Source organism: Streptomyces vulcanius (assembly GCF_042653945.1).
Taxonomy (GTDB): domain Bacteria; phylum Actinomycetota; class Actinomycetes; order Streptomycetales; family Streptomycetaceae; genus Streptomyces; species Streptomyces mangrovi.
In genome coordinates, this window is record NZ_JBHSFK010000002.1 from 1 (window position 1) to 56,376 (window position 56,376).

The window sequence follows — 56,376 nt, forward strand, 5'->3', positions numbered from 1 at the left end:
TGTTCTACTTCAAAGGAACCTCATCCCCGGCTATCACTGCCGTGGGACGGGGTATCAACATATCTGGCGTTGATTTTTGGCACGCTGTTGAGTTCTCAAGGAACGGACGCTTCCTTTGTACTCACCCGAGACACTCTCAGGCTTTCCTCCGGGCGCTTCCCTTCGGTCTTGCGTTTCCGACTCTATCAGACCGTTTCCCGATCCGATTTCCTCGGTGCTTTCCAGGTTCCCGCGCTATTCGCTGCGCGGTTTCCCTTTCCGGCGGTTCCGACTTTATCAGAAGTTCCAGGCCGATCTGACCGGCCATTCGTTTTCCGATTCATCGGGAGGGGGCTTCTGCGGAAGAAGTGTTCCGCGAGGCCGATAGATTTTCATCGTCGCCGACTCGACTACACCGAGTTCCAGGCAACTGTTCAAATCTACCTCCCCACGTGCGCCGTGTCAACGGCTCTTGCGGGGCGAAGAGGAGACTAGCAGTTCACCGGACGCATCCGCACATCAGGCGGCTGTGGGCACCGTGGCGCTTCGTTCGGCCGCCTCGACATCGCCCGTGTCACCGGCGCGAGCGGCTCTGCCGCCGAGGACATAGACGTATGCGAGGAAGGCCAGTTCGGCGGTGACGCCGATGGTGATGCGGGCCCAGGTGGGCAGGCCCGAAGGAGTGACGAAGCCTTCGATGGCGCCGGAGACGAAGAGGACCAAGGCCAGGCCGATCGCCATGCCGACCGCGGCTCGGCCCTCTTCCGCCAGAGCGGTGCGCCGTGAGCGCGGGCCGGGGTCAATGACGGTCCAGCCGAGGCGGAGGCCTGTGCCGGCGGCGACGAAGACCGCGGTGAGCTCGAGCAGCCCGTGCGGGAGGACCAGCCCCAGGAAGGTGTCGAGGCGGCCGGCCGAGGACATGAGGCCGGCGCCAATGCCGAGGTTGAGCATGTTCTGGAAGAGGATCCAGAGCACCGGAAGGCCGAGGAAGACACCCAGAACCAGGCACATCGCGGCGGCCTGGGCGTTGTTCGTCCAGACCTGGGCGGCGAACGCGGCGGCCGGGTGGCTGGAGTAGTACGTCTCGTACTGACCACCGGGACGGGTCAGCTCGCGCAGTTCGTCGGGGGCCGCTATGGAGGACTGGACTTCCGGGTGGGTGCCGATCCACCAGCCCAGGAGAGCGGCGACGGCGGTGGAGAGCAGGGCGGTGGGAATCCACCAGTGTCGCGAGCGGTAGACCGCCGCGGGGAAGGCCTGGGTGAGGAACCGGGTGACATCGCGCCAGGAGGCGCGGCGGGTCCCGGTGACGGCGCTACGCGCGCGTGCCACGAGTTGGCTGAGCCGACCGGTGAGCTGGGGGTCGGGTGCGCTGGACTGGATCAGGGAGAGATGGGTGGCGGTGCGCTGGTAGAGGGTGACGAGTTCGTCGGCCTCGGCTCCGGTGAGGCTGCGCCTGCGACGCAGGAGGGCGTCGAGGCGGTCCCATTCGGCCCGGTGGGCGGTGACGAAGACGTCGAGGTCCATCGGTGTGCCTGCTCCTCGGCTGTTCGTCGGCTGCCGGTGGTGGGTGTCAGCTTGTCGTACCGCGGCGCGATGTGCCCTCAGCTTGGCAGACTGGCCGTTCAAGGGGCAGGTCGGGGAAGGGGCCACGGGCGTGAGTGAGCTGGTGACGGGTGAGGCGGTGGCGCTGGAGTTGCAGCCCGCCAAGCTGCCGAGCAGGGCGCTGGCCGCGTTGCTGGATCTTGTGGTGGTCGTGGTCGCCTATGTCGTGGTGAGTCTCGTTCTGCTTGCGGCGACGGCGTCCATGGACGAGGCGGCGCGGGTCGCGGTGTCGATCGCGACGTTTCTGCTGGTGCTGGTGGGCGGGCCGATCGCGGTGGAGACGCTCAGCCAGGGGCGGTCGCTCGGGAAGCTGGCGTGCGGGCTGCGGGTGGTGCGGGACGACGGCGGGCCGATCCGGTTCCGGCATGCGCTGGTGCGGGGTGCGCTCTGGGTGGTCGAGATTCTGCTGACGTTCGGGGTGGTGGCGTGTGTCGCCTCGCTCGTGTCGGCGCGGGGGCGTCGGCTCGGTGATGTCTTCGCCGGGACGCTGGTCGTCCGGGAGCGGGTGCCGGTGGCGCGGGGCGGTTTTCTGCCGCCGCCTCCGCCGTGGTTGGCGGGCCGGTTCCAGGAGCTGGATCTGTCGGCGGTGCCGGACGGGTTGTGGCTGGCCGTGCGGCAGTACCTGGGGCGGATGAGTCAGCTGGAGCCGCAGGTGGGCTGGGCGATGGCGGGGCGGCTGGCCGGTGATCTCGCGGAGCGGACGGGCGTTCCGGTGCCGCCGGGGGTGCCGCCGGCCGCGTATCTGGCGGCGGTGGTGCAGGAGCGGCAGGTCCGGGAGGCACGACGGGCTTTCGGCAACGGACCGCAGGCTCCGGTGCAGTTTCCGCCGCCGACGCCGTTCGCGCCGCCGATACCCGTTGCTCCGTCCACACCTTTTGCACCGCCGGCGACCGTGGGCCCGTCGACGCCGGTGGCTCCGACCGTTCCTGTGGCGCCTACGGCTCCATCTGGGCCGTCGGTCTCCTACGGTCCTGCGCCCGAGGGTGATCGGGCCGAGGGCGACCCGGCTGCGGGGCGGGGCACCGGGTTCGTGCCACCGGCCTAGCCCTGGCCGGGGAGCGGGTCAGGTGAAGGCCGACGGGGGTGATTCGAGGTCCTCGAGCTCGATTCCGGGGGCCGCGAGGACCACGTCTCCGGCGATGTGCACGGCGTGCTGTTCGCCGGTGTCCAGGGCTGTGACCTGGTATTCGTCCACGGTCAGGGGGGCGTTGTCAGTGGCGTGTGCTTCTCTTTTCACCAGGGCCCAGGACTGGTCGACGGTGCGTGGGGCGAGGACCGGATCGGTGAAGGCGACGAGGCGTACGCGGGTCGCGGACGAGGAGGGGGTGAGGCGCAGGAGACGGGTGATGGCGATGAGGAACGCGGGGGATGTGCCGGTGAAGGCGTGGGCGGGGACATTGCCTTCGTTGGCTTCGGTGCCGGTGGGGTCGGTGCGGACCCAGGTGACGCCGTCGAGGGCCGCGCCGCGTACCTGCCAGCTGTGCGCGTGGAGTTCGAGGCGGATGGGGCGGCCGAGGTCGTCGAGAGTGAGGTCGACGGAGCCGGTGTGATCGCCCGCTGGGGTGGTGAGCTGGGAGACGTAGCGCCAGCCGGAGGGGCCTGGGGCGCACTGGAAGTGCTCGTGTGCGAGGGGGGTGTGATCGTGCGGATCGTGGAGCGAATAACGGCCGCGGGGCATGAGGGTCCTGAGGGCTGACGGGCCTGGTCGGAGCGGTGCGGCGGTGCCGCGGTCCGGCCGTGGGGCCGAAGGGGCAGGCCCCCGACACGGGGGTGCGGGGGCCTGTCTCTGAGGTTCTTCCGGCTACGGGCTGGCTGCCTGCTGGGTGCAGGGCTCAGTAGCGGTAGTGGTCCGCCTTGTACGGGCCGTCGACGTCGACGCCGATGTACGAGGCCTGCTCGGGGCGGAGGGTCGTCAGCTTGACGCCGAGGGCGTCCAGGTGGAGGCGGGCGACCTTCTCGTCCAGGTACTTGGGCAGGGTGTAGACGCCGGTCGGGTACTCGGACTGCTTGGTGAACAGCTCGATCTGGGCCAGGGTCTGGTCCGCGAAGGAGTTGGACATCACGAACGAGGGGTGGCCGGTGGCGTTGCCCAGGTTCAGCAGGCGGCCCTCGGAGAGGACGATGAGGACCTTGCCGTCGGGGAAGGTCCAGGTGTGGACCTGCGGCTTGACCTCGTCCTTGACGATGCCGGGGAGCTTGGCGAGGCCGGCCATGTCGATCTCGTTGTCGAAGTGGCCGATGTTGCCGACGATGGCCTGGTGCTTCATCTTGGCCATGTCCGAGGCCATGATGATGTCCTTGTTGCCGGTGGTGGTGATGAAGATGTCGGCCTTGTCGACGACCTCGTCGAGGGTCGTGACCTGGAAGCCGTCCATCGCCGCCTGCAGCGCGCAGATCGGGTCGATCTCGGTGATGATCACGCGGGCGCCCTGGCCGCGCAGGGACTCCGCGCAGCCCTTGCCCACGTCGCCGTAGCCGAAGACGACGGCGGTCTTGCCGCCGATGAGGACGTCGGTGGCGCGGTTGATGCCGTCGATCAGGGAGTGGCGGCAGCCGTACTTGTTGTCGAACTTCGACTTGGTGACGGCGTCGTTGACGTTGATGGCCGGGAAGAGGAGGACGCCGTCGCGCTGCATCTCGTACAGGCGGTGGACGCCGGTGGTGGTCTCCTCGGTGACGCCGCGGATCTCGGACGCCAGCTGGGTCCACTTCTGCGGGGACTCGGCGACGGTGCGGGTGAGGAGTTCGAGGACGACGCGGTGCTCGTCGGACTCGGCGGTGTCGGGCGAGGGGACCTTGCCGTCCTTCTCGTACTCGACGCCCTTGTGGACGAGCATGGTGGCGTCACCGCCGTCGTCGAGGATCATGTTGGGGCCGCCGGTGGGACTGTCCGGCCAGGTCAGGGCCTGCTCGGTGCACCACCAGTACTCCTCGAGGGTCTCGCCCTTCCAGGCGAAGACCGGGATGCCCTGGGGGGTGTCCACCGTGCCTTCGGGGCCGACGGCGATGGCGGCGGCCGCGTGGTCCTGGGTGGAGAAGATGTTGCAGGAGGCCCAGCGGACCTGGGCGCCGAGGGCGGCCAGGGTCTCGATGAGGACGGCGGTCTGCACGGTCATGTGCAGGGAGCCGGTGACGCGGGCGCCGGCGAGGGGCTGGGCCTCGGCGTACTCCTTGCGGATCGCCATGAGGCCGGGCATCTCGTGCTCGGCGAGAGTGATCTCCTTGCGGCCGAAGGCGGCCAGGGAGAGGTCGGCGACCTTGAAGTCCTGTCGGTTGTCGACAGTCGTCATGGTGTGCTGCTCCTCGGGGTTGGGTTCGAGGTCCGGATACGGCTGGTCTGCGCGGCGGCGGACACAGGGGTGCCCATTAGGGGACACAGGCATGCCCGCGTGCGCGCAGCGCAGTCCGTCGGAGGCCCTCTCTCCCTCGGCCGGTCCGTGTGTGGACCGCCCGACCGCCATCAGCAGCGACGTCTGGCTCGTCTCCAAGCTACACCGGTGGCGGCGGGCGGCCCCAGTCCACAAGCGATCGGATCACGCCGATCACGGACCGTGAGGGGCGGGGTCAGTGGTCGGCGGGGGGCTGGGCCGGGCCGCCGGGGGCTGCGTCGGGGTCGGCGCCCTTGGCGGCTTCGGTGGCGCTGTAGATGTCGGGTTCGAGGTAGATGACGCGGGCGATGGGGACGGCTTCGCGGATGCGGGCCTCGGCGGCGTTGATGGCGGTGGCGACTTCGGTGGCGGTGTCGTCGTGCCGGACGGCGATCTTGGCGGCGACCAGGAGTTCTTCGGGGCCGAGGTGGAGGGTGCGCATGTGGATGATGCCGGTGACGGTGTCGCCGTCGACGATGGCGGCCTCGATCTTCTCGATGTCTTCGAGTCCGGCGGCCTCGCCGAGGAGGAGGGATTTGGTCTCGGCGGCGAGGACGAGGGCGATGAGGACGAGGAGGACACCGATGCAGACGGTGCCGATGCCGTCCCAGATGCCGTCGCCGGTGAGCAGGGCGATGCCGACGCCGCCGAGGGCGAGGATCAGGCCGATGAGGGCGCCGAAGTCCTCCAGGAGGACGACGGGCAGTTCGGGGGCCTTGGCGCGGCGGATGAACTGCGACCAGGAGAGCTTGCCGCGGAGTTCGTTGGACTCCTTGATGGCGGTGCGGAAGGAGAAGCTCTCGGCGATGATCGCGAAGATCAGGACGCCGACGGGCCAGTACCAGTGCTCGATCTCGTGCGGGTGCTTGATCTTCTCGTAGCCCTCGTAGATGGCGAACATGCCGCCGACGGAGAAGAGCACGATGGAGACGAGGAAGGCGTAGATGTAGCGCTCGCGGCCGTAGCCGAAGGGGTGTTGGGGGGTGGCTTCGCGCTGGGCCTTCTTGCCGCCGATGAGCAGGAGTGCCTGGTTGCCGGAGTCTGCGAGCGAGTGCACGCCTTCGGCGAGCATGGAGGACGAGCCGCTGAAGGCGAACGCCACGAACTTGGATACCGCGATCGCGAGGTTGGCGCCGAGTGCCGCCACGATCGCCCTGGTGCCGCCTGACGCGCTCATGAGTTCGCGTTGTCCCTTCGCCTTCGTTTGTCCGGTTCGCCGACCGGGTCTTTGCCCGGGCTTTGCCGGTGGGCCATTCTTACAGCCCGCCGGGGCGTCGCCGTGTCAGGTGTCCACAAGCCCGGTCAGACAATCACAGTGGCGCGGAAGAGAGTTCCCTCACCGGAGACCTCGGCCTTCTCTCCGGCCGGGACGAAGACCGACTGGCCGGGTGTCAGTTCGTGTTCCCCGGCGCGGACCGTGCCGGCCGTGCAGAGCAGGATCTGCGGGGTGGCGCGCGTCAGGTCGCGGGCGTCGCCGTCTTCGGGGAGGACGTACCGGGACAGGCGGAACTCGTCGATCGGGGTGTCGTAGAGCTCTTCGCCGTCGGGGGAGGCCTCCGGGCGCAGGACGCCGGGGTCGCCGGACGCGAAGCGGACGACGCGCAGGAGTTCGGGGACGTCGACGTGCTTGGGGGTGAGGCCGCAGCGCAGGACGTTGTCGGAGTTGGCCATGATCTCGACGCCGAGGCCGCTGAGGTAGGCGTGCGGGATGCCGGCGCCGAGGAACAGGGCTTCGCCGGGCTGGAGCCGTACGTGGTTGAGGAGCATGGCGGCGATGACGCCGGGGTCGCCGGGGTAGTGGTGGGCGATGCCGGCGTAGGGGGCGTAGTCGCCGCCGAGGCGGTCGCAGGCGGCGGTCGCGGCGGCGACCGTGTGGGCCATGTCCTCGGGGTCGGCGGTGAGGATCGCGGTGAGGACCTCGCGCAGGGCCGCCTCCTCGGGGTGGGCGTGCAGGAGGTCGACGTACGGCTTGAGGGAGTCGACGCCGAGGGCGTCGAGGAGGCCGGCGGCCCGCAGCGGGTCGCGGAAGCCGCACAGGCCGTCGAACTCGGTGAGGGCGCAGATGAGTTCGGGCTTGTGGTTGGCGTCCTTGTAGTTGCGGTGCGGGGCGTCGACGGGGATGCCGCGGCGCTCCTCGTCGGCGTAGCCCTCCTTGGCCTGTTCGAGGTCGGGGTGGACCTGGAGGGAGAGGGGGGCGCCGGCGGCGAGGAGTTTGAGGAGGAAGGGGAGGCGGGGGCCGAACCTGGCGACGGTCGCCGCGCCGAGTTCCTGCTGCGGGTGGGCTTCGACGACCTCGACGAGGGTGCCCCGGGGGGTGTGCGAGGGGGCGCCCGGGTGGGCGCCCATCCACATCTCCGCCTGCGGTTCGCCGGTCGGCTCGGTGCCGAGCAGGTGCGGGATCGCGGTGGGGGAACCCCAGGCGTAGGGGCGGATGGTGTTGTCGAGGCGGTCCATCGGTTCTGTGCCTGCCTGTCTATCCGTCTGTCTGTCTGTCGTGCGGGGGTGTCTGGCGGGGGTCGTGGGCCCTGATGGGTCGCTGTCGGTCCCTACATCAGGCCTGTGAGGCGAGCGCCAGGTAAACGGCGGCGAAATCGGTGGTGGCGATCAGTTCGGCGAGGGTGACGAGTTCGTCGCCGTCCTCGGGTTCGAGTTCGCTGATCGGGGTGTCGTGGCTGAGGGCCAGGTCGCGGGCGGCCGGGGCGGCGGTGAGGCCGCCGATCGGGCGGTCGCGCAGCAGCACCACGCGCGCGTGCAGGGCGGGGGCTTCCTCCACGCGGTCGCGGAAGAAGTCGTCCGGGTCGGCGCTGGCGGCGAGGGGACCGGCGAGCAGGGCGCTGTGTTCGACGAGGGCCTCGGGGAGTTCGGCGACGACGGCGGGGCGGCCGGCGAGTTCGGCGAGGGCGGCGGCGAAGCGGCGGCCGGCGGGGCCGGCGGAGGTGCCCTCGGTCCAGATCACCGGGAGGGAGTCGGCGAGTTCGCCGGCCAGGGTCTTGGCCGGGTTGCTGTACGTCGCGATGGCGGGGCCGCAGCGTTGCGCGACCTGGTCGAGGCGGTCGGCGACCTTCTCGATCGCCTCGGGCGGGGCGGAGAGCAGCGCGATGCGGTCGAGGAGTGCGAGGAGGGGCGTCAGGAGGGCCCAGAGGACACCGGGGGCGGAGGCCGCGACGGGGGGCTGCTCGTCCTGTTCGTACGGGGCTGTCGCCAGGGGTACGAAGAGGCCGTGCGCGGCGTCGGCCGCCTCGGTGAGGGGGGTGCGGGCCGGTGCTACGGCGACGACGGAGCAGCCTCGGCGGTAGGCCTGCTCGGCGAGGAGGGAGAGGCCGGGTTCGGTGCCGTCCGGGGTGGCGATCAGGAGGAGGTCCACTGAGCCGGCCCAGCCGGGGAGGTCCCAGCGCAGGGCGCCCGCGGCGGGGGCGACGCCGGTGGGGGCGAGGCGGATGACCGGGCAGGCGGCGCCGGCGAGGGTGCCGAGGAGGTCGGCGACGCAGGTGGCGGCGGCGCCGGGGCCCGCGATGAGGATCGCGCGGGGGCGGCCGTCCGGTTTGAGGTTCTGGACGCCGGCTTCGGTGGCGTGCCGGGCGGCGGTGCGGACTCGGGCGCCGGCTTCGGCCGCGCCGCGCAGGAGGGCTCGGTGGTCGGCCTCGGCGAGGGCCTCCGGCGTGTCCAGCAGCGAGTCGTCGAGCATGGGGGCAGTCTCCGATCGCCGGGGTTCGGTTGTGCGGGTGCCGTTGGGGTGGGTGTGGGCTGGGGGTGGGGGCGGTTGCTCCCTGTTACGCGGGGCGGCGGGCCTCGTCGACGAGGAGGACGGGGATGCCGTCGCGGACCGGGTATGCCAGACCGCAGTCCTGACCTGTGCAGATCAGCTCGGTGTCCTGCTCCTTGAGGGGGGCGTGGCAGGCCGGGCAGGCGAGGATCTCCAGGAGGCCGGCTTCGAGCGGCATGAGGGGTCCCTTCGGGGTGGGCGGGTGTGCGGATGTGCCTGGTCAGGGTACCGCTGGTGGGGGTGGGGGTGGTGGGGTTCGCCCCCGCCGCCCTTACCCGGTCCCATGCCCAGGGTTCCGCCCCTTCGACCCCGACAGGGGCTCCGCCCCTGGACCCCGGCCTTCGCCCACCCATCACCCGACTCGGTCGGCCGGAAAGCAACCCCGGGGCTCCGCACCCGCCCCCGGCACCTCGGCCGGCCAGGAGGTGGCCGTCCCCTCTGGGCCCGCCCCGCCCCCGGCAACTCGGTCGACCAGAAGGTGGCCGTCCCCCTTGGCTCCGCCCCGCGCCCTGTGGGGGTGTGGGCCGGGGCGAGGGGGGTTTGTGGTGGTGGCTGTGGGAGGGGGGTCAGGAGCGGATGATGGTCAGGGCCTCGTCTTTGATCTTGTTCATGGTGGGTTCGTCGCGGGCTTCCGCGTTGAGGCGGAGGAGGGGTTCCGTGTTGGAGGGGCGGACGTTGAACCACCAGTCGGGGGCGGTGACGGTGAGGCCGTCGAGTTCGTCGAGGGTGATGTCGGGGCGGTCGGCGTAGGCGGCCTTGATGGCGGCGATGCGGCCGGCCTGGTCGGCGACGGTGGAGTTGATCTCGCCGGAGCCGGTGTAGCGGTTGTAGGCGGACAGCAGGGCGGAGAGGGGGGTCTGCTGGGTGCCGAGGGCGGCCAGGACGTGGAGGGCGGCGAGCATGCCCGTGTCGGCGTTCCAGAAGTCCTTGAAGTAGTAGTGGGCGGAGTGTTCGCCGCCGAAGATCGCGCCGGAGCGGGCCATCTCCGCCTTGATGAAGGAGTGGCCGACGCGGGTGCGGACGGGGGTGCCGCCGTTCTCCTTGACGACCTCGGGGACGGTCCAGGAGGTGATCAGGTTGTGGATGACGGTGCCGGAGCCGCCGTGGCGGGCCAGTTCGCGGGCGGCGACGAGGGCCGTGATCGCGGACGGGGAGACGGGGTCGCCCTGTTCGTCGACGACGAAGCAGCGGTCGGCGTCGCCGTCGAAGGCGAGGCCGAGGTCGGCGGACTCCTCGCGGACCCGCTTCTGCAGGTCGACGATGTTCGCCGGGTCGAGGGGGTTGGCCTCGTGGTTGGGGAAGGTGCCGTCCAGTTCGAAGTACATCGGGACGAGGGTCAGGGGCAGGCCCTCGAAGACCGTGGGGACCGTGTGGCCGCCCATGCCGTTGCCCGCGTCGACGACGACCTTCAGGGGGCGGATGGAGGTGAGGTCGACGAGGGAGCGGAGGTACGCCGCGTAATCCCTCAACGTGTCGGTGCGGGTGAGGGTTCCCCGTGCGGCGGCGCCTTCGGGGGCGCCCGACTTCATCCAGCCCTCCACCAGTTCGCGGATCTCCGCCAGGCCGGTGTCCTGGCCGACCGGGGCGGCGCCGGCGCGGCACAGCTTGATGCCGTTGTACTGGGCGGGGTTGTGCGAGGCGGTGAACATCGCGCCGGGCAGGTTCAGGGCGCCCGAGGCGTAGTAGAGCTGGTCGGTGGAGCACAGGCCGATCTCGGTGACGTCCACGCCGAGTGCGGCGGCGCCGCGGGCGAAGGCCGTGCTCAGGCCGGGCGAGGAGGGGCGCATGTCGTGGCCGACGACGATCGCCTCTGCGTCGGTCACCCGGGCGAAGGCCGCGCCGAACAGTTCGGCCAGGGATTCGTCCCACTGGTCCGGGACCACCCCGCGGATGTCGTACGCCTTCACGATCTGCGACAGATCAGCAGCCACTGCCCAACCTTCCTGAAGTCCTGTTCAGTCGCCACAAATAGTCGGCGAACCAGTCGGCACAAACTACCTGGATCGGTTCACCGCCTGCCGTGAGCCCACCCCGTGGACCCGTAGAAGTAACCTTGCGCGCCGCACCGCGGTCCTGCGACGCCGTTACGGCAGCATCCAGCCCAGGACCGGTGAACTCTGGGCGACCACGATCAGGCACATGACCAGCAGCAGGCCCACGCTCCACGGCAGCACCTTGCGCAGCAGGTCGCCCTCGCGGCCGGCGAGGCCGACGGCGGCGCAGGCGATGGTGAGGTTCTGCGGCGAGATCATCTTGCCGAGGACGCCGCCGGAGCTGTTCGCGGCGGCCAGCAGTTCGGGCGAGAGGCCCGACTCGCGGGCCGCGGTGACCTGGAGGGCGCCGAAGAGGGCGTTGGCGGAGGTGTCGGAGCCGGAGACGGCGACGCCGAACCAGCCCAGGACGGGTGACAGGAAGGCGAGGCCGGCGCCGGCCGCCGCCACGAGGTGGCCGATGGTCGCGACCTGTCCGGAGAGGTTCATGACGTACGCGAGAGCCAGGACGGACGTCACGGTCAGGATCGCGTGGCGCAGTTCATGGACGGTGGCGGCCCATTCCCTGAGTGCCACGCGTGCGTGGACGCCGAGTACGGCCGCCGTGGCCAGTCCGGCCAGCAGGACGAGGGTGCCGCCGGTCGAGGCGACGGGCCAGGTGAAGACGTTGCCGCCGACCGGTGCGCCGTCGGGGTCGACGACGTTCAGGAAGGGCCAGTCGTAGGTGCGGGTCGCGCGGGCCAGCCAGTCCTTGACGGCGGGGATCTGGGCCACGGAGAAGATCGCGACGATGAGCGCGTAGGGGGCGTAGGCGCGGACGATCTCGGGGCGCGGGTCCTGCTCGTCGAGTTCCTCGCTGCGCGCGCCGGTCAGTACGCGTGCGCGTACCGCGTCGGATGCGGGTACGCGCGTGTGCGGTACGGCGAGCAGAGCGGCGGCGCCGGCCAGGGAGGCGGCGATGTCGGCGAGTTGGGCGGAGAAGTAGTTGGCAGCGGCGAACTGGGCGGCGGCGAAGGCGACTCCGCAGGCAAGGGCGGGTACCCAGGTCTCGCGCAGGCCGCGGCGGCCGTCCACCAGGCCGACCAGGACGAGGGGGACGACGAGGGCGAGGAGTGGTGTCTGGCGGCCCACGACGGAGGCGACGGAGTCCAGGGGCAGGCCGGTGACCTGGGCGAGGGTGACGACGGGGGTGCCCATGGCGCCGAAGGCGACGGGCGCGGTGTTGGCGACGAGTGCGACGACGGCCGCGCGGACGGGGTCGAAGCCGAGGGCGACGAGCATGACGGAGCAGATGGCCACCGGGGCGCCGAATCCGGCGAGGGCCTCCAGGAGGGCGCCGAAGCAGAAGGCGATGACGAGGGCCTGGATGCGCGGGTCGTCGGAGAGCCGCCCGAAGGAGCGGCGCAGGATGTCGAAGTGGCGGGTGCGGACGGTCATCCGGTACACCCACAGGGCGTTGACGACGATCCACAGGATGGGGAAGAGCCCGAAGGCGGCGCCCTGGGCGGCGCTGGAGAGGGTCTGGCCGACGGGCATCGAGTAGGCGAAGCAGGCGACCAGAACGGCTGTCAGAAGGCCTGCCAGGCCCGCGAGATGGGCTTTGAGCCGCAGGCCGCCGAGCAGGATCAGGACGGTCAGCAGCGGGAGGGCCGCGACGAGGGCGGACAGGGTGAGCGAGTCGGCGACGGGTTCGAGTTCCTGGACGTACACGGGCGCCCCCGGTTTCGGTCAGGATTCCGCTCACGTTTCCGTGATGCGGAAAGCGTTTTCTCGTTCCTCACCGAACCGAATGGTCGTGTCCGCGACAACAGTGCGTCAATGGGTGTGCGGCAGACCGTTGGAAGAAGGACGCTCAGTTGTCCGGGGAGCGCAGTACCCGCAGATGGCCGCGGCGGGCGACCTCCATCGGGTCCGCCCCACGGCCGCCGCCACCGGCCTGGGCCCTGCGCTCCTGCGGGCGGGCCGCCTCACGGACGGCGTTGGCAAGCGCTTCCAGATCGTCGCCGCTGGGCCGCGCGGGAGCCGAGCTGTCCAGCAGCCGGACGACCTCCCAGCCGCGCGGGGCGGTGAGGCGTTCGGAGTGCTCTGCGCACAGGTCGTAGCAGTGGGGTTCGGCGTAGGTGGCGAGCGGGCCGAGGACCGCGGTCGAGTCGGCGTAGACGTACGTCAGCGTTGCGACGGCGGGTCGGCCGCAGGCAGTTCGCGAACAGCGACGTACAGGGCTCACGACGTTGGACGGTACCGCACTCTTGAGCGGGCCGCGACGACTCTCCACCAGGTCACTCCACCGTGTCGTGTTGTGCAACGCCCCACAAGTCTCTCCAGTCATACCTCGCTGACCTGCACGAACACCAGCCCTTAACGACATGGGGACGGACACCCCCGGTCGCCAGTCGATACAAACGGCATCAATTGCCGTGAGTTCACCGCTCTGGGAGAGATACGGATTCGAGCCCAACCTTGGCTGGAATGGTCATCCCGCGACATGGGGTGCGGGGCGGGCCTGCGGTGTCCGGGATGCCGCGTGGGGGCCGGGCGCCCGGTGGCGGCGGGGTCTACGCTTCAGTAGTGATGGACAACCCCGTACCGCCCCGCGCCACCGGCCCCGGGCCCCGTCGCCGTGATCGCCACGGCAGGGGCATGCGGGGACCGATCGCGCCCCCTCAGGTGCCGTTGGCGGCGAGCCGCGCCGACGCGTTCGCCGATCTGGTGCAGGACTCCGTGGAGCGGCTGGAGCGGCGGTGGCCGCAGCTGGCCGACATCGACTTCATGGTCCTCGAGGTGCCGCGGCCTGCCGCGGCCGGGGAGCCGTGGAACGACGAGGCGGTGCCGCTCGGCGGGACGATTCCCGCGCGCGAGGGACGGCGGGCGCGGGTGGTCGTCTACCGGCGGCCGGTCGAGATCCGCACCAAGGGGCGCGACGAACGGGCCGCGCTGGTGCACGAGGTGGTCGTGGAGCAGGTGGCGGAGCTGCTGGGGCTGACCCCGGAGACGGTGGATCCGCGCTACGGCGAGGACTGACCACCGCCCCGGTCGCGGCTACTTCTGCAGCACCGTCATGTCCTCGTCCGTCTCCGGGACGGCCACCGTGCCCCGGTCGTCCGGCAGGGTCTGGATCGTGAAGCCCGAGATGCCCTCCTCGGTCGCCGCCAGGGTGCGGGCGGCGTACACCGGGGTGTCCGTGAGGGGCTCCACCGTCAGGGCGTAGGTGCCCTTCAGGCCTGCGGGGACGGGGAGTTCGACGTCCTGGGTGGTACCCGACCTGACCGTGTACGTCTTGGACGCGGCCGTGCCGCCTCCGCTGCCCGCGGACGCGGTGACCTTCACCTTGGCGGTGCCCTTCGGGGCGGTCAGGGAGAGGGTGGTGCCCTTGGCGGTGTTGCCGACGGCGGACGCGCGCGTGCCGACGGGCGCTGAGGCGGGGATGAACGCCGACTCCTGGGCGTCGCCCTTGCCCCGCAGGACCCGTACGGCCGCGACGATCGGCACCGACGGACCCGACGGCGTCAGGACCAGCGAACCCGCCTCCCCGCGCGTGACGTCGCCCAGGTCGACGGCGGTCGTCATACCGGCCTTGACGTGCAGCGTCTCCTGCCCGGCCGGGGTGATCAGACCGGTGGGCGAGGCGAGTTGGACCTTCAGGTCGGCGTCGGCGTCACCGGGCGCGTAGGCGATCAGACGGACGGCCGTGGCGTCCTTGGGGATACCGGGGACGACCAGGCTGCCCGCCGGGTCGGTGGCGGCGGCCAGCCAGTCCCCGCCGAGCTTGTCGTCCAGGGCCTGCACGGCGGCGCCGACCCGGCCGCTGCGCACGTTGACGTGGACGGTGAGGTCGTCCTGCTTCTCGTCGGTGAGCGTGGACAGCAGGATCGGCGCGCTGGACAGCGGCGGGACCGTGATGCCCTCCCCCGCCGTGCTCTTCACGGCGCCGTCCTTGCCGTAGAGCTCGAGGTCGACGACGGCCGCGGAGTCGTCCGGGTTGGTGAGGTGGACGTAGTCGGTGCGGTCGGCGGCCGTGCTGACGCCGGGGAACCAGAACTCGGTGTCCGCACCGGTGCAGGTGACGCCCTGCAGGCCGCGCCCGCTGCCGGCGGCGACCTCCGTGGTCTCCTGAACGGTCCAGCCGGGGGCGTACTTCCCCTCGGCGGTGCCGATGAGGGCGGGCGACTCGCCGCCCGAGGTGTCGCCGGTGGCGGGCGTGCCGGGCGCCTTGGGCGTGAGGACCGGCTTCTCGGTCTTCTTCTTGTCGCCCTTGCCGCTCTTGGCGCCGTCCGCGTCCGCCGACTCCGCGGTGGCGGCGGCCAGTTCGGCCGAGCCGTCGCCGCCCGTGCCCTTGGTGACGGGCGTGAACGACGTGTACGAGGTGTCGGCGATGTCGGAGGTGCTGGGTGCCGGGCAGACCAGGCTGGTGCGTTCCACGGGCAGTACGGCGGCCGTCCTGGCGGTGCTGACGGGCGCGGTGGGCTCGTTGAGCGTGGCGAACCCGGTGACGGCGGCGAGCGCGGCCGTGCCGGCGATCAGGGACAGGGTGGTGCGGTTCACTGCTGGCTCCCGTCGGGGCGCTCGCTGCCGGTGCCTTGAGGGTGCCCGCCCTGGTCGTAGGCGGGGTCGTACGCGGGGTCGTAGCCCGGGTTGTTGCCCTGGTTGCCCTGGTTTCCGTAAGACTGGTCGTAGCCGTACGACTGGTCGTACGGGGCCTGCTGCGCCTGGCCGTCGTAGGCGTACGGGTCGTACTGGCCGGCCTGGTAGGGGTCGTAGGTCTGCTGGTCGTAGCCGCCCGCCGGGTACTGCTGGGCGCCCTGGTACTGCTCGCCCGCGTACCCGCCGTACTCGGCGCCCGCGTAGGTCGGCTGGTCCCACTCGCCGTAGGACTGCTGCTGCGGGATCGCGGCCGGGGTCTCCGTCTCCTCCGGCGCGGGAGAGCCGGGAAGGGAGGACGGGAAGTCGTCGTCCTGAGCGGGCGCCCCGTTCGCCGGGGTCTCCCCGGTGTCCTCCGCCTCCTCGGCCTGGGCGCGCAGGCGGCGGGCGCGGCGGCCCTCGCCCTCGGTGGCCTGGGCCGGGATCAGCTCCTCGGGAAGGTCGTCGTCCACGTCGCGGCGGCGGCCGGGCAGGGCGAGGACGACCAGGACGAGGGCGAGGAAGCCCTGGGCCCACAGCCAGGCGGTGTGGGTGAACGGGTCGTCGTAGGTGACGTCGAGTCTGCCGCCGGAGGCGGGGAGGTCGAAGCCCTGGGCCCAGCCGTCGACGGTGCTGCCGGTGAGCGGGCGGCCGTCCAGGGTGGCGGTCCAGCCGGCCGCGGCGGCGTCCGCCAGGCGCAGGATCCGGCCGTCCGCGCCCGCCGGGATGGTGGTGTGGATGTCGACCGGGCCCGCGGCGACCGGGGTCGGGGTGCCCTTGCCGGAGGCGGCGACGATCGCCGCGCGGGAGACCTCCTGGTCGACCCGCCACAGGGCGCTGCCGTCCTGCTGGCTGAGCCGGCTCAGGCCGGGGGTGGTGTCCAGGACGCGGGTGATCTCGCGGGGCGCGCCCTTGTGGACGAGGACGTAGCGGACGGCGAACTTGCCGAGTTCGTCGGTCTGGTCGGCGCCGGAGCCGGCGACCAGGTTGGCGACGACCTTGTCGAGTGTGGCGTTCTCCCCGTCGGCGGCGGCGAGTTCGGCGTCGCCGAGGCGGGCGCCGGAGCCGCGGACCAGCATGTAGCCGATGTGGGCGGCGGACTCGCTGTCGAGGACGAGAGTGCGGGCCTGGTCGCGGGTTCCGGCCTCCTCGGCGACGAACGCGGGCACCTGGACGGGGTCGCGGCGCTCCAGGGGGCCGTCGGCGCCGCCGATCATCCAGCCGGCGGCGAGGAGCAGCGGTCCCGCGGCGGAGGCGAAGGCGATGAGGGCGGCGACCGGCTGGCGCCAGCCGAAGCTCTGCTCGGCGACACGCGAGCGTGCGCCGTCGGCGCCCATGGCGGCGGCGGCGAGGAGCGCGATGCCGTAGACGAGGGTGGCCGGCCCGGCCCAGGTGGAGCCGTTGGACAGGACCGCGAAGACGAGGCCCACGAGGGCGACCGCCCAGGCCGTCCGGATTCCGGACTGACGCTGGGTGCGCAGCAGGGCGGCCAGGGCGGCCAGGACGATGCCGATGAGCATCAGCCCGTCGACCGTGCCGGGCCCGCCGGGGCTGGCGGCGAGCAGGTCGAGCGCGGAGGCGGTGGACGGGGCGTGGTCGAGGCCGGCCTGGGCGAAGAAGCCGGTCGGCAGCAAAGTCAGCGACCAGGGCGCCAGGATCAGCAGCGGGGTGCCGAGCTGGGCGAGGAAGCGCAGGCCGTAGGCGGTGATCTCGGTGCGGCGCACGGCGAGGACGGCGAGGCCGAGGACGAGCGCGACGGGCCACACGATCGGGGTGAACGCGGTGGTGATCGTCAGCAGCAGTGCGTACGCCCAGGTGGCTCGCCAGCTGCCGCGGGCACCGGAGGTGCTGGTCAGGCCGCTGGCCGCGGCGGCCGCGCGCGCGATGAGCGGCAGCAGGACGGCCAGTACGGCGGTGCCGACGCGGCCACCGGCGAGGGCGCCGGTGGCGGCGGGCAGGAAGGCGTAGACGACGGCCGCCCAGGCGCGCAGGAGGCGGGACTCGACGAGCGGGCGGGAGGCGAAGTAGGCGGTGAGTCCGGCCAGCGGCACCGAGCAGACGAGGAGCAGGGTGAGGGTGAGGCCGGTGGAGCCGAACAGCAGGGTGGCCAGCGTGGCGATGATCGCGAGGTAGGGCGGGGCGGACGGGGTGCCGCCCGCGCCGACCGGGTGCCAGGCGTCGAGGTAGCGCGACCAGAGCTCGGACGCGTCGCCCGGGGCGGGCAGCAGGGCGCCGCCGGCGAGCGCGCCGCCGCCCAGGAGGTTGCGGCAGGCGACCAGGGAGACCAGCAGCAGGACCAGGAAGAGAACCGGGCCGGGCTTGCGGGCGACGCGCTTGAGGCGGGCGAACTGCTCGATCTCCAGGAAGTCGGCGTCGTCGCCGCCGGGCCCGGACTCCAGGCCGCCGCCGTGCCGGCCGGCGCCGCCGGCGGCCTCGGGGTCGTCGGCGCCGAAGAGGTTGCCGGCGGCCTGTTCGACGGTGGCCCGGACGGTCGCGCCGGGCGGCGGGAACAGGGGCCGCAGTTCGTCCTTGTCGATGACGGGTTTGCCGCGCTCACGCCGCCCGGCGATGATCCGCTCCGGCCGCAGCAGGGTGCCGAGCAGGCCGCGGAGTTCGTCGAGGGCCTGTCCGGGGACCTTGCCGACGAGAAGGGCGAGCGTGCGCAGCACGGTGCCGACGACCAGGCGCAGCAGGATCCAGGGCAGCAGGGCCGTACGGCTGTTGACGAGGAGGGTGTGGACGGCGCCGGCCTTGTCGACCTTGTGCGGGGAGGCCGTGGTGCGGCCGGCGCAGTCGACGGTGCGGCGCTCGCGGGAGGCGGCCTCGGCGTGCCGTACGACGGCCTCGGGGGCGATCAGGACGCGGTGGCCGGCGGCTGTGGCGCGCCAGCAGAGGTCGACGTCGTCGCGCATCAGGGGCAGCCGGCGGTCGAAGCCGCCGAGTTCCTCGAAGATGTCGCGGCGGATCAGCATGCCGGCGGTGGAGACGGAGAGCACGGTCCGGACGTGGTCGTGCTGGCCCTGGTCCTGTTCGCGGCGGTCCAGGCCGGTCCAGCGGCGGCCGGAGTGGGCGATGGTGACGCCGACCTCGAGGAGCTGGCGGCGGTCGTACCAGCCGCGCAGTTTGGGGCCGACGACGGCCACGTCGTCGCGGCCGAGTTCGAGTTCGTTGTCCACGACGCGCAGGAGTTCGGCCAGGGCGTCGGGTTCGGGGGCGCTGTCGTCGTGCAGCAGCCACAGCCACTGGACCGGCTCTCCGTGCGGGAGCTCCGGCAGGTCGTAGGCGTCGTCGCGCCACGTGCGCGTGACGGGGTCCCAGCCGCTGGGCCGCCTCAGGTACGGCAGTTCCTCGGGGGTGAGGACCGGGGCGGTGCGGTTGGCCTCCTCGACGGCCTGGCCGAATCCGGTGCGCCGGGCGAGGTGCAGCACGTGGTCGTCGCCGAGGGCCTCGGTGACCAGCTGCGCGGAGTCGTCGGAGCTGCCGGTGTCGGCGGCCACGACGGACTGGACGGGGCGCTCCTGGCCGAGCAGCCCGGCGAGCGCGTCGGGCAGCCAGCGGGCACCGTCGTGGGAGACGAGGACCGCTGTCACCACGTGACGCGGGAACTCTGGCGTGGCAGCGTCGTATTGGGCTGCCGTGTGGCTGTGCACGGACATCGAGGTACGGGCCCCGGTTCAGTGGACTGTGGTGGACGCCTGCGCCCTGTGGGGGCGGCGGGGTGTCTCGGACGAGCGCCCACACTATCGGCTGGGCACGACGACGGCCCGCCGCCTGTGGATAACCCACCCGCGACGGGCCGTTCAGAACGTCGTGACCCCGTGAGGGCCAGTTTTCGGACAGATTCAACCGGAGTCTCAGACGGCTGCCTTCTTCAGCCTGCGGCGCTCCCGCTCGGACAGGCCGCCCCAGATACCGAAGCGCTCGTCGTTGGCGAGGGCGTACTCGAGGCACTCGGAGCGGACCTCGCAGGCGAGACAGACCTTCTTGGCCTCGCGGGTGGAGCCGCCCTTTTCAGGGAAGAAGGACTCGGGATCGGTCTGGGCGCACAGGGCGCGCTCCTGCCAGCCGAGTTCCTCGCCCGCGTCGTCGACCAGCAGTTGCTGCACCAGCTCGGTCATGTGCGCCCCTCGCTCCGTCTTTCGCGTCCCCGTGACGTGGCCGCACCGATGTCGGCGACGTCAAGGACGTCATCACCGATGTCGGCTGAACGACACGAGTGAAATTACAAGTGTGCTGCTCCGGGCGAGTCAAGCCGAGATCTGCTATTGGGCCCCTTATTCACTCTGCGGAACCAAGGCCATGCAGTAAGTGTTCAAATCGCCATAAACCTTGACAAGCAGATGAGGCCCTGGAGGCCCCCGGGCCCACACAGTGCTTGTACGGGGAGAGACGTCCAGAAGTTCGATCCCGTTGCGACATGCGCGCGGAAGCGAAGCGGATCACAGTCGGATCACGGGATCACAACGGCTCACGCGCCCGGCTTGTGCGCCATGTGTCCCGGTCGACACATGCACAAACCTTTCACCTCGCAGATGCACCGGATGAGGTGAACGCTGTCCCACATACCGGGCGTCGAGTTGACACTGGCAGGTGTGAACCGCTGTCCTTGTGGGCATGCTCGCGAACTTGGCACTCGCCTCGACCCGCTCGGCCGGGTCCCACGGTGCTGCCCACGCTCGCTGTAGCTGTTGTTGCTGTTCCAGCTGTTGAGCCCAACGCGCTCCGGCTGCTGTTTCCCCTCCGCCCGTACCAGGGCGCTCCTGTTCCACCCGCGATCCGGGCGGACGGCATGCGACATCCAGCGACCACCCCCACTCTTTTGCCGAGGACCACCCCACTTCATGAACAGCGACAGCGACCTCCAGATCGCCGGCGACATCCTCGAAGTCCCGCACCTCCTCCAGCCGCCGCGCGAGCACCCGGCCACCGTGTCCGAATTCGTCGGTCTGGCCCGTGACATCGCCGCCGACCGCGCCCAGTGGCGGCACCTGGTGCGGTACGACGCGGCCAGCCGCTGGTACCACCGGCTGCGCACCGGCCCGGGCTATGAGGTGTGGCTGCTGTCCTGGGTGCCCGGGCAGGGCAGCGGGCTGCACGACCACGGCCGCTCCAGCGGTGTGCTGACCGTCCTGGACGGCGAACTGACCGAGCGCACCGAGCGCGGGAAGCGGGTCCTGGGGGCGGGGGCTCAGCACGTGTTCGCGCCGGGGTTCGTGCACGAGGTGGTCAACGACGCGCTGGAGCCGGCGGTGAGCCTGCACGTGTACTTCCCCGGGCTGACGGAGATGCCGATGCACGCTCCTCAGTGCTCGGCGCCGGTGCCGTACGACGAGGTGGACACCGTCAGCGCGTAGGACCGGCGGCGGGGGCGCTCGTACGGGTGGTCGGGTTGTCCACAGGCGGGGGGTTGTCCACAACCGCCCGGCGCGGTGTCGGAGCCGCCTGCGAGACTGGCTCCCATGCGCATTGTGGTTCTGGCAGGCGGCATCGGCGGTGCCCGGTTCCTGCGCGGTCTGAAGCGGGCCGTGCCGGACGCGGACATCACGGTCATCGGCAACACCGGCGACGACATCCATCTCTTCGGGCTGAAGGTCTGCCCGGACCTCGACACGGTGATGTACACGCTCGGCGGCGGCATCAACGAGGAGCAGGGCTGGGGCCGGGCCGACGAGACCTTCCATCTGAAGGAGGAGCTCGCGGCCTACGGCGTCGGGCCCGAGTGGTTCGGTCTCGGCGACCGTGACTTCGCCACGCACATCGTGCGGACGCAGATGATCGGTGCCGGGTATCCGCTGAGCGCGGTGACCGAGGCGCTGTGCGAACGCTGGCAGCCGGGGGTGCGGCTGATCCCGATGAGCGACGACCGGGTCGAGACGCATGTCGCCGTGGAGCTGGACGGCGAGCGGCGGGCGATCCACTTCCAGGAGTACTGGGTGCGGCTGCGGGCGTCGGTGCCGGCGGAGGCGGTGGTGCCGGTCGGCGCCGAGCAGGCGAAGCCGGCGCCAGGTGTGCTGGAGGCCATCGCCGAGGCGGATGTCGTGCTGTTCCCGCCGTCGAACCCGGTCGTCTCCATCGGCACGATCCTCGCCGTGCCCGGCATCCGCGAGGCGATCGCCGAGGCCGGGGTGCCGGTGGTGGGTCTGTCCCCCATCGTCGGGGACGCGCCCGTGCGCGGCATGGCGGACAAGGTGCTCGCCGCGGTCGGCGTGGAGTCGACGACGGCGGCGGTCGCCGAGCACTACGGCTCGGGGCTCCTCGACGGCTGGCTCGTGGACACCGTCGACGCGGGCTCGGTGGAGCGGATCGAGACGGCGGGGATCCGCTGCCGGGCGGTACCGCTGATGATGAGCGATCTGGAGGCGACCGCGGAGATGGCACGGGCGGCGCTGAAGCTGGCGGAGGAGGTGCGGGGGGCGTGAGCGGGGCAGTCGAGAGCGGGGCAGTCGAGAGCGGGTCCGGCGAGAGCGGGTCCGGCGAGAGCCGGGCTGTCGGGCGCGGGGCCGGCGGGAATCCGGTGGTTGAGCGCGGGACCGTGGGTGGCGGGGCCGTCGAGCGCGGGTCCGCAGAGAGCGCGGCCGTCGCAAACCGGGCCGGCGGCGGGGCCGTCGCAGGCGGCGCCGTAGAGAGCGCGGCCGTGGGTGGCGGGGCCGTCGAGCGCGGGTTCACAGAGAGCGCGGCCGTCGCAAACCTGGCCGGCGGCGGGGCCGTCGAGAGCGGGGCGGTCGCAGGCGGGGCCGTAGAGAGCAAGGCCGTCACGGGCGGGGCCGTCGAGAGCGGGGTCGGTGAGGACGGCTATCGGGTGTGGGCCGTGAGTGGGCTGCCGGAGGTGCGGGGTGGGGACGACCTTGCCAAGTTGATCGCCGGTGCCGAGCCGGGGCTCGTCGACGGGGACGTGCTGTTGGTGACGTCGAAGATCGTGTCCAAGGCCGAGGGGCGGGTCGTACGGGCGGACGACCGGGAGGCCGCGATCGACGCCGAGACCGTACGGGTCGTGGCGCGGCGCGGGGCGCTGCGGATCGTCGAGAACCGGCAGGGGCTGGTGATGGCGGCGGCGGGCGTGGACGCCTCCAACACTCCTGCGGGGACCGTGCTGTTGCTGCCCGAGGATCCGGACGCGTCCGCGCGGGCGATCCGGGACGGGCTGCGGGACGCGCTCGGCGTGGATGTCGGGGTCGTGGTCACCGACACCTTCGGGCGGCCCTGGCGGGCGGGGCTGACGGATGTGGCGATCGGCGCCGCGGGGATCCGGGTGCTGGACGATCTGCGGGGCGGCACGGACGCGTACGGCAATCCGCTGAGCGCGACGGTCGTCGCCACGGCGGACGAGCTGGCGGCGGCCGGGGACCTGGTGAAGGGGAAAGCGGCCGGGCTGCCCGTGGCCGTGGTACGGGGGCTCGCCCATCTGATGACGGCCACGGAGGAGGGCGCTCGGGCCATCGTGCGGGGCGCGCGGGACGACATGTTCCGGCTCGGGACGTCGGAGGCGGTGCGGCTGGCGGTCACCCAGCGGCGGACCGTGCGCGCCTTCACCGACGAGCCGGTGGATCCCGGTGCGGTACGCCGTGCGGTCGCCGCGGCGGTGACGGCGCCGGCGCCGCATCACACGACGCCGTGGCGGTTCGTGCTGCTGGAGTCGGCGGAGTCGCGGACCGAACTGCTGGACGCGATGCGGGAGGCCTGGATCGCGGATCTGCGGCGGGACGGGAAGTCCGAGGAGTCGATCGCCAAGCGGGTGCGGCGGGGCGACGTCCTGCGGAACGCGCCGTCTCTGGTGGTGCCGTGTCTGGTGATGGACGGATCGCACACATACGGCGACCCGCGGCGGGACGCGGCCGAGCGGGAGATGTTCGTGGTGGCCACGGGGGCCGGGGTGCAGAACTTCCTGGTCGCGCTGGCCGGGGAGCGGCTGGGGTCCGCGTGGGTGTCGTCGACGATGTTCTGCCGGGATGTGGTGCGCAAGGTGCTGGGGCTGCCGGAGGGGTGGGATCCGATGGGGGCGGTGGCGGTCGGGCATGCGGCGGAGGAACCCCGGGCGCGGGGGGAGCGGGGGGTGGAGGGGTTCATCGAGGTGCGGTGAGGTGGGTGTGGTGGCGCTCTGCCGTACCCCTACTCTCGTAGGGCATCCCTCGACTACCTAGGACCTCAGCCGTGGCAGGACGATTCGCTCCTCGGCCCACGCGTACGACTGTGCGTGGGGGACATGTTCCCGTGCCTGCACAGGGGGTGGGACGGGTACCGGATCAGGCGCCCGGGCGGGTGCGGGAGTGGGCGCCGGAGGGACCGCTGGATCTCGGGCTGGTGCTGGGGCCGTTGCGGCGGGGGCCCGGGGATCCCACGTTCCGGGCGATGCCCGACGGGTCGGTGTGGCGGGCCAGTCTGACGCCGGCGGGGCCGGGGACGTTGCGGGTGTCCATGGGCTCGGGTGGTCGTGCGGCGCGGGGAGAGGCGTGGGGGCCCGGGGGTGAGTGGCTGCTGGAGCAGCTGCCGGAGTTGCTCGGGGCCTCGGACGATCCGTCGGCGTTCGCGCCCCGGCATCGGGTGGTGGCGATGGCCCGGCATCGGCGGCCGGGGCTCAGGCTGACGCGGACCGGGCTGGTCCTGGAGTCGTTGATCCCGTCGGTTCTGGAGCAGAAGGTCACCACCGACGAGGCGTATCGGGCGTGGCGGTTGCTGGTGCGGAAGTTCGGCGAACCGGCGCCCGGGCCCGCGGCGGGCGGGCGGCTGTGGGTGATGCCCGCCGCGCGGACGTGGGCGCTGATCCCGTCGTGGGAGTGGCACCGGGCGGGGGTCGACAACAAGCGGGCGTCGACGATTCTGCGGGCCGTGCGGGTGGCGAGGCGGTTGGAGGAGGCCGTGGGGATGTCGCCGGAGGCCGCGCAGGCGCGGTTGGAGGTCGTGCCGGGGATCGGGCCCTGGACGTCGGCGGAGGTGGTGCAGCGCAGTCATGGGGCGGCTGACGCGGTGACGGTGGGGGATCTGCATCTGCCGGGGATCGTGGGGTGGGCGCTCGCCGGGGACCGGGACGCGGACGACTCCGTGATGCTGGAGTTGCTGGAGCCGTACGCGGGGCAGCGGCACCGGGCGGCTCGGTTGATCCTGCTGAGCGGACGGGTGCCGGGGCGGCGGGCGCCGCGGATGCGGCGGGGGGACATCGCGGCGTTGTGAGGTGAGGGGGAGCGGGGTCTCCGCTCCCCCGGTCGGGGCCGACTGCCGGTCGCCGCCGTCCGCTACTCGCTACCGACCGCCAGCCGCTGTCGGCCGCCAGCCGTTGCCGACCGCTACTCGCTACCGGCAGCCAGCCGTTGCCGGCCGTTACTCGCTGGCGACCGTTGCCGGTCGCTACCGGCCGTTGCCGGTCGCTACTGGTCCGAGGAGAAGCGGACCGCTCCTGCCGGGATTCTGGCGTCGCACCAGATCCTGGCGCCCTCGCGGAGTTCGTTGTCGGGGCCGACGACCGCGCCGTCTCCGATGACCGCGCCGGTGAGGACGGAGCGTTCACCGACCCGGGCCCGGGTGCCGATCAGGGAGTCGGTGATGACGGCGCCGGGTTCGATGACGGCGCCGGGGAGGATGGTGGAGCCGAAGACCCTCGCGCCCTCCGCCACGAACGCGCCCTCGCCGACCACCGTGCCGCCCGTCAGCTTGGCGTCCGCCGCGACCCGCGCCGTCGGAAGGATCAGACGGTCGCCGCAGCGGCCGGGGACCGCGGGAGACGGGGCACGGCCCAGGACGAGGTCCGCCGAGCCCCGTACGAAGGCGGCCGGAGTACCCAGGTCCAGCCAGTAGGTGGAGTCGACCATCCCCTGGAGGTGGGCGCCGGCCGCCAGGAGGTCGGGGAACGTCTCGCGTTCCACCGAGACCGGGCGGGCCGGCGGGATGGTGTCGATGACCGAGCGGCGGAAGACGTACGCGCCCGCGTTGATCTGGTCGGTGACGATCTCCTCGGGGGTCTGCGGCTTCTCCAGGAACGCGAGGACCTTGCCGGTGTCGTCGGTGGGGACCAGGCCGTAGGCGCGGGGGTCCGTGACCTTGGTGAGGTGGAGGGAGACGTCCGCCCGCGTCGTCTCGTGGGTGGCCACCAGTCGCCTGATGTCCAGGCCGGTGAGGATGTCGCCGTTGAAGACCAGCACCGGGTCGTCGGGGGCCGAGTGCAGCCGGGACGCAACGTTGCGGATCGCGCCGCCGGTGCCGAGGGGCTCGTCCTCCGTCACGTACTCGATGTGGAGGCCCAGCGACGAGCCGTCGCCGAAGTACGGTTCGAAGACCTCCGCCAGATAACTCGTCGCGAGGACGATGTGGTCCACGCCCGCCGCCTTCGCCCGCGCCAGTTGGTGCGTGAGGAACGGCACCCCCGCCGCCCTGACCATGGGCTTGGGCGTGTGCACCGTGAGGGGGCGCAACCTGGTGCCCTTGCCGCCGACCAGGAGGATCGCTTCTGTCACCTTCGTCTCTGCTTCCTGCCGGGACCGGCCGAACTTCCATTCGACCGGCCAGTGTATGCAGACCGTTGAGTGGCGCTTTCCAGGCCGTGCGGTGTTCCGTCCCAGTCCCAAGGGGACTGTCCCCCCGACGGCTGATGAAATGTGCCCCCTCTGGATGTGTTCTCAGGCCGTTCGGGTGTGCGTCAGGGTGTGTGTTCGGGTGCGGTCCATTCCGGGGGTCTCCCCTTGGCCCCCGGAACGGACCGCACCCGGCTCCTGTCCCCGTCTCCGTCCCGCCTCAGCGCCCCTGGTAGCGCGCCGCGGCCGTGCGGGCCGAGCCGAGCTTGCCGTAGAGCTGCTTTCCCGGGCAGTCCGTGGCGAATCCGTCACGGTGACCGGAGATCACATTCAGTCGTACGTTCTTTCCCTTTGGGTAGAGATTGCCACCCCCGGACTTCAGGTATGTCTTTCCGTTCGGATTCGCCCCGAAGAGTCCGAGCTTCCACGCGGTCAGTTGCGCGATGGCGTTGACTGTGGCCGAACCGGGTTTGGTGGAACTGAACGTCCCGAGTACGGCGATGCCCGTGCTGTTGGTGTTGAAGCCGAGGGTGTGGGCACCCAGGACCGCATTCGCCACTCCCCCGGCGCGGCCCTCGTAGATGGTTCCGCACTTGTCGACGAGGAAGTTGTAGCCGATGTCACGCCAGCCCATGCTCTTGACGTGGTAGCGGTAGATGCCCCGGATCACGGACGCGGCCTGCGAGCACTTGTAGGCGTTGCCGGTGGCCGTGTGGTGCACGAAGGCCGCCTTGACCGTCGTCGTGTAGCGGAACCCCGTCTCGCGCAGGCTTTCGTCCGCGCCCCAGCCGCTGCGCGTGACGATCTTCGGGCGGGGGCCGATGTACGGCTTCACCCGCTGGCTCCTCGTCAGCGGTTCCGTCCGTCCTGGCGGTTCCACCGGTGCGGTGAATCGTCCGGCCCGGGCGGGTGAGGGCGCCTCGGTGCCCGGGTCGACCAGTTCCAGGCGCAGGCCGGTGGGGAGTTCGGCGGCGGCCGTGACGGTACGGAAGCCCCGGCCCGTCTCCTCGGTACGGCTGCGGGTGTCGGGGTGGACGCGGACCTCGACGCCGTCGGAGTCGTTGACCCACAGGGGTGCGGTGGCGCCGCGGACGCGGCCCGAGGCGCGCTCGGCGGTGCCCGGGTCGGCGCCGTGGTCGGCGTTGTGGGTCTCCACGTCCTGCCACTCGGACCAGGCGGTGGCGCCGGGCGCGTGGGTGCGGACCTGGACGCGGCCGTTCAGCTCGGCGTCCGGGTCGTCCCAGACGACGCCCAGGAGGGAGAAGCGGGGTACGGCACGGCGGAACAGGCCCTGGCCTCCTGCCTCGCCCAGGGTTCGGTCGCGGGCGAGGGGGGCCAGCGGCAGTGACTGGGTGCTGCCGGGGAGAGGGGTGGTGGTTCTGGATTCGTGGACGGCGGTGGGTCTGGTGCCTGCCTCGGCGGTCGGCGCCGGTCGCACCGTCGTCGCCGTTGCGGGCGACGTCAGCGGAAGGGCGAGGGCGGCCGCACAGGTGACACCGATCGAAGAAGCTAGCAATCCATGCATGCAAATGATCCTGGACATAGTCATACATATCTGTCCATTGGGGAGTTGACGGGCTGTCGGGCACATGCCGCCGAATCGGCGGGTTCGGCGGGGTGGGGCGTTCGGCCGAACCGGTGTACCGGTGGGGGGTGCGGGGGCGGGGCGGCGCGTACGCTTGCGCGGGTGAACGCCACCGATCGCACCCCTGCCGACCTGCTGCGTTCCGCGCTCGCCGCGGATCCCGCGCGTCCTTTGGTCACCTTCTACGACGACGCCACGGGCGAGCGGGTCGAATTGTCCGTGGCCACCTTCGCCAACTGGGTGGCCAAGACCTCGAACCTCCTCCAGGACGGGATGTCCGCGGAGCCCGGTGAACGGGTGGCGCTGCTGCTGCCCGCGCACTGGCAGACGGCGGTGTGGCTGGTGGCGTGCTCATCGGTGGGGGTCGTCGCGGACATGGGCGGGGATCCCTCGCGGGCGGACCATGTGGTGGCGGGACCGGGGTCGTTCGAGGCGGGGCTCGCGTGCGGCGGGGAGCGGTACGCGTTGTCGTTGGCGCCGTTGGGGCGGCGGTTCGTGCCCTCGCCTCCGGCGGGGTACGCCGACTATGCGGTGGAGGTGCCGACGTACGGGGATCGTTTCGTGCCGTATGCGGCGGTGGACGCGGAGGCGCCCGCGCTGGTTGTGGCCGGGGCGGAGTTCAGTGGGGCGGAGGTCGCGGAGCGGGCGCGGGGGGATGCGGCGGGACTGGGGCTCACGGGACCGGGGGCCCGGTTGCTGTCGGGGCTGTCGTACGACACGTGGGAGGGGTTGAGCGCGGGGTTGTACGGGCCGTTGGCGAGTGGGGGGTCGGTGGTGCTGTGCCGGAACCTGGAGGGGGTCGGGGAGGAGACGCTGGCGAAGCGGGTGGAGAGCGAGCGGGTCACGGCGACGGTGCGGTAGGGGTGCCGGCGGTTTGATCTCGCCCCGCCGCCCCTGCCCGTCCCATCCCCAGGGGCCCCAGGGGCGCTGCCCCTTCGACCCCGCTGGGGGCTGTGCCCCCCAGGCCCCCCTTCGGCCCTGGACGGACCTCGCCCTCAAACGCCGGACGGGCTGAAAAAGCACCCGTCACCCGTTCGGCTCACCTCCGCCCGCGCCCCCGGCCCGTCTCGCGCCATCGTCGTAGGGAAGGAGCGGCGCGCGGCCATGGCGGGAGGCGGTGTGAGGCAGTCTGGGGCTTTGAAGAGGGGGCCGGTGCGGCGGCGGTGGGCGCTGCGGGCCGTGGGCGTCGTTGCGGTGGTCGGGGTGGGGGTAGGGGTCGCGGGGTGGGTTGTCTATGTGAAGCTCGACGGGAACATCACCGCCGACGAGGCCGCCGCCGCGGAGCTGGCGCGGTATGCGAAGGAGCGGCCCACCGCACTGGTGAAGGACGCGCAGAACGTGCTGGTGATCGGATCGGACTCGCGCGCGGGGGACGACACCGGGCGGTACGGGACCGACTCGGGCACCGAACGGTCGGACACCGCGATTCTCCTGCATCTCTCGGCGAGGAAGACGGGGAAGACGGATACGGCGGGAAAGACGGATACGGCCGGGAAGACGGATACGGCCGGGAGGGCCGGCAAGGGTGGAGGGCGGACCGCCACCGCCGTGTCGTTGCCCAGGGATCTCATGGTGGACGTGCCCGCCTGTCTGCGGGCGGACGGGAAGCGGGCCCGGCCCGCGTTCGCCATGTTCAACTACGCCTTCGAGACCGGGGGTTCGGCCTGCACCGTGCGGACGGTGGAGAAGTTGACCGGTGTGCGGATCGACCATCACGTCGTCGTCGACTTCCGCGGGTTCAAGGACATGGTCGACGCGCTGGGCGGGGTGCGGGTGTGTCTGAGGGAGCCCATCGTCGACAAGGGGGCCAAGCTGCGGCTGCCCGCCGGGCAGGTGACGCTCGACGGGGAGCAGGCGCTCGGGTACGTGCGGGCGCGGAAGTCGCTCGGGAACGGCAGCGACACCGGGCGGATGGAGCGGCAGCAACGGTTCCTCGCCGCCCTCGTCAACAAGGTGCAGAGCAATGACGTCCTGCTGAATCCGGTGAAGCTGTATCCGGTGCTGGACGCGGCCACGTCCTCCCTCACCACCGACCCGGAACTGGCGAGTCTGCGCGGACTCTATGAACTCGTGCGCGGTCTGCGTGACATTCCCACCGAACATGTGCAATTCCTGACCGTTCCACGGGAGTCGTACATCTATAACGCCAATCGTGACCAACTGAAGGAACCGGCGGCGGAGAAACTCTTCGAACGGCTGCGCATCGACGCACCCCTCGCGGTTTCTCACGAACTTCCCATGAATTCCGGCACATCGGAGTCGGGCGGTTACGGGCCGTACGGGTCCGGGCGCGCATCCCCCACGCCACCTGCCCCCACGTTCCGGGGGAACACCGCCGCCGAGGACGGCTGCGGGTAAAGCGCTTGCCAAGTACCGGCCACGAGCCGAACTTCAGTTCAAGGAAATGGGGCGGATTGCCCGGTTGTAGGGACGTGGAATTTGTCACGGACGTCGCTCCACGCCGAACTGGGCGGATAGTGTGAGCGATCCGGTGCACCTGGCCGCGCGGTCCGTTCCGGCTCGCGCGCCGAGTGACCGACTGAGTGTCTGAGTGACTGAGTAACTGAGGCTTAGTGACCTTGACGACCCGAGCGCCTTTTGAGGGGGAGAGGCGCCGCGTGGCCCCGACGGAGGATTCGGACAACCGTGGACGCGCAAGGCCGTGGGCGGGCGGACAACATCGATCCCGCAGACCAGTGGGTGCTCAATCCGAACACCGGCGAATACGAACTGCGACTGACTCCTTCCGCACCGCAGTCACCACAGGCGGACCGGTCGGTGCAGTCGGTGGTGCCCGGACCGCGTAGAGCCGGGGCCGGTGTCCCGGCGGGCGCGGCGCCGCGCGGGCGTACGGCGGCTCCGCCGGAGCGGGAGTCTCCGGAGGAGGCCCCGGACCGGGTGCCGGGGCCGCGCAGGCGGCGGGGTGTGCCCGAGGAACCGCCGGGCCGGCGTGGCCGGCGGCCGGTGAAGAAGAAGTCGAAGGCCAAGAAGATCCTGCTGTGGACCGGCGGGACGATGGCCCTGGTGCTGGTGGGCACCGCGGGCGCGGCCTACCTCTATCTCGAGCACCTCAACTCCAACATCACGTCCGTCGCCGACGACGGCGCGAGCACCGGTGGCTTCAACAAGGACAAGGCGATCAACATCCTGCTGATCGGCACCGACAAGCGCACCGGCGCGGGCAACACGAAGTACGGCGACGCCAACAGCGTGGGCCACGCGGACACCACGATCCTGCTGCACGTCTCCAAGGACCGGACGAACGCGACCGCGCTGAGCATCCCGCGCGACCTCATCACGGACATCCCGGACTGCCCGACCACGCAGGACGACGGGACCTCGAAGGTCATCCCGGGCACCGACAACGTCCGGTTCAACACCAGCCTCGGGCAGGACGACCGTACGGCCAGCTGCACGGTGCGCACGGTCACCGAACTGACCGGGATCCAGCCGGACAACTTCATGGTGGCCGACTTCAACGCGGTCAAGACGCTGACCACGGCGGTCGGCGGGGTCGAGGTGTGTCTGGCGAAGGACATCGACGACCCGGACTCGCATCTGAAGCTGTCGAAGGGCACGCACACCGTCGAGGGCGAGCAGGCGCTCGCCTTCGTCCGTACCCGGCACTCGGTCGGCTTCGGCGGTGACCTGAGCCGGATCGAGCTCCAGCAGCAGTTCCTGAGCGCGCTGATGCGCAAGCTGAAGTCGAACGACACGCTCACCAGCCCGACCAAGATGATCAAGCTGGCGGAGGCGGGCACCAAGGCGCTCACCGTCGACTCCCAGCTGGACAGCATCGACAAGCTCAAGGACCTGGGCATGGAGCTGGGCAAGCTCAATGTCAAGAACCTGACCTTCACCACCGTGCCGGTGGTGGACAACCCGGCGGAGACGGTCAAGGCCACGGTCGTCGTCAACCAGACGACCGCACCCACCGTCTTCCAGATGATCAAGGACGATGTCTCCTTCACCGAGGTGAAGGAGAAGGCGAAGGAGTCCAAGAGCGCGGCGGCGGCAGCAGCGGCCGCACGGCTGAAGGGCACCAAGTCCGCCGCGTCCGACATCCGGGTCCAGGTCATGAACGGCGGCGCCCCGGCCGGCAGCGCACAGGAGACTCTTAACTGGCTGCAGAATGATGAGGGCGTGACGAAGTCCGAGAACGCGGGCAACGCGCCGGCTGAACTGAGCAGAACGACACTCGAGTACGACCCCGACCAGGCGGACCAGGCACGCAAGCTGGCCGAGATCATGGGGCTGGCCGGTACGGCGTTGAAGCCGGGCAAGAGTGTCGAGAACGCCCAGGGCCTGCCGACGATGACGCTGACGCTGGGCAAGGACTTCAAGGGCGCGGGCGTCTCGCTCACGGCAGCGACGAAGGTGCCGGACTCGGTCCAGAAGTCCACCGCGGACAAGGTCGAGTGCGCCAAGTAGGCCACGTAGGCAACCCCTACGGCCGAGCAGGCAGCCCTTCCGGCGGAGTAGGCAGTGCCTACGGCCGGTCGGGCAGCCTCCTACGGCCGAGTAGGTAACCCTCCGGCCAAGTAGGTAACCCTTCGGGCCCGTTGTGCGTCTGACTGGACGCGGGACGGGCCCGTGTCAGGCGCATGGCGGGGAGGGGCAGGGGAAGTGGTGGCGAGAAGCGGGGTGCGGGGCGAGGGTCCTCCGGTCGAGGACACGATGTCGCTGACACCGGTCGACGGCACGGACGGGTCCGGTTCGGGGTCCGGGTCCGGGGACATCGGCAGAAACGTCCGGGGCGCGGACCGCAAACGGCGCAGACGGCGCGTGCTGCGCTGGTCGGCGACCGTGCTGACACTGGTGATACTCGGCAGCGCGGGCGCCGGTTATCTCTACTACGAACATCTCAACGCCAACATCAAGAGCGACGACCTCAACCTCGGCGACACCAAGGACCGCGCGGAGAAGACGCAGGCCAACGCCGCCGGGCAGACCGCCCTGAACATCCTGCTGATCGGTTCGGACGCCCGCGACACCGCGGAGAACCAGAAGCTCGGCGGCGCCAAGGACACCTTCGACGGCCCCCCGCTCGCGGACGTCCAGATGCTGCTGCACATCTCGGCGGACCGCAGCAACATGTCGGTGGTGAGCATGCCGCGCGACACGCTCATCGACATCCCCAAGTGCACCGACCCGGACACCAAGAAGGTGTACCAGGCGAGCACCCGCGCGATGACCAACGAGTCCCTCGGCCGCGGCGGCCCCGGCTGCACGGTCGCGACCTGGGAGAAGCTCACCGGCATCCACATCGACCACTTCATGATGATCGACTTCTCGGGTGTCGTCTCGATGGCCGACGCGATCGGCGGCGTCCCGGTGTGCGTGGACGCCAGCGTCTACTCGCACACCAGCACCGGCAAGGGCTCCGGGCTGAAGCTGGAGAAGGGCACCCACTCCATCAAGGGCAAGCAGGCCCTGCAGTGGCTGCGCACCCGCTACGGCTTCGAGGACGACACCGACCTCGCCCGCGCCAAGGCGCAGCACATGTACATGAACTCGATGGTCCGTGAGCTGCGCGCCAACGCCAAGCTGACCAACCCCAACAAGCTGCGCAAGCTCGCCGAGGCGGCCACGAAGGCGATCACCGTCGACGACGGCCTGGACACCATCACCAAGATGTACGACATGGCCACCGAGCTGCAGAAGGTGCCCACCGAACGCATCACGATGGCGACGATGCCGAACGCGTACGACACCGTGCAGACCGGACGCGTGGTGCCCACCGACGACGCCGCCAAGCTGTTCCGGCTGGTGCGCGAGGACATCGCGCTCGACGGCAAGGACAAGAAGAAGGCGGCGGCCACCGCGAGCCCCTCGCCGACGGTCACGGACACCGCCGCCGACGACGCCAAGATCGCCGTACAGGTCCACAACAGCACGTCCACCAGCACGCTGGCCGCGGCCCGCGGGCGCGCGTCGGCCGTCACCCAGCTGCTGCGGGACAAGGGCTTCGACGAGGCCGTCGCGGACACCTCGGCGGCGACGTCCGAGGCGAAGACGGTGATCCGCTACCCGAGCGCCGATCTCCAGGGCGACGCCCTGCGGGTGGCGAAGGTCCTCGGCGTCCCGACAAGCCAGGTGAAGAAGTCCACCGAGGTCTCCGGCGTCACGCTGTTCGTCGGCGGGGACTGGCGGTCGGGCACCAAGTACGAGGCCAAGAAGGCCGAGGAGAACGACACGACGCCCACGTCGGCGCAGGCGATGAACGGCGCCGACGACACGCAGTGCATGCACGTCGACCCGGCCTACAGCTGGTAGACCGGGCCGGGGGTACGCCTCGCGGGACTCAGCGCGCGTCGCTGAGGACCGCGGGCCGGCGCGAGGCGATGACCCGCTTCGCCAGTGACCTGGGGCTGGTGAGGAAGCCGAACCCCCAGGACATGTGCATGGTGGCGAGGGCGACCGGGATCTGCAGCCGCGCCTTCAGGGGCAGACCCTTGCCGGCCGGCACCGACCCGGCGGCGATCGCCGCGAGGTAGCCGGCCGGGATCACGAACCCGAGCGGGGTGAGGGCCACGCCCACGACCAGGCCCGCGGCTATCGCGCACACGGCGGTCGGCGGGGCGAGGTAGCGCAGGTTGATCGAGCCCTCGTGGTAGCGGGCGACGACGTGCCGCCAACGGCCGTAGTCCTTGTACTGCTTGGCGAGCGCCCTCACGCTGGGCCGCGGCCGGTACGACACCCGCAGCTCCGGCGAGAACCAGATCAGCCCGCCGGCCTCCCGGATCCGGAAGTTCAGCTCCCAGTCCTGGGCGCGGATGAACTCCTCGTTGTAGCCGCCCTGCTGCTCCAGCGCCTCGCGCCGGAACACCCCGAGGTACACGGTCTCGGCGGGCCCCGCCTGCCCTCCGGTGTGGAAGGCCGCGTTCCCGACGCCGATCTTCGAGGTCATCGCGGCGGCGACGGCGTGCTCCCAGTCGTTCTCGCCCTCGGCGTGCATGAGGCCGCCGACGTTCTGCGCGCCGGTCTCCTCCAGGAGCCGTACGGCGGTGGCGATGTAGTCCGCGGAGAGGATGCCGTGTCCGTCGACACGGACCACGATCGGGTGCCGGGACGCCTTGATCGCGGCGTTGAGCGCGGCGGGGGTGCGGCCGGTGGGGTTCGGGACGGTGTGCACGCGCGCGTCCTCCGCCACGAGCTCGGCCGCGATCTCGTCCGTACGGTCCGTGGACGGACCGAGGGCGATCACGACCTCCATCTCGCCTGCGTAACTCTGCGCGAGGATCGCTTGGACGGCTCCGCGCAGATGCCGCTCCTCGTCGAGGACGGGCATGATGACGGACACGGCGGGGAGCTGCATGTCGGGCTTGGCGTTCATAGGGCCCTCACGTTACCGCGAACGGGGGACACGCTCGCGCCCCCCGGGTGCGCCGCCCCGGGCAGGAGATCGTACCGGCCTACGGTACTCACGGCTCCCCCGCCCAGCCGTCGCCCGGAGGTGTCCCCGTATGCCCACCACGCCGCCCCGGCCCCGGCGTCGTCCGCCCCGCCCGCCGGTACGCCCTGTACGTGTACGGAGGAAACGCCCCCGCTGGGCCATGCGGGCGGCGACCACGCTGTCGGTCGTCGTGCTGGCCTCCGCCGGGATCGGTCACTCGGTGGTCACCAGTCTCGACGCGGACATCGCGCGCGTGGATCCCTTCAAGGACATGAAGAACCGCCCGCGGCCCGGTCACGGCATGAACGTGCTGCTGGTCGGCACGGACGCGCGCGACAAGATCACCGAGTTGGAGCGACGCCGGTACCGGCTCGGCGGGGCACCCTGCCACTGCACCGACACGATCATGATCGTGCACATCTCGGAGGACCGGGAGCGGGCCAGTGTGGTCAGCCTGCCGCGCGACTCCTACGCCGTGACGCCCCCGCACACCGACCAGGTCACCGGCAAGGCGCACCGCGGCCACCCCATCAAGCTGAACGCGGCGTACGCGGAGGGCGGACCGCAACTGACCGTGCGCACCGTCGAGAACATGACCCACATCAAGATCGACCACTATCTGGAGGTCGACTTCACCAGCTTCATGAAGACGGTGGACGTGGTGGGCGGCGTGAAGGTCTGCACCGCGCAGCCGCTGAAGGACACGTACACGGGGCTGAACCTGCCCGCCGGCAAGCACACCCTGCGAGGCGGGACGGCTCTGCAGTTCGTCCGCTCCCGGCACGCGGACGCCTCCTCCGACCTCGGCCGGATGAAGCGTCAGCAGCGCTTCCTGGCCTCGCTGGTGGACCAGGCGACATCCTCCGGGATCCTGCTCAACCCGCTGAAGTTCCGGGACGTGACGCGGGCGGTGCTCGGCTCGGTCCGGGCGGACCGGGGTTTCGGCACGGACGAACTCCTCGACCTGGGCCGGGCGATGCGCACCTTCTCCCCGGCATCCTCCGAGTTCACCACCGTCCCCATCGGCCAGCTGGGCTTCATGGCACCGGGCATCGGCTCGACCCTGAAGTGGGACCCGGCGAAGGCGGAACGCCTCTTCCGCGCCGTACGCGAGGACAAGCCCCTCGCCTCCACGGCCCCGCCCCCGAAGCCGCGCCCGCGCCCGCGCCAGGAGCCGGGCCAGCAGGTGGAGGTGGCGCCGCAGCAGATCGTCGTCCAGGTCGAGAACGGCACGTCGACGGTGGGCCTGGGCCGGCGGGTGGACGCGGCGCTCGCCGCGACGGGCTTCCGTACGACCCACCGGCCGGTCGACTCCCCCCACCGCGCCGTCCTGCGCACGATCGTCGTCTACGACCCCCGCTGGGACCGTTCCGCGCGGTCCCTGGCGGCGGCGCTGCCCGGCAGCGAGCTGCGCGCCGCGCCGGGGCTGGGCCGCACGCTGAAGGTGATCGCCGGTACGGACTTCAGGCAGGCCCGCAAGGTACGGGGGCCGCAGCCGGTCACGACGGAGTCGGAGGTCGTGCGGGGCAACGAGGTGGGTTGCGCGTAAGCACTCCGCAGCTGGAGCCGCCCGTCCCCTCAGCGGAACAGTGGCGCCAACTCCCGTTCCAGGTCTGCCGGTTCGCGGTAGTGGACGGCTCGCATGCCGAGGGCCGCGGCGGCTTCGACGTTCTCCTCGGTGTCGTCCACGAACAGGCACCGCTCGGGCCGTACGCCCGCCCGGGCCGCCGCGAGCTGAAGGATGCGCGGGTCGGGCTTGGCGAGGCCGACGCGGGCGCTGCTGACGACGTCGTCGGCGAGGTCGGTGAGGCCCATCGCCGCCAGGTCGGCCTCCAGGCCCGTCGTCGCGTTGCTGACCAGCACCAGCGGCACCCTGGTGCGGGCCCGGCGCAGAAGCGCGACGACGGTCTCGTCGGCGTGGAAGGGCGACTCCAGGAGCGCGGTGCCGAGCGACCAGGCCGTCTCCTGGTCCTCCACCAGACCCGTGAGCCCCTCGGCGACGGCCGCGACCCACTCCTGCTCGGTGATGTGACCGAGCATCAGCGGTCCGTCCACCTCCGGGGAGAACGCCACCTTCTTGGTGGTGCCCTCCGCCAGCCCGGCCGCGCGTTCCAGCGCCTCCAGGTGGGCGGAGTCGAAGTGGCGAATCACGTTGTCGACGTCACAGAGCACCGCGTCGAAGGGACGGCCGGGCGAGCGTCTGTCACCGGGGTGGTCAGTCACTCGACACCGTGACCTTCTCGTCGTTGTTCAGCTCGCTCACCAGCTGCTTCACCTTCGCCTTGTCCCAGACGAGGTTGCCGCCGGAGGAGCCGGAGATCGGCATGTTCATCGAGGTGCCGTCGCCGCCGTTGACACCCTTCATCGCGAAGAACATGGACCCCAGGTCGTACAGCGACATGTCCTTGTCGACGATCAGGGAGTCCAGGCCCGCGCCCATCACCGGGTAGAACTTGAAGGGGTTGAGGATCGTCGTGGGCGTGGCCACCTGGTGGGCCAGGGCGGCCAGGAACTTCTGCTGGTTCTTGGTGCGCTGGAGGTCGGACGCGGCGAACGCGTGCCGGGTGCGGACGAAGGCCAGCGCCTCCTCGCCGTTCAGCGTCTGCTTGCCCGCCTTGAAGTCGGCGCCCGAGTACTTGTCCTTGAACGCCTTGTCGATGGTGATGTCGACGCCGCCGACCGCGTCCACGATGCTCGCGAACCCGGCGAAGCCGATCTCGACGTAGTGGTCGATGCGCAGGCCGGTGTTGAACTCGACGGCGCGCACCAGCAGCGTCGGGCCGTCCTCGGCGTAGGCGGCGTTCAGCTTGACCTGCCGGCCGGTGCCCTTGAAGGTCTTGCCGGACTCGGAGCCCACGTAGGTCGGGATCTCCACGTTCGAGTCGCGCGGCAGCGAGATGAGCGTGTCGCCGTTCGAGCCGACGTGCAGGATCATCATCGAGTCGGTGCGCTTGCCCTCGGCGGAGCCGGTGTGCAGCTCCTTCTTCTCCGCCGCGGACATGCCCTGACGGCTGTCGGAGCCGACGATCAGGTAGTTGGTGCCGTCGCCCTGCTCGGGCCGGTCGATGACCTTCGACAGGTCGACCTCGCGGCGCAGCTTGGAGTCGGCCCAGAAGTAGGTGCTGACAGAGGTGACGACCACCACGGTCACGAGGACGATCGCGGTCCACTTGATCCGGCGGCGCCAGTTCGGCGCGGGCCGCGTGCTCCCGCCGTACCCGCCCTCCGGCCCGCCCGGTCCGCCCGGACCGCCGCCCGGGGGCCGGCCGCCGTACACCTCGCCCGAGCTGTAGCCGCTGTCGTAGCCGGTCTGCCGGGCGTTGGTGTAGTCGCCGTTGCCGTCGCCGTATCCCTGGCCGTTGACATACGACGGCTGCTGCGGGACACCCGGGTTGTTCGGCGGGGCGGCCGGGCCTCGACGGGCCTGCCGCATGACACGCGCGCTCTCCGGCTGGCCGCCGGCACTGCCGTTTCCGTACCGGCTGCCGCGGTCGCCGCCGGACCATCCCTCGGGCCAATCGTTCATGGCCCAAGTGTGCAGGGCCATGCTGTGTCCTATACAGGGGCGTCGGAAAATCAGCGCTCCGCTGTTGCCAAGCTGACACAAAGTCCCGGTCTGTTCCGCTCCGCATAAGGTGGAGGTCATGACAGACCAGGTCACCGTAGTGGACTCGGACCTCCCGGACATCCCCGGCAAGGCCACGTCCGCGTCCCGCACCACCCTCAGCCACATCATGACCCACAACGACACCAATCTGCTGGGCACGGTGCACGGCGGCGTGATCATGAAGCTCGTCGACGACGCGGCGGGCGCCGTGGCCGGGCGGCACTCCGGCGGTCCCGCCGTGACCGCCTCCATGGACGAGATGGTGTTCCTGGAGCCGGTCCGCGTCGGCGACCTCGTCCATGTGAAGGCACAGGTCAACTGGACCGGCCGGACCTCGATGGAGGTGGGCGTCCGGGTCCTCGCCGAGCGCTGGAACGAGTCCACGCCGGCCACCCAGGTCGGCTCGGCCTACCTGGTCTTCGCGGCGGTCGACGCCGACGGCAAGCCGCGCCCGGTGCCCCCGGTCGTCACGGAGACGGAACGCGACAGGCGCCGCTACCAGGAGGCCCAGATCCGCCGCACGCACCGGCTGGCGCGCCGCCGGGAGATCAGGGAACTCCGGGAGCGGCGGATCGCGGAGGGGTTCGAGGACTGAGCTCCGCCGCCGCGCTCAGGCCGGCGCGAGCAGCCGCTCCAGCTTGCCGAACCCCTCGGTCCAGCCCTGCTCGTGCAGGGCGCGGCGCCGCTCGGTGGCGAAGTCGCCCTGGGTGAGGACCACTTCCGCCGACGCTCCGCCGAGGTCGCGCAGCGACAGCGTCACCACCGTCTCCCGGTCCTCGGGGTCGGGCTCCTCCCAGCGGAACGTGTAGCGCAGCAGCTCCGGAGGGTCGACGTCGAGGAACTCCCCCGCCAGGTGGAACACGGAGCCTTCCGGGGGCCGCATCGCGATGCGGTACGTCCCTCCCGGTCTCGGGTCGCTCTCCACGCTCGGGATGGTGAACCCGTCGGGGCCCCACCACCGGGCGAGTTCCCGCGGTTCGGTCAGGGCCCGGAACACGACCGCCCGCGGTGCGCCCAGGACACGCCGCAGACTCAGTACCAGCCCGCCTTCACGCGTGACACGCGTCATCGGGAACCTCCTTCCGGGGCCCACTCCCCCATCGTGGCCCAGGGTCCCGCCGGCCACCACACGCACCTCGCCCTCCGGCCGGGAGACGGCCGGAGGGCGAGGGAGGCGCCGAGCGTGCCTTACGGCAGGTTGCGCGCCATGACGATGCGCTGGACCTGGTTGGTGCCCTCGTAGATCTGGGTACTTTACAGGCCATACTGCCCTGACCTGCACGAATACCCCTCCCAGAGAGGGTCTCCCCAGCATTTCCCCATGATCGTCAACAGTCTCCGCAGGCAGGAGCCGCACTGGAGGCACCACCACCGGCCGCGCGGTAGACGAGCGGGCTCGGCGCAAGTTACGCGGTTTCCCGTTCCGTCAACCGTGATCGCTTGACCGGTGTGCCCAGCCCTCGGGAGCATCAACGAAGAAGCGGGGCACTGGCAGCGGAACGGGAGAGGGGAACCCAGACCATGAAGGTCACCAAGCTGGTCAGCACGTGCGATCTCAAAGACTGCCCGACGATCTACGCAACGGACCGCGGCACCTTCCTGGTGCAGGGCGAGACGCCGCCCGACCACGGGCTTCAGATTCCCGCTCACGAAACCCTCGTCGAGATCCCGATGGAACTGCTTCAGAAGGCCATCAGTGACAGGCTCATCTAGGACCCTCGGCGACCTCTTCGACGCGTTCGAGCGTGAGGCGTTCCGACTGGAAACCCTGGACGACTACAGCAGGTCCGGGAACGTCCACGCCTATCACGCATTCCTGGCAGGAGAGCCGCATCCGGACGACTACAACGCGGGTTGGGTCGAGGAACTCCGCTCCCACACCGAGAAGGGGAAGCGGGTTTACCGGGTGCACATTCTGTCCCGCCCGCTCACGGACTATCTTAGGTTCGAACTCGGGTGGGGCTACCAGAAGAACATTACCGGGGGTGAGGAGTTCTTCATCCTCGACATCACCGACAAACCCAACCCCCTGGAGAACGTTCCGGACTTCTGGTTCTTTGATTCCGATTCCGTAGCTGTGATGAACTACGACGGAACCGGGAAGTACCTAGGTTCGAAAGTGCTACCGCCGGAACGAACGGCGGAATTCACGCGGTACCGTGACGCGGCACTCGGGCAGGCGGAGCCGTTCACCGAATGGTGGGCCAAGTACGGGGCGTGAACAGAGCACAGCTTGGAGCCGCGCTGCGGGCTCTGCGAGTGGCATCCGGCAAGGACGCCAAAGCGGTGGCCCGTAGCGCCCTCATGTCTCCGTCCAAGCTGTCCAAAATCGAGAATGCGAAGCTGGCACCCAGCGCGGCGGACGTTGAGCGCATCCTGACCGCCATCGGCGTATCGGATGAGGTCAAGGCCGAGTACACGGAGGCGGCCAGAGCCTCGGCGACCGAGGCGACAGCGTGGCGACTGCTGAAGCGGATCGGGGTTCACAAGGGTCAGCAGGCCGCCAAGGCCCTGGAAGCTCAGATGTCGATGCTGCGACTGTTCCAACCCGCACTGGTTCCCGGCCTGCTCCAGACACCCGAGTACATCCGGGCCGTTCTGCGACGCCACAATCTGAGTGAGGACGCACTCACGCGAACAATCAACGGGCGACTTGAACGGCAAGCGGTTCTCTATGACAGCACCAAGACGCTGCGGTTCGTCATCACGGAACCGGTCCTACGTTGGCGAATCGTCCCATCACAGATGATGGCTGCACAGCTTGACCGAATCGTTTCCATATCCAGGCTCACTCATGTGGATATTCGCGTAGTTCCGCTAGAGATCCAGCAGCGGGATATTGCGAATCATGCGTTCGTCATTCGCGACGACCGTATGGTCACCATAGAAACGGTTCACGCTGAGGTAGTCGTCACCGACCCTCGGGATGTAAGTCTTTACGTTGACAAGTTCGAAAGATTTGAGCAGGTGGCGCTGGCCGGCGGTGATATGCGGAATCTGATCGAGGGTATCCGCGACGACTTTTTGCGAGAACAGGAAACAGGCTAGAGGTTCATCCTCGGCCCACCGAAGATGGCGGCATGGAGAGCGAAGAGAGAACGTCCGCTCCTGCGACCGAGCCGACGATAAGGACGTGCCTGTCGGGGCTGCCGCGCGAGCCGTCACCCAAGCCCGGCTGCCCCGAGTGTCTTTCTCAGTCGGTCGCCCGCGAGAACGCCCGTTCCACAGGGGACTACAGCGCCGTCTCTGACTGCAACGTGAGACTGCGCCAGCATCAGGCGGAGGCGCACTGATGGACATGCAGACGTGGCGTGACAGCCACGCTCGGGCGGATAACGCAACTACCGCGCTCCGTGAAGCGCTGGCCGCTCTCGACCTCCCTGAACGCATCCAACGGCACTTGCGGCCGATGGTCACCCACCAGGGCGCACCGTTCGTGCATGTGGGTTTGCTCTCGGCCGAGCACGTCGAGCAGATAGCAGCAGCGCTTCGCATCGCGGATGAGGCGCGGAACCTGGCAACTGCGTCCCGCGAAACCGGGTCGTAGTTCCGGGCGCACCTCGCTGTCTCTCCCCCTTGAACTCCCGTCCCACCGGGGCGGCGGCGGTCAGTTCTGGCCGTGATCAGTTGAGCAGGAAGGTGCAGTGATGCAGAACGGAACCGACCTGTACGCGCTCGACATCAATGGGGCCTCATTCGCGCAGGCATGCGGCGGCCCCTGCACCGAAGGGTGCGTGACCCTGGCCCGCATCGGCGACGGCGCCTGGGCCCTCGGTGACAGCAAGCGGCCGGACGCGCAGCCGCTGCGGTTCACCACGGAGGAGTTGGACGCGGCCGGTATCAACCCGGCGCGGTTCGGCCTGAACGTCTGACCCCCTCCCCGACCGGCCCCGGCCCACCCCTCCACAGGATCGGGGCCGGTTGGTCCTTGGACCGTCAACACGGAACGGAAACCACTGGTGCACCATCACGGCTATCTGTGGACCGGCCCGAAAGAGCGTTTCGACAATGAGGCTCTACGTCGTCCACCACACCCTGACCCTCCGCCGGCACCGGTTTCCGATCAGGACTTACAGGCGGAGCGGCTACTCAAACGCTACCGGGAAGTGGTCGCAGAGTTCCCCACTGTCGACCTTCCGCCGATCGAAACTGCGTACTGGCTCATCAAGCCCCGCTCACTGGTTCGGGGCACCTGGGATGAGGCGAAGGAGGCGGCGGCCTGGCTCGGTGAACGGCTGGCCGAGTACGCGCCCCGGTTCGCATCGGAGAGGGACCAGGACACCACGCGTCTGGCCCGGCTGGTGAACGCTGCCGCCGAACAACTGCACTCGGGTGCTGATGCGTCGTACGGCTTCTACCTCGAACGCCCCTCATATCTGTCCCTGGCAGTGGTGACGTGTTCCCCTAATCGCGCGATTCCTGAACTGGCCTGCCCAGGCGCGTAGTCGAAGCAACAAGGAAGCCCCGGCCGGTATGGCTGGGGCTGTTTTGCTCGGTCAGAGCAGCGCACGGAACTTGACCGTGCCACCGATAACGGCCGATCACATCGAGAGGACGGCTACGTACACCCCCAAGTGATCCGCTTCGAGGAACGAGGCGATCCCGCCAAGCGTGTTTACGAATGTCGGGGGTAATTCCTATTCGAAAATGAAAAGGACCCACCGGGGGTGCCTCCCTCGGACCGTGTACGGGTATAAAAATTCCTGCGAGGGAGACGCCTACGCCACCTACGGACGGATCTCCATATCTCGATAAATTGGGTCTGCCGAGAAGGCTCGCTTCCAGTCCGCGTACTCCCTGAGCATAAAAACATTGAGAACCCTGGCGTCGTTACACTCGATCACCTACTTTCACCCCTAAAGAACCCGTGACCGACTCTCCCCCAGAAGTCTGCCAGTTCACGCCAGAAGTACTTCCGCTTATAACTGTGGATCAACGGAAAATACATATCCGACAATTGAAAACACCACTTGGGCGAGTTGACGGGACGGTTGGGGTTGTCCGGGTTCCAAACGATGAGGGCCTTTTCCCGGAACTCATGAAGAGTGTGCCGTCGAATCGCCTCCCTGGTGTTCGGCTTGTAGTGAACCCCGTAGAATTCCCCGATCCACTGCATAGCATCAGTCGTCTGCCGCACCGGTCGCTCTACTTGGCGCCAATCCCTATCTGGAGTCAGATTAAGCAAGGACAAGAAAACAAGTGCAGAACGCTCACCTGCGGCTTCATCCAGGAAGCCAAGAATTCGGAGAAGTTCACGCGCCTCTCGCAGCCTCGCATGCGCTGAAGTCCCAGGAGGAAGGACACTCCGCTCCTGGGTCTCGACCTCTTGGAAGCGGGCCGACGGATGGGGCAGTGGAGCCAGAGCTCGTTGTTGCACCGCCAGCATTGCGAGTGTCTCCTCTGTCCGACCCCTAAGCTCCAGCCACTCCGCGACCTCTCCACCCCATGCTTTGACTACGCGCTCCAAGGCATCTCTTCCTGGAAGTTGCTTCCCAGCCAGCCATGCGTAGTACGTCGTGGGTGAGATGCCCGCTCGTTGGCACGTCGCCTTGGTGTCCCCTGCCGCCCCCGCCGTGTCCCTGAGTTGCCTCAGCCTCAAGGCGAACGCGTGCTGAGGGTTCCCTGCATCGAGCGGTTCCGGTCGTCGCCCCACGTAGTCCCCCATACTCCTGCTTAGTCCTGCATAGTCCTGTGATTTATCGAGGTAGTCCGGAATACTAGTTCAGCCGCTGGCCTGCACGGAAGCTGAGTGTGTTCATCTCGTTTGCGTACAACGGAGGTTGAAGTGGGACTGCCCCTCTATGTCAGGCTGCTGCTCGTCCTGGCAGCGGCGCTGGCAGCGATCATCGTTGGCATGGTGGCCGGCCTACTCATCCGGTGGGAAGGAGTCCGCACGCCAGCCTGCATCCGGGGCGGTTCAGCCGCGGCCAGCGTCGCGCTGACGCTCTTCCTCCTGTTGCTGACGAGCCTCCGCGCCCTGGGGTGAGGGGAAGTTGCACCTGGCTGGCGAGGGGGTCACATGCCTCAGGTACGCATTACCTCGCCAGGAGGTAGGAGACTCCTCCGGGGTCGTTGGCAACCAACTGCCCAACTTCTCTTGCCCGGGCCAGCGCAGGACCCTTCAAGGTCCTGTGCGCACAGGCTGAGATGAGAGAGGGCCCCGGCAAAGGGGCCCCTACTCACTACTAGCTACTCACTATGAACTATGTACTACTACCTATTAACTAATTCACCGGTATAGCGGGAAAGTGGGCACCTCACTGAGCCCAGGGCGCCATCTGATTGTCCGACCTCCAGGGCAGAAGCGTGTTGAACGGATCTCTATCCAGCGCGCCACCCGATACGGACGGGTCAGACAGCCGTGACGCTCCGTTTTTCGGCGGTGCCGACTTCCTGGGCTTGCTCGGTTTGGTGTCGGCAACGGTGATGACCTCGCCGTGCGCCGAGGCCGCTAGCGTCTCGTAGTTCTCTAGGATCGCCACCGGCGCGGACAGCAACAGGTTCGCCGCCCGCCCCTGCTTGCCGTGCTGGGTAAAGAAACCAAACTGTGCCAGCACGTCCCGGCACCGCTTCCCCGGATGGTCGTTCGTGTTGTAACCCAGCTCTTCAGCGATCGTCGTATCGCCTGTGAACATCTGCCCAGTGCGGCCGTTCGCGTGCCGGAGCTGCACCAAGGCCCACAGCAGGTGCTCACGACCGAACTCAGGGGCGTCACAAGCCAGCAAGCCGCCTGGCCCGAATGCGTCGAGCAGCGCTCGGCTCCATTCCTCCTTGGCGTCGTAACGGGCCCGCACAAGACGGCGAGGGTGTACCTGGCTCACACTGCCTCCTGCTGGTCCAGCCAGCGGTCCAGATCCGCAGGACGGCACCGAAGCGACTGCCCCACTTTCCGGAACGGGATCTTTTCCGCCTTCCAGTTCCCGTACACCCAAGACCGGGGCTTGTTCAAATAGTCGGCCACATCGTCGACGGTCATCAGACTGGCGTGCGCCATTCATCCTCCAAGAAACAAGAAAGCCCCCGAATACCCTCGGGGGCTCAATACGTATGAAGTGCCACGTAGTTCAGTCGCGTCAGCTACCTGCTTCAGTCATCTCCTCAAGTACCGCTTTCGCCTTGTCCGTCAACTCTCCTCCCGCCTTACCGGCAACTGTGGTCAGGAAGCCGTCCCTTCTGGCTCGCTTCAGATGATCCTTCACCGTCTCAGGCCGGCGGCCGATGAGTCGGGACAGCCATGGAACGGGCGCAGGAGCCCCGAAATCCGCCATGGCGGTGTACGTGGCGACAAGCAAGGCCAAGTACCGCTCCGAGACGCCTCCGCCCTCTAGAGCGAGCCCCGCCGCCTCCCCCATCTCATTCAGCTTCCCTGCCACCTCCTCCAACGTCCGCTGCGCTTCGGGAGCCTGCTTGGCCAGGTTCAGGGCTGCGGCTACATCGAGCCTGCGCAGGACAGTGGTCGAGATACCACGTGCAACCTCGCGTGCAGGGGCGCCTTCGGCCGACTCGATGGTGACCCGCTGCGGTCCCCCGTTGATCGGCCCTACAGGCCACCACATGCGGACCACCCAGGCGCCTTGCTGCTGAGTGATCTCGAACCCGTTGTCATCCGCTTCCATAACCCTCAAGTTAGCACACCCAGGGGGCTCCACCCTGTGTTGACAACCCAGGGTGGTCAGTGCGCAAACTTGAAACGCCGGGGAGTGACCGGCACGACAGCGGGACGAGCCCGTATGTCGGCAGCAGCAGGAGGGGGCCGCTTCAGTGGCAAGGGCATGGGTCGCACGGTCGACGGACGACCCGAAGAAGTGGACGACGTTCTGGTACGACCCGGACGGCAAGCAGCGACAGAAGACCTTCGCGACCAAGACGCGAGCCGACGACCACCGCAAGCGCAAGGAACAGGAACTCGACGCCGGGACCTACCTGGACGACCGGTTGGGCAAGCAGCCTGTGACGGCCGTGTGGGAGCAGTGGACGAATCAAAGGAAGCTGGAGAACAGCACCAAGAAGCAGTACCGGTCCATCCAGAAGACGACTCTTGAGCCGTTCTTCAAGGCCCGTTCCATCGTGTCCCTGAAGGTCGCTGACGTTGAGCAGTGGCTCTTGTGGATGGAACAGGACCGGAAGCTCTCCGCTCGCACACGGCGTCAGCGGTTCTCGTTCTTCTCCGGGATGATGGACTGGGCTGTCGTCAACGAGATCATCGGCCGGAACCCGTGCAAGAAGGTCAGGGGCGCGGGCAGCCGCGCCAAGGAGATCCGGGAGCACAAGAGCACCGCGCGGCGACTCACGACGCGGGAAGTCCTGGCGATGCTCGATGCCGCTCCTCCGCGATACCGCGCGATGCTGTGGCTCATGGCCGGGTGCGGCCTGCGGTTGGGTGAGGCCATGGCGGTGTCCCGCGATCAAATCGACTTCAAGGCCGAGACGCTTCGCGTCGACTTCCAGATCGCGGAGGACGGAGACACGGAGTCGGGGAAGAACAGCGCGATTCAACGTCGGCACATCAAGGCTCGTGACGAAGGCGAGCCAAGGCGTTCCGTCCCCCTCCCGCCGAACGTCGCCTTCGAGCTTCGGCGGCACATCAGGAACCACGGCGTATGGGGGCCGGAACGACTTCTCTTCCCCAACGTGACGCGGACTGGCTACCTCTACGCGTCGTACTTCTACCCGAAGATCTGGATGGAGGCTCTGGGCAAGGGACAGGTGAAGTACTGCAAGGCTCACTCGCTCCGGCACTACTACGGGTCGCGGCTGCTGTACGCCGGAGTCCCCGAGAACGACGTGGCCGACTGGATGGGCCACAGCAGTACTGACGTGCTCAGGGAGCACTACCACTACATCTTCGAAGGGGCCGAGCAGCGCGGCCGTGCAGCCATCGCAACCATGCTGACGCCCGGCGCGGACGACCCCACGGTGGCGACAGAGGTCGCCTGATCCACGTACGACAACAGCCCCCGGCGAGTACGCCGGGGGCTGTGTTGTTTGTGCAGGTCAGTGGCCGTTTTCAGCCCGGCATCTGCCCAGGATTCCCCCAGCACGACGCCCAGGAACGGTCGTGATCGGGCCGCAACGGACAGAAAGCCAAGGATGTCCTTTCGGACCCTCGAAACCACCTTTGACCTGCAAAAACCCTGCTAGGGCAGGTTCCTCGCCATCACGATCCGCTGGACTTGGTTCGTACCCTCATAAATCTGCGTGATCTTCGCGTCGCGCATCATGCGTTCGACCGGGTAGTCGCGGGTGTAGCCGTAGCCGCCGAGGAGCTGGACGGCGTCCGTGGTGACCTCCATGGCGACGTCCGAGGCGAAGCACTTGGCGGCGGCGCCCTGGAAGGTGAGGTTCTTGTCGCCGCGCTCCGAGGCGGCTGCCGCCTGGTAGGTCAGTGCGCGGGCGGCCTCGATCTTCATGGCCATGTCGGCGAGCATGAACTGGATGCCCTGGAAGTCGGCGATGGCCTTGCCGAACTGCTTGCGCTCCTTGACGTAGCCCTTGGCGTAGTCGAAGGCGCCCTGGGCGACGCCGAGGGCCTGGGCGGCGATGGTGATGCGGGTGTGGTCCAGGGTCGCCATCGCGGTGGCGAAGCCGGTGCCCTCCTCGCCGATCATGCGGTCGGCGGGGATGCGGACGTTGTCGAAGTAGACCTCGCGGGTCGGGGAGCCCTTGATGCCGAGCTTCTTCTCCGGGGCGCCGAAGGAGACGCCCGGGTCGGACTTCTCGACGACGAACGCGGAGATGCCCTTGCTGCGCTTGGTGGGGTCGGTGACCGCCATCACCGTGTAGTACTCCGAGACACCCGCGTTGGTGATCCAGCGCTTCACGCCGTTGAGGATCCAGTGGTCGCCGTCGCGGACCGCCTTGGTCTTCATGCCCGCCGCGTCCGAGCCGGCGTCCGGCTCGGAGAGGCAGTACGAGAACATCGCGTCGCCCTTGGCCAGCGGGGCCAGGTACTTCTTCTTGAGGTCCTCGGAGCCGGCCAGGATCACCGGGAGCGAGCCCAGCTTGTTCACGGCCGGGATGAGGGACGAGGAGACACAGGCACGGGCCACCTCCTCGATGACGATCACCGTGGCGAGGGCGTCCGCGCCGGCGCCGCCGTACGACTCGGGTACGTGCACCGCGTGCAGGTCGCTCGCGACCAGCGCGTCCAGGGCCTCCTGGGGGAAGCGGGCCTCCTCGTCCACGGCGGCCGCGTACGGCGCGATCTTCGCCTCGGCCAGCGAGCGGATGGCGTCGCGGAGCATGTCGTGCTCCTCGGACAGGCGGTACAGGTCGAAGTCAGCCGATCCGGCCAAGGTGACTCACGCTCCAGAAGACGCTGCGCTAATTACCGTTAAGTAACTCAAATTTTAGGGGCCAGCCCACCGGAGTGACACGTGACGTGGGCAACAGGGGAAAACTGCCCGGTGAGGGGCCCCGAAACGCCCCGACTATGCTCAGCACCGCATCCCCGCCGTACCTTCCCTGGAGCACCCATGAGCCTGAAGATCACCGTGATCGGCACCGGCTATCTCGGCGCCACGCACGCCGCGGCCATGGCCGAGCTGGGTTTCGAGGTGCTCGCCCTTGACGTCGTCAAGGAGAAGATCGAGATGCTGGAGCGCGGCGAGACCCCGATGTACGAGCCGGGCCTGGAGGAGCTGCTGCGCCGGCATGTCGCGGGGTTCGAGGGCTCCACCGGGCGGCTGCGGTTCACCCAGGACTGGGCCGAGGTCGGCGCCTTCGGCGATGTGCACTTCGTCTGTGTGAACACCCCGCAGAAGCACGGCGAGTACGCCTGCGACATGTCGTACGTCGAGTCCGCGATCGGTTCGCTGGCCGCGCATCTGACCCGGCCCGCGCTGGTCGTCGGCAAGTCGACCGTGCCGGTGGGCTCCGCCGACGGGCTGGCCCGCACGATCGCCGCGCTGGCGCCGGCCGGCGCTGACGCCGAGCTGGCCTGGAACCCGGAGTTCCTGCGGGAGGGCTTCGCCGTCCAGGACACCCTGCACCCGGACCGGATCGTGGTCGGGGTGCGCAGCGAGCGTGCGGAGCGGCTGCTGCGCGAGGTGTACGCGACGCCGCTCGGAGAGGGGACGCCGTTCGTGGTCACCGACTTCCCCACCGCCGAGCTGGTGAAGACCTCCGCGAACTCCTTCCTCGCCACCAAGATCTCCTTCATCAACGCCATGGCCGAGATGTGCGAGGCGTCCGGCGGGGACGTCGCCAAGCTGGCCGAGGCGATCGGGTACGACGACCGGATCGGGAAGAAGTTCCTGCGGGCCGGCATCGGGTTCGGCGGCGGATGCCTGCCGAAGGACATCCGCGCGTTCATGGCGCGGGCCGGCGAGCTCGGGGTCGACCAGGCGCTGACCTTCCTGCGCGAGATCGACTCCATCAACATGCGCCAGCGCGGGCAGATGGTGGAGCTGGCGCGGCAGGCGCTCGGCGGCGGGCCGTTCCTGGGCAGGCGGATCGCCGTCCTCGGCGCGACCTTCAAGCCCGACTCGGACGACGTCCGGGACTCCCCCGCGCTGAACGTCGCCGGGCAGATCCACCTCCAGGGCGGCCAGGTGACGGTGTACGACCCGAAGGGCATGGACAACGCCCGGCGGATCTTCCCCACCCTCGCGTACGCCGACTCCGCCCGCGAAGCCGTACGGGGCGCCGACGCCGTACTGCACCTGACCGAGTGGCGGGAGTTCCGGGAGCTGGACCCGGCGGCGCTCGGGGAGGTCGCGGCGGCCCGGCTGATCCTGGACGGACGCAACGCGCTCGACCCGGCGCTGTGGCGGGCGGCGGGGTGGACGTACCGGGCGATGGGCCGGCCGACCGCGTAGCCGTGTACGGGTGACGCCGGTTCGGCCGAGGCTCAGTCGGCCGAACCGGCGTCTGTCTGCATTCTGCCGCACCCGGCCGGAGTGTGCCGTGTGAACGGCCTGTGCAGTGGCTACGGCCCTGTGGTTCACGTCTCCCTGGCCCGGTAGCGGCGCATCTTCGCGCGTGCCCCGCACACCTGCATCGAGCACCAGCGGCCGCGTCCGGCCGGGCTTCGGTCGTAGTACGCCCAGTGGCAGGTGACGGCCTCGCACGCCTTCAGCCGCTGCCAGGTGCCCGCGACCAGTGCCTCGGCGACGGCGGCGGCCACCCGGGAGAGCAGCGGGCCGTCGTCGGCGGGGGCGAGGCGGGCGGAGCCGTCCAGGGAGTCGACCGCCACCAGCAGCGGAGCCGCCGCGAGCAGCTCGCCCAGCGGGGTCACCGCACGGTGCGGGGCGTGTCCGGCGTGGGCCAGCAGGGCCGCGCGCAGCGACTCGCGCAGCGCGCGGGCCGCCGGGAGCTCGTCGGCGGTGAGGCCCAGCGCCGCCCGGCCGTCCGCCGTGTCGAGCGTGTCGGCGCCCGACTCGAGGTCCAGCGTGTTGACCAGGGACTCGACCAGGGCCAGGCCTCCCGGTGCGGGCGATCGCTCACTCATGTCTTGCGACGTTACCCCCAATGCGAGAGCATGCAGTAACCGTTACTGGTTGACCGCATCTAGAGGTAACAATCATCTACAGGTAATCAGGAGGAAGTCATGACTCTCGCCGAACTGGGTGTCGTCGTCCTGGACTGCCCCGACCCGCGTGCGCTGGCCGGTTTCTACGCCGAGTTGCTGGGCGGGACCGTCGAGGCGGACGCGGAGGGCGACTGGGTGGACCTCACGACCCCCGACGACCGGGCGCTGGCCTTCCAGGCCTCCCCCGGCTTCGTGGCGCCGGAGTGGCCGCGCGCCGACCGCAACGCCCAGCAGTTCCATCTGGATCTGACCGTCGCGGACCTGGACGCGGCCGAGAAGGGCGTACTGGCGCTGGGCGCGAAGCCGCTGGACACGGACGACCGCTCCCGCGGGTGGCGTGTGTACGCCGACCCGGCGGGGCACCCGTTCTGTCTCTGCGCCTGCTGACTCAGGAGGATCCCGTGCCGCCCGTGGTCACCTTCCGTTCCGTCGTGCTCGACTGTCCCGACCCGCGCGCGCTCGCCGAGTTCTACGCGCTCCTCCTGGGCGGCACGCCCGAGGCCGAGGACGGCGGGGAGGACTGGTACGTCCTGCGGGTTCCCGCGGGTCCCCGGATCGCGTTCCAGCAGGTCGAGGGGTACACCCCATCGGAGTGGCCGCGCGCCGACCGCAACCCCCAGCAGTTCCATCTCGACCTCGACGCCGGCGCCACCTGGGCGGAGGTCGACGCGGCGCACGAGCGGGTGCTGGCGCTCGGGGCACGCCCGCTGGACCTGGAGGACCGGGAGAAGAAGGACTTCCAGGTGTACGCCGATCCGGCGGGGCATCCGTTCTGCCTGTGCCGGGTCGAGCGCGGCTGAGGGGCTATCCGTCGAGGTCGGCGATCTTCGCCGTCGACGGCTGGCTGCGGTCCTGTGCCGCGCGGGCCGCGAAGTCCGCGCCGCGCAGGACGCGCTGTACGTTTCCCCAGGTCAGCATGGCCAGGTCGGTTTCCGGCCAGCCTCGGCGGAGCAGCTCGGCCACGAGGTGCGGGTAGCCGGAGGGGTCGGCGAGACCCTGCGGATGGGCGGTGCCGGAGTCGTAGGTGCCGGAGAGGCCCACGCATTCGGGGCCGGCGACGGCACGTACGTGGTCGAGGTGGTCGGCGACGTCCCGGACGCCCGGGCCGGTCTGCTCGGCGGCCAGCGGCACCATGCACAGCCCCTTGGCCGCGCCCAGCCGGGCGAGCAGTCCGTCGGACAGGTTGTCGGGGTGCGGGCACAGGGCGCGGGCGGCGGAGCGGGTGCACAGGACCGGCGTCCTGGAGAGCGTGAGGGCGCGGCCGATGGTGGCGTCGGAGGCGCCCGAGAGGTCGGCGATCACACCGAGCCGGTTCATCTCCCGCACGACCTCCTCGCCGAACCGGGTCAGCCCCGCCTCGCTCGCCCAGGAGGTCCCGGCCAGGGTGAGGACGCGCAGGCCGAGGGAGCGCAGGACGCGCAGGATGCCGAGGGAGTCGTCGAGGGCGGCGGCGCCGGCCGGGCCCAGGACGACGGCGACCCGGCCGCAGTTGCGGGCGTCGAGCACCTGGCCCGCGGTGAGGGCCGGCCGCAGCCCCTCCGGGTGGGTCTCGACGACCGAGCGGGCGAGGTCCAGCTGTTCCAGTGTCGCGCCGAGGGCCGGGCCGTCGGTCGGGTGCAGGGCGCAGAACAGGGCGCCGACATGGCCCTCGCGCAGCCGGGGCAGATCGGTGTCGACGGCGCTCTCGCCGAGCTGGAGGTCGTACCGGGGCAGGTGCCGCAGCGCCCGGGGCAGCCCGCTGTGGCCGTCGGCGACGGGGTGGGCGGCGAGGAGGGCACGGGCCCGGGCCGGGAGATCGTCCCCCTCCCCCGTGGCAGTCGGCTCGGGGGCGGAGTCGGGGACGTACGGAGTGGCGAAGAGGTGCGGCAGTTCGCTGGCCGACGGGGGGTCGTGCAGTTCGTCCTGGAGGTCGGCCATGGCGGTCTCCGTGTGTCGGTCGGCAGTACGCCAACCGTCGCACGGAGACCGGAACGCGTCCTGGTGGGCGGGGCGTTCGGGGGTACGTCCGGCTCAGCCGTCGAGGGAGTCGATCGTCGCGTTGGACGGCCGCCGACTCGCCCGGAGGTCGCGGGAGACGTCCTCCGCCGCGCCGAGCACCCGGACCGCGTTCTGCCAGGTCAGCTTGGCGAGGTCGGGGCGGGACCAGCCGCGGTCGAGGAGTTCGGCGATCAGGTTGGGGTAGCCGGAGACGTCGTTCAGGCCGTCGGGGAGGAACGGGGTGCCGTCGTAGTCGCCGCCGACGCCCAGGTGGTCGATGCCCGCCACCTCGCGCATGTGGTCCAGGTGGTCGGCGACGGTCGCGACCGTGGCGACCGGACGCGGGACACGCTCCTCGAAGGCGCGGTGGATCTTCATCGCGTCGGGGGTGGTGTCCAGCGGGTGGTAGCCGTGGGCGCGCATGTTGTCGTCCGCCACGACCGCCCAGTCGACCGCCGCCTGGAGCACGAACTTCGGTACGAACGTCGCCATCGCGACGCCGCCGTTCGCGGGCAGCCGCTCCAGGACGTCGTCCGGGATGTTGCGGGGGTGGTCGCAGACCGCGCGGGCGGAGGAGTGCGAGAAGATCACCGGCGCGGTGGAGGCGTCGAGGGCGTCCCGCATCGTCGTGGCGGCGACGTGCGAGAGGTCGACCAGCATGCCCAGCCGGTTCATCTCGCGCACGACCTCGCGGCCGAACGCGGTGAGACCGCCGGCCTTCGGCTCGTCGGTCGCGGAGTCCGCCCAGTCCACGTTGTCGTTGTGGGTGAGGGTGAGGTACCGGACGCCGAGCGCGTACAGACCGCGCAGGGTGCCCAGCGAGTTGGCGATGGAGTGGCCGCCCTCGGCGCCCATGAGCGAGGCGATACGGCCCTCCGCCCGCGCGGCCTCCATGTCGGCGGCGGTGAGGGCCGCCCTGAGCTGCCGCGGGTTGCGGTCGATCAGCTGCCGTACGCAGTCGATCTGCTCCAGGGTCGAGGGCACCGCGTCCGGCAGGTCCGAGCGCACGAACACCGACCAGTACTGCGCCCCGACACCGCCCTCGCGCAGGCGGGGGATGTCGGTGTGCAGGTGCGCGTCCTGGCGTACGGCGATGTCGCGGGCGTCGAGGTCGTAGTGGACCTGTGCCCGCAGCGCCCACGGCAGGTCGTTGTGGCCGTCGACGACGGGGAACTCGGCGAGGAGTTCCCGGGCTGCTTCGGATGAGCTCAAGGCCGTCACTTCCCGAAGCCGAAGCCGACATTGCCGCCCTCGACCTTGGCGCGCAGCCGTCTGCCCTTCTCGGTGGCCTGGTCGTTGAGGTCCTGCTGGAACTCGCGCATCCGGGCGAGGAGGTCCTCGTCGTGGGTGGCGAGGATGCGGGCGGCGAGCAGTCCGGCGTTGCGGGCGCCGCCGACCGAGACCGTGGCGACAGGCACACCGGCCGGCATCTGCACGATGGACAGGAGGCTGTCCATGCCGTCCAGGTACTTCAGCGGCACGGGCACGCCGATGACCGGCAGCGGGGTGACCGACGCGAGCATGCCGGGGAGGTGCGCGGCACCGCCGGCGCCCGCGATGACCGCCTTGAGACCGCGCTCGGCGGCCTGCTCGCCGTACGCGATCATCTCGCGGGGCATGCGGTGCGCGGAGACGACGTCGACCTCGTACGCGATCTCGAACTCGTCGAGAGCCTGGGCGGCGGCCTCCATGACGGGCCAGTCGCTGTCCGAACCCATGACGATGCCTACGACGGGTCCTGCAACGGGGCTCATTCGGTGATCGTGCCTCTCAGGTAGCCGGCTGCGTGACGCGCGCGTTCCAGCACGTCGTCCAGGTCGTCGCCGTAGGTGTTGACGTGGCCCACCTTGCGGCCGGGCTTCACGTCCTTGCCGTACATGTGGATCTTGAGCTGGGGGTCGCGGGCCATGCAGTGCAGATACGCGGTGTACATGTCCGGGAAGTCGCCGCCGAGGACGTTCACCATGACGGTCCACTTCGCGCGGGGGCGGGGGTCGCCGAGGGGGAGGTCCAGGACCGCGCGGACGTGGTTGGCGAACTGGGAGGTGATCGCGCCGTCCTGGGTCCAGTGGCCGGAGTTGTGGGGGCGCATCGCCAGTTCGTTGACGAGGACGCGGCCGTCGCGGGTCTGGAACAGCTCGACGGCGAGGTGGCCGACGACGTCCAGCTCCTTCGCGATGCGCAGGGCCATCTCCTCGGCGTGCAGCGCGAGGGCCGGGTCGAGGCCGGGGGCGGGCGCGACGACGGTGTCGCAGACGCCGCCCACCTGCTGGGACTCCACCACCGGGTAGGCGACGGCCTGGCCGTGCGGGGACCGTACGACGTTGGCGGCGAGCTCGCGGACGTAGTCGACCTTCTCCTCCGCGAGGACGGGGACGCCCGCGCGGAAGGGGTCGGCGGCCTCCTCGGCGGTCTCGACGACCCACACGCCCTTGCCGTCGTAGCCACCGCGGACGGTCTTCAGGACGACGGGGAAGCCGTCGCCCTCCGCGGCGAAGCGGACCACGTCCGTCGGGTCGCTCACGATGCGGTGCCGTGGGCAGGGCACCCCGATCGCGTCGAGCTTCGCGCGCATCACGCCCTTGTCCTGGGCGTGCACGAGCGCCGCCGGGCCGGGGCGGACGGGGATGCCGTCCGCCTCCAGGGCCCTGAGGTGCTCGGTGGGTACGTGTTCGTGATCGAAGGTGATCACGTCACAGCCCCGTGCGAACGCGCGCAGCGTCTCCAGGTCGCGGTAGTCGCCGACGACGACATCGCTGACGACCTGTGCCGCGGAATCCTGCGGGGTGTCACTGAGGAGCTTGAACCTGATGCCGAGCGGGATGCCCGCCTCGTGTGTCATACGAGCGAGCTGACCCCCGCCGACCATGCCGACTACCGGGAACGTCACGCCCCCAGGGTATCGGCCGCGGCGGTGGGAGTTCTTACCCGCCGTTTGCCCTGTTCTTCCTGACCTGTTTCCGACCTGTGAAGCCCGACCACAGGAAACCGACAAGAGTGATGGTTAGCATGGCTGGGTTGACGAAAGCCAGAGCGCGACCGTGACACCAAGACCCGGACGGGGGCCTGTACGACCATGGCACATGGTTCCTCGGGACAGGGACGGCTACGACGCGTGACCCGCGAGCTGGCCAAGTTCGGCGCCGTGGGAGGCGCGGGGCTGCTGGTCAACCTCGGCGTGTTCAACCTCGTGCGGCACCTCACCGATCTGCCGGTGGTGCGCGCGAGTGTCGTCGCCACCGTCGTGTCGATCGTGTTCAACTACGTCGGGTTCCGCTACTTCACCTACCGTGACCGCGACAAGAGCGGGCGCACCAAGGAACTGACGCTGTTCCTGCTGTTCAGCGCGGTGGGGCTGGTGATCGAGAACGGGTTGCTGTTCGCGGCGACGTACGGGTTCGGGTGGGACAGCCCACTGCAGAGCAACGTGTTCAAGTTCTTCGGCATCGGGGTCGCG

53 protein-coding genes (1 of these 53 only partly in view) are annotated in these 56,376 nt (G+C 70.0%); 24 read left to right on the forward strand and 29 right to left on the reverse strand.

Annotation, left to right across the window (positions count from 1 at the left end):
• Positions 1-498: 498 nt before the first annotated feature.
• Complete coding sequence (locus tag ACFPIH_RS02220) at positions 499-1,506, reverse strand: stage II sporulation protein M (RefSeq protein WP_381167549.1); 1,008 nt, start codon at positions 1,504-1,506, stop codon at positions 499-501.
• Between the two features lie 130 nt (positions 1,507-1,636).
• Here ACFPIH_RS02220 and ACFPIH_RS02225 point away from each other — a divergent pair, with 130 nt between their 5' ends.
• A complete protein-coding gene (locus ACFPIH_RS02225) occupies positions 1,637-2,629 on the forward strand; it encodes an RDD family protein (RefSeq protein WP_381167551.1) in 993 nt (330 codons plus the stop codon).
• A gap of 18 nt (positions 2,630-2,647) precedes the next feature.
• Here the strand turns inward: ACFPIH_RS02225 and ACFPIH_RS02230 are convergent, their stop codons facing one another.
• The 9 genes from ACFPIH_RS02230 to ACFPIH_RS02270 all read right to left on the reverse strand — a co-directional run bounded on the left by ACFPIH_RS02230 (position 2,648) and on the right by ACFPIH_RS02270 (position 12,981).
• The gene (locus ACFPIH_RS02230) at positions 2,648-3,262 is read right to left on the reverse strand and encodes a hypothetical protein (RefSeq protein ID WP_381167553.1); all 615 of its coding nucleotides are present in this window, start codon (positions 3,260-3,262) and stop codon (positions 2,648-2,650) included.
• 154 nt (positions 3,263-3,416) lie between these two features.
• Complete coding sequence (ahcY, locus tag ACFPIH_RS02235) at positions 3,417-4,874, reverse strand: adenosylhomocysteinase (protein WP_381167555.1); 1,458 nt, start codon at positions 4,872-4,874, stop codon at positions 3,417-3,419.
• Between the two features lie 274 nt (positions 4,875-5,148).
• Positions 5,149-6,129 (reverse strand): cation diffusion facilitator family transporter, encoded by a 981-nt coding sequence (locus ACFPIH_RS02240; RefSeq protein WP_381167557.1) that lies wholly within the window; start codon positions 6,127-6,129, stop codon positions 5,149-5,151.
• A gap of 125 nt (positions 6,130-6,254) precedes the next feature.
• Positions 6,255-7,406 (reverse strand): mannose-6-phosphate isomerase, class I, encoded by a 1,152-nt coding sequence (gene manA / locus ACFPIH_RS02245; RefSeq protein WP_381167559.1) that lies wholly within the window; start codon positions 7,404-7,406, stop codon positions 6,255-6,257.
• Between the two features lie 97 nt (positions 7,407-7,503).
• A complete protein-coding gene (locus ACFPIH_RS02250; RefSeq protein WP_381167561.1) occupies positions 7,504-8,637 on the reverse strand; it encodes an SIS domain-containing protein in 1,134 nt (377 codons plus the stop codon).
• Positions 8,638-8,722: 85 nt separating this feature from the next.
• A complete protein-coding gene (locus tag ACFPIH_RS02255; RefSeq protein WP_007382472.1) occupies positions 8,723-8,893 on the reverse strand; it encodes a Trm112 family protein in 171 nt (56 codons plus the stop codon).
• A 388-nt stretch (positions 8,894-9,281) separates the two neighbouring features.
• Positions 9,282-10,646, reverse strand: a complete 1,365-nt coding sequence (locus ACFPIH_RS02260) for a phosphomannomutase/phosphoglucomutase (RefSeq protein ID WP_381167564.1) — start codon at positions 10,644-10,646, stop codon at positions 9,282-9,284.
• A gap of 153 nt (positions 10,647-10,799) precedes the next feature.
• On the reverse strand, positions 10,800-12,416 hold the full coding sequence (locus ACFPIH_RS02265; RefSeq protein WP_381167566.1) for an L-lactate permease: 1,617 nt from the start codon (positions 12,414-12,416) through the stop codon (positions 10,800-10,802).
• 142 nt (positions 12,417-12,558) lie between these two features.
• On the reverse strand, positions 12,559-12,981 hold the full coding sequence (locus ACFPIH_RS02270; RefSeq protein WP_381167568.1) for a DUF3499 domain-containing protein: 423 nt from the start codon (positions 12,979-12,981) through the stop codon (positions 12,559-12,561).
• A gap of 296 nt (positions 12,982-13,277) precedes the next feature.
• On the opposite strand from ACFPIH_RS02270, the gene ACFPIH_RS02275 reads away from it, so the two are divergent.
• On the forward strand, positions 13,278-13,727 hold the full coding sequence (locus ACFPIH_RS02275; RefSeq protein WP_381167570.1) for a metallopeptidase family protein: 450 nt from the start codon (positions 13,278-13,280) through the stop codon (positions 13,725-13,727).
• A gap of 18 nt (positions 13,728-13,745) precedes the next feature.
• Here the strand turns inward: ACFPIH_RS02275 and ACFPIH_RS02280 are convergent, their stop codons facing one another.
• The 3 genes from ACFPIH_RS02280 to ACFPIH_RS02290 all read right to left on the reverse strand — a co-directional run bounded on the left by ACFPIH_RS02280 (position 13,746) and on the right by ACFPIH_RS02290 (position 19,441).
• Positions 13,746-15,248, reverse strand: coding sequence for a DUF5719 family protein (locus tag ACFPIH_RS02280; protein ID WP_381167572.1), 1,503 nt, complete (start codon positions 15,246-15,248; stop codon positions 13,746-13,748).
• Positions 15,245-18,979: a glycosyltransferase gene (locus tag ACFPIH_RS02285; protein WP_381167574.1), complete on the reverse strand. Its 3,735-nt coding sequence runs from the start codon at positions 18,977-18,979 to the stop codon at positions 15,245-15,247. The genes ACFPIH_RS02280 and ACFPIH_RS02285 overlap by 4 nt, the downstream gene beginning before the upstream one ends.
• 198 nt (positions 18,980-19,177) lie before the next feature.
• Positions 19,178-19,441, reverse strand: coding sequence for a WhiB family transcriptional regulator (locus tag ACFPIH_RS02290; protein WP_030792866.1), 264 nt, complete (start codon positions 19,439-19,441; stop codon positions 19,178-19,180).
• Positions 19,442-20,164: 723 nt separating this feature from the next.
• Between ACFPIH_RS02290 and ACFPIH_RS02295 the strand changes: the two genes are divergently transcribed.
• The 4 genes from ACFPIH_RS02295 (at position 20,165) to ACFPIH_RS02310 (ending at position 24,488) form a co-directional block, all read left to right on the forward strand.
• Entirely contained in the window at positions 20,165-20,677 is a 513-nt protein-coding gene (locus tag ACFPIH_RS02295) for a cysteine dioxygenase (RefSeq protein ID WP_381167577.1), read from the forward strand.
• Between the two features lie 105 nt (positions 20,678-20,782).
• Positions 20,783-21,742 (forward strand): 2-phospho-L-lactate transferase, encoded by a 960-nt coding sequence (gene cofD, locus ACFPIH_RS02300; protein WP_381167579.1) that lies wholly within the window; start codon positions 20,783-20,785, stop codon positions 21,740-21,742.
• A 380-nt stretch (positions 21,743-22,122) separates the two neighbouring features.
• Positions 22,123-23,400 carry a coenzyme F420-0:L-glutamate ligase gene (locus ACFPIH_RS02305; RefSeq protein ID WP_381168469.1) on the forward strand — a complete coding sequence of 426 codons (1,278 nt, stop codon included), beginning with the start codon at positions 22,123-22,125 and terminating at the stop codon, positions 23,398-23,400.
• Between the two features lie 71 nt (positions 23,401-23,471).
• The gene (locus ACFPIH_RS02310; RefSeq protein ID WP_381167581.1) at positions 23,472-24,488 is read left to right on the forward strand and encodes a DNA-3-methyladenine glycosylase family protein; all 1,017 of its coding nucleotides are present in this window, start codon (positions 23,472-23,474) and stop codon (positions 24,486-24,488) included.
• Between the two features lie 194 nt (positions 24,489-24,682).
• Here the strand turns inward: ACFPIH_RS02310 and manB are convergent, their stop codons facing one another.
• Both manB and ACFPIH_RS02320 read right to left on the reverse strand, forming a co-directional pair.
• On the reverse strand, positions 24,683-25,765 hold the full coding sequence (manB, locus tag ACFPIH_RS02315; RefSeq protein ID WP_381167583.1) for a mannose-1-phosphate guanylyltransferase: 1,083 nt from the start codon (positions 25,763-25,765) through the stop codon (positions 24,683-24,685).
• A gap of 277 nt (positions 25,766-26,042) precedes the next feature.
• On the reverse strand, positions 26,043-27,347 hold the full coding sequence (locus ACFPIH_RS02320) for a peptidoglycan recognition protein family protein (protein WP_381167585.1): 1,305 nt from the start codon (positions 27,345-27,347) through the stop codon (positions 26,043-26,045).
• 162 nt (positions 27,348-27,509) lie between these two features.
• Here ACFPIH_RS02320 and ACFPIH_RS02325 point away from each other — a divergent pair, with 162 nt between their 5' ends.
• From ACFPIH_RS02325 to ACFPIH_RS02340, 4 genes are all read left to right on the forward strand, one after another.
• The gene (locus ACFPIH_RS02325) at positions 27,510-28,268 is read left to right on the forward strand and encodes a TIGR03089 family protein (protein WP_381167587.1); all 759 of its coding nucleotides are present in this window, start codon (positions 27,510-27,512) and stop codon (positions 28,266-28,268) included.
• Positions 28,269-28,511: 243 nt separating this feature from the next.
• Complete coding sequence (locus ACFPIH_RS02330; RefSeq protein WP_381167589.1) at positions 28,512-29,765, forward strand: LCP family protein; 1,254 nt, start codon at positions 28,512-28,514, stop codon at positions 29,763-29,765.
• 288 nt (positions 29,766-30,053) lie between these two features.
• On the forward strand, positions 30,054-31,838 hold the full coding sequence (locus tag ACFPIH_RS02335) for an LCP family protein (protein ID WP_381167591.1): 1,785 nt from the start codon (positions 30,054-30,056) through the stop codon (positions 31,836-31,838).
• Between the two features lie 246 nt (positions 31,839-32,084).
• Positions 32,085-33,683: an LCP family protein gene (locus tag ACFPIH_RS02340; RefSeq protein ID WP_381167593.1), complete on the forward strand. Its 1,599-nt coding sequence runs from the start codon at positions 32,085-32,087 to the stop codon at positions 33,681-33,683.
• A gap of 28 nt (positions 33,684-33,711) precedes the next feature.
• Here ACFPIH_RS02340 and ACFPIH_RS02345 read toward each other — a convergent pair whose 3' ends face one another.
• Entirely contained in the window at positions 33,712-34,743 is a 1,032-nt protein-coding gene (locus ACFPIH_RS02345) for a glycosyltransferase family 2 protein (protein ID WP_381167595.1), read from the reverse strand.
• 130 nt (positions 34,744-34,873) lie between these two features.
• Here ACFPIH_RS02345 and ACFPIH_RS02350 point away from each other — a divergent pair, with 130 nt between their 5' ends.
• Positions 34,874-36,352 carry an LCP family protein gene (locus ACFPIH_RS02350; RefSeq protein ID WP_381167597.1) on the forward strand — a complete coding sequence of 493 codons (1,479 nt, stop codon included), beginning with the start codon at positions 34,874-34,876 and terminating at the stop codon, positions 36,350-36,352.
• 29 nt (positions 36,353-36,381) lie between these two features.
• Here the strand turns inward: ACFPIH_RS02350 and ACFPIH_RS02355 are convergent, their stop codons facing one another.
• Positions 36,382-37,026 carry an HAD family hydrolase gene (locus ACFPIH_RS02355; protein WP_381167599.1) on the reverse strand — a complete coding sequence of 215 codons (645 nt, stop codon included), beginning with the start codon at positions 37,024-37,026 and terminating at the stop codon, positions 36,382-36,384.
• The gene (locus ACFPIH_RS02360; RefSeq protein ID WP_381167601.1) at positions 37,019-38,329 is read right to left on the reverse strand and encodes an LCP family protein; all 1,311 of its coding nucleotides are present in this window, start codon (positions 38,327-38,329) and stop codon (positions 37,019-37,021) included. Before ACFPIH_RS02360 ends, ACFPIH_RS02355 begins: the two co-directional genes overlap by 8 nt.
• Before the next feature lie 118 nt (positions 38,330-38,447).
• Between ACFPIH_RS02360 and ACFPIH_RS02365 the strand changes: the two genes are divergently transcribed.
• Positions 38,448-39,005: an acyl-CoA thioesterase gene (locus ACFPIH_RS02365; protein ID WP_381167603.1), complete on the forward strand. Its 558-nt coding sequence runs from the start codon at positions 38,448-38,450 to the stop codon at positions 39,003-39,005.
• A gap of 15 nt (positions 39,006-39,020) precedes the next feature.
• On the opposite strand, the gene ACFPIH_RS02370 is transcribed toward ACFPIH_RS02365, so the two are convergent.
• Entirely contained in the window at positions 39,021-39,479 is a 459-nt protein-coding gene (locus tag ACFPIH_RS02370) for an SRPBCC family protein (RefSeq protein WP_381167605.1), read from the reverse strand.
• 452 nt (positions 39,480-39,931) lie between these two features.
• On the opposite strand from ACFPIH_RS02370, the gene ACFPIH_RS02375 reads away from it, so the two are divergent.
• The 6 genes from ACFPIH_RS02375 (at position 39,932) to ACFPIH_RS02400 (ending at position 42,855) form a co-directional block, all read left to right on the forward strand.
• Positions 39,932-40,123 (forward strand): hypothetical protein, encoded by a 192-nt coding sequence (locus ACFPIH_RS02375; RefSeq protein WP_381167607.1) that lies wholly within the window; start codon positions 39,932-39,934, stop codon positions 40,121-40,123.
• Positions 40,107-40,631 carry a DUF6879 family protein gene (locus tag ACFPIH_RS02380; RefSeq protein ID WP_381167609.1) on the forward strand — a complete coding sequence of 175 codons (525 nt, stop codon included), beginning with the start codon at positions 40,107-40,109 and terminating at the stop codon, positions 40,629-40,631. Before ACFPIH_RS02375 ends, ACFPIH_RS02380 begins: the two co-directional genes overlap by 17 nt.
• Positions 40,628-41,458, forward strand: coding sequence for a helix-turn-helix domain-containing protein (locus ACFPIH_RS02385; RefSeq protein ID WP_381167611.1), 831 nt, complete (start codon positions 40,628-40,630; stop codon positions 41,456-41,458). Before ACFPIH_RS02380 ends, ACFPIH_RS02385 begins: the two co-directional genes overlap by 4 nt.
• Before the next feature lie 244 nt (positions 41,459-41,702).
• Entirely contained in the window at positions 41,703-41,957 is a 255-nt protein-coding gene (locus ACFPIH_RS02390) for a hypothetical protein (RefSeq protein ID WP_381167613.1), read from the forward strand.
• A gap of 100 nt (positions 41,958-42,057) precedes the next feature.
• Positions 42,058-42,282 carry a DUF397 domain-containing protein gene (locus ACFPIH_RS02395; protein WP_381167615.1) on the forward strand — a complete coding sequence of 75 codons (225 nt, stop codon included), beginning with the start codon at positions 42,058-42,060 and terminating at the stop codon, positions 42,280-42,282.
• Positions 42,283-42,369: 87 nt separating this feature from the next.
• Positions 42,370-42,855: a hypothetical protein gene (locus tag ACFPIH_RS02400; protein WP_381167617.1), complete on the forward strand. Its 486-nt coding sequence runs from the start codon at positions 42,370-42,372 to the stop codon at positions 42,853-42,855.
• A 395-nt stretch (positions 42,856-43,250) separates the two neighbouring features.
• Here the strand turns inward: ACFPIH_RS02400 and ACFPIH_RS02405 are convergent, their stop codons facing one another.
• Positions 43,251-44,075 (reverse strand): helix-turn-helix domain-containing protein, encoded by an 825-nt coding sequence (locus ACFPIH_RS02405; RefSeq protein ID WP_381167619.1) that lies wholly within the window; start codon positions 44,073-44,075, stop codon positions 43,251-43,253.
• Positions 44,076-44,195: 120 nt separating this feature from the next.
• On the opposite strand from ACFPIH_RS02405, the gene ACFPIH_RS02410 reads away from it, so the two are divergent.
• Positions 44,196-44,396, forward strand: coding sequence for a hypothetical protein (locus tag ACFPIH_RS02410; RefSeq protein ID WP_381167621.1), 201 nt, complete (start codon positions 44,196-44,198; stop codon positions 44,394-44,396).
• Positions 44,397-44,667: 271 nt separating this feature from the next.
• Here ACFPIH_RS02410 and ACFPIH_RS02415 read toward each other — a convergent pair whose 3' ends face one another.
• From ACFPIH_RS02415 to ACFPIH_RS02425, 3 genes are all read right to left on the reverse strand, one after another.
• Positions 44,668-45,231, reverse strand: a complete 564-nt coding sequence (locus ACFPIH_RS02415; RefSeq protein WP_381167623.1) for a hypothetical protein — start codon at positions 45,229-45,231, stop codon at positions 44,668-44,670.
• A complete protein-coding gene (locus ACFPIH_RS02420; RefSeq protein ID WP_381167625.1) occupies positions 45,228-45,404 on the reverse strand; it encodes a helix-turn-helix domain-containing protein in 177 nt (58 codons plus the stop codon). Before ACFPIH_RS02420 ends, ACFPIH_RS02415 begins: the two co-directional genes overlap by 4 nt.
• 79 nt (positions 45,405-45,483) lie before the next feature.
• Positions 45,484-46,026: a hypothetical protein gene (locus ACFPIH_RS02425; protein ID WP_381167627.1), complete on the reverse strand. Its 543-nt coding sequence runs from the start codon at positions 46,024-46,026 to the stop codon at positions 45,484-45,486.
• Positions 46,027-46,171: 145 nt separating this feature from the next.
• Between ACFPIH_RS02425 and ACFPIH_RS02430 the strand changes: the two genes are divergently transcribed.
• Positions 46,172-47,347, forward strand: a complete 1,176-nt coding sequence (locus tag ACFPIH_RS02430) for a tyrosine-type recombinase/integrase (protein ID WP_381167629.1) — start codon at positions 46,172-46,174, stop codon at positions 47,345-47,347.
• A gap of 200 nt (positions 47,348-47,547) precedes the next feature.
• Here the strand turns inward: ACFPIH_RS02430 and ACFPIH_RS02435 are convergent, their stop codons facing one another.
• Positions 47,548-48,705, reverse strand: coding sequence for an acyl-CoA dehydrogenase (locus ACFPIH_RS02435; protein WP_381167631.1), 1,158 nt, complete (start codon positions 48,703-48,705; stop codon positions 47,548-47,550).
• 180 nt (positions 48,706-48,885) lie between these two features.
• On the opposite strand from ACFPIH_RS02435, the gene ACFPIH_RS02440 reads away from it, so the two are divergent.
• Positions 48,886-50,229 carry a UDP-glucose dehydrogenase family protein gene (locus ACFPIH_RS02440; protein WP_381167632.1) on the forward strand — a complete coding sequence of 448 codons (1,344 nt, stop codon included), beginning with the start codon at positions 48,886-48,888 and terminating at the stop codon, positions 50,227-50,229.
• Between the two features lie 125 nt (positions 50,230-50,354).
• On the opposite strand, the gene ACFPIH_RS02445 is transcribed toward ACFPIH_RS02440, so the two are convergent.
• Entirely contained in the window at positions 50,355-50,861 is a 507-nt protein-coding gene (locus ACFPIH_RS02445; protein ID WP_381167634.1) for a CGNR zinc finger domain-containing protein, read from the reverse strand.
• Positions 50,862-50,960: 99 nt separating this feature from the next.
• Between ACFPIH_RS02445 and ACFPIH_RS02450 the strand changes: the two genes are divergently transcribed.
• Complete coding sequence (locus ACFPIH_RS02450; protein ID WP_381167636.1) at positions 50,961-51,329, forward strand: VOC family protein; 369 nt, start codon at positions 50,961-50,963, stop codon at positions 51,327-51,329.
• Between the two features lie 23 nt (positions 51,330-51,352).
• Positions 51,353-51,742, forward strand: coding sequence for a VOC family protein (locus tag ACFPIH_RS02455; protein WP_381168471.1), 390 nt, complete (start codon positions 51,353-51,355; stop codon positions 51,740-51,742).
• A gap of 4 nt (positions 51,743-51,746) precedes the next feature.
• On the opposite strand, the gene ACFPIH_RS02460 is transcribed toward ACFPIH_RS02455, so the two are convergent.
• The 4 genes from ACFPIH_RS02460 to ACFPIH_RS02475 form a co-directional block, all read right to left on the reverse strand.
• On the reverse strand, positions 51,747-52,859 hold the full coding sequence (locus ACFPIH_RS02460; RefSeq protein ID WP_381167638.1) for a dipeptidase: 1,113 nt from the start codon (positions 52,857-52,859) through the stop codon (positions 51,747-51,749).
• A 93-nt stretch (positions 52,860-52,952) separates the two neighbouring features.
• Entirely contained in the window at positions 52,953-54,131 is a 1,179-nt protein-coding gene (locus tag ACFPIH_RS02465) for a dipeptidase (protein ID WP_381167640.1), read from the reverse strand.
• 5 nt (positions 54,132-54,136) lie between these two features.
• Positions 54,137-54,673 carry a 5-(carboxyamino)imidazole ribonucleotide mutase gene (gene purE / locus ACFPIH_RS02470; RefSeq protein ID WP_381167642.1) on the reverse strand — a complete coding sequence of 179 codons (537 nt, stop codon included), beginning with the start codon at positions 54,671-54,673 and terminating at the stop codon, positions 54,137-54,139.
• Positions 54,670-55,809, reverse strand: coding sequence for a 5-(carboxyamino)imidazole ribonucleotide synthase (locus ACFPIH_RS02475; protein ID WP_381167644.1), 1,140 nt, complete (start codon positions 55,807-55,809; stop codon positions 54,670-54,672). Before ACFPIH_RS02475 ends, purE begins: the two co-directional genes overlap by 4 nt.
• Before the next feature lie 186 nt (positions 55,810-55,995).
• On the opposite strand from ACFPIH_RS02475, the gene ACFPIH_RS02480 reads away from it, so the two are divergent.
• Positions 55,996-56,376, forward strand: partial view of a GtrA family protein gene (locus tag ACFPIH_RS02480; RefSeq protein ID WP_381167646.1) — the 5' portion only. 144 nt of this gene lie beyond the right edge of the window; the window shows 381 of its 525 coding nt (coding positions 1-381); it begins with the start codon at positions 55,996-55,998; the stop codon falls past the right edge of the window.

Coding starts and splice junctions, on each gene's coding strand:
- ACFPIH_RS02220 (WP_381167549.1), bottom strand. CDS start 1,506: ATGGACCTCGACGTCTTCGTCACCGCCCACCGGGCCGAATGGGACCGC.
- ACFPIH_RS02230 (WP_381167553.1), bottom strand. CDS start 3,262: ATGCCCCGCGGCCGTTATTCGCTCCACGATCCGCACGATCACACCCCC.
- ahcY (WP_381167555.1), bottom strand. CDS start 4,874: ATGACGACTGTCGACAACCGACAGGACTTCAAGGTCGCCGACCTCTCC.
- ACFPIH_RS02240 (WP_381167557.1), bottom strand. CDS start 6,129: ATGAGCGCGTCAGGCGGCACCAGGGCGATCGTGGCGGCACTCGGCGCC.
- manA (WP_381167559.1), bottom strand. CDS start 7,406: ATGGACCGCCTCGACAACACCATCCGCCCCTACGCCTGGGGTTCCCCC.
- ACFPIH_RS02250 (WP_381167561.1), bottom strand. CDS start 8,637: ATGCTCGACGACTCGCTGCTGGACACGCCGGAGGCCCTCGCCGAGGCC.
- ACFPIH_RS02255 (WP_007382472.1), bottom strand. CDS start 8,893: ATGCCGCTCGAAGCCGGCCTCCTGGAGATCCTCGCCTGCCCGGCCTGC.
- ACFPIH_RS02275 (WP_381167570.1), top strand. CDS start 13,278: ATGGACAACCCCGTACCGCCCCGCGCCACCGGCCCCGGGCCCCGTCGC.
- ACFPIH_RS02285 (WP_381167574.1), bottom strand. CDS start 18,979: ATGTCCGTGCACAGCCACACGGCAGCCCAATACGACGCTGCCACGCCA.
- ACFPIH_RS02290 (WP_030792866.1), bottom strand. CDS start 19,441: ATGACCGAGCTGGTGCAGCAACTGCTGGTCGACGACGCGGGCGAGGAA.
- ACFPIH_RS02295 (WP_381167577.1), top strand. CDS start 20,165: ATGAACAGCGACAGCGACCTCCAGATCGCCGGCGACATCCTCGAAGTC.
- cofD (WP_381167579.1), top strand. CDS start 20,783: ATGCGCATTGTGGTTCTGGCAGGCGGCATCGGCGGTGCCCGGTTCCTG.
- ACFPIH_RS02320 (WP_381167585.1), bottom strand. CDS start 27,347: ATGCATGGATTGCTAGCTTCTTCGATCGGTGTCACCTGTGCGGCCGCC.
- ACFPIH_RS02330 (WP_381167589.1), top strand. CDS start 28,512: ATGGCGGGAGGCGGTGTGAGGCAGTCTGGGGCTTTGAAGAGGGGGCCG.
- ACFPIH_RS02340 (WP_381167593.1), top strand. CDS start 32,085: ATGTCGCTGACACCGGTCGACGGCACGGACGGGTCCGGTTCGGGGTCC.
- ACFPIH_RS02345 (WP_381167595.1), bottom strand. CDS start 34,743: ATGAACGCCAAGCCCGACATGCAGCTCCCCGCCGTGTCCGTCATCATG.
- ACFPIH_RS02350 (WP_381167597.1), top strand. CDS start 34,874: ATGCCCACCACGCCGCCCCGGCCCCGGCGTCGTCCGCCCCGCCCGCCG.
- ACFPIH_RS02360 (WP_381167601.1), bottom strand. CDS start 38,329: ATGAACGATTGGCCCGAGGGATGGTCCGGCGGCGACCGCGGCAGCCGG.
- ACFPIH_RS02365 (WP_381167603.1), top strand. CDS start 38,448: ATGACAGACCAGGTCACCGTAGTGGACTCGGACCTCCCGGACATCCCC.
- ACFPIH_RS02370 (WP_381167605.1), bottom strand. CDS start 39,479: ATGACGCGTGTCACGCGTGAAGGCGGGCTGGTACTGAGTCTGCGGCGT.
- ACFPIH_RS02375 (WP_381167607.1), top strand. CDS start 39,932: ATGAAGGTCACCAAGCTGGTCAGCACGTGCGATCTCAAAGACTGCCCG.
- ACFPIH_RS02390 (WP_381167613.1), top strand. CDS start 41,703: ATGGACATGCAGACGTGGCGTGACAGCCACGCTCGGGCGGATAACGCA.
- ACFPIH_RS02395 (WP_381167615.1), top strand. CDS start 42,058: ATGCAGAACGGAACCGACCTGTACGCGCTCGACATCAATGGGGCCTCA.
- ACFPIH_RS02405 (WP_381167619.1), bottom strand. CDS start 44,075: ATGGGGGACTACGTGGGGCGACGACCGGAACCGCTCGATGCAGGGAAC.
- ACFPIH_RS02420 (WP_381167625.1), bottom strand. CDS start 45,404: ATGGCGCACGCCAGTCTGATGACCGTCGACGATGTGGCCGACTATTTG.
- ACFPIH_RS02425 (WP_381167627.1), bottom strand. CDS start 46,026: ATGGAAGCGGATGACAACGGGTTCGAGATCACTCAGCAGCAAGGCGCC.
- ACFPIH_RS02440 (WP_381167632.1), top strand. CDS start 48,886: ATGAGCCTGAAGATCACCGTGATCGGCACCGGCTATCTCGGCGCCACG.
- ACFPIH_RS02445 (WP_381167634.1), bottom strand. CDS start 50,861: ATGAGTGAGCGATCGCCCGCACCGGGAGGCCTGGCCCTGGTCGAGTCC.
- ACFPIH_RS02450 (WP_381167636.1), top strand. CDS start 50,961: ATGACTCTCGCCGAACTGGGTGTCGTCGTCCTGGACTGCCCCGACCCG.
- ACFPIH_RS02460 (WP_381167638.1), bottom strand. CDS start 52,859: ATGGCCGACCTCCAGGACGAACTGCACGACCCCCCGTCGGCCAGCGAA.
- purE (WP_381167642.1), bottom strand. CDS start 54,673: ATGAGCCCCGTTGCAGGACCCGTCGTAGGCATCGTCATGGGTTCGGAC.